Source organism: Paraburkholderia sp., from assembly GCF_047605525.1.
In the GTDB taxonomy this organism is placed as follows: domain Bacteria; phylum Pseudomonadota; class Gammaproteobacteria; order Burkholderiales; family Burkholderiaceae; genus Paraburkholderia.
The window spans coordinates 1-51,435 of the sequence record NZ_JASGFN010000037.1; the positions used below are offsets into that span (position 1 = coordinate 1).

The 51,435-nt window shown below is 65.2% G+C and carries 37 protein-coding genes; 10 read left to right on the top strand and 27 right to left on the bottom strand.

Translation table 11 applies throughout. The features are described 5' to 3' along the window. The 7 genes from QM685_RS33890 to QM685_RS33920 all read right to left on the bottom strand — a co-directional run. Positions 1 to 740 (bottom strand): DUF2300 domain-containing protein (locus tag QM685_RS33890; RefSeq protein ID WP_415123618.1); only part of this gene is annotated, 740 nt, incomplete at its 3' end. 200 nt (positions 741 to 940) lie between these two features. Next, complete coding sequence (locus QM685_RS33895) at positions 941 to 5,812, bottom strand: alpha-2-macroglobulin family protein (protein WP_415123619.1); 4,872 nt, start codon at positions 5,810 to 5,812, stop codon at positions 941 to 943. Beyond that, complete coding sequence (locus tag QM685_RS33900) at positions 5,809 to 6,531, bottom strand: DUF1175 domain-containing protein (RefSeq protein ID WP_415123620.1); 723 nt, start codon at positions 6,529 to 6,531, stop codon at positions 5,809 to 5,811. Before QM685_RS33900 ends, QM685_RS33895 begins: the two co-directional genes overlap by 4 nt. Next, entirely contained in the window at positions 6,532 to 8,346 is a 1,815-nt protein-coding gene (locus tag QM685_RS33905) for a DUF2138 domain-containing protein (protein ID WP_415123621.1), read from the bottom strand. Between the two features lie 271 nt (positions 8,347 to 8,617). After that, entirely contained in the window at positions 8,618 to 9,826 is a 1,209-nt protein-coding gene (locus QM685_RS33910) for a PLP-dependent aminotransferase family protein (RefSeq protein ID WP_415123622.1), read from the bottom strand. A 29-nt stretch (positions 9,827 to 9,855) separates the two neighbouring features. Beyond that, positions 9,856 to 11,028 carry an NAD(P)/FAD-dependent oxidoreductase gene (locus QM685_RS33915; protein ID WP_415123623.1) on the bottom strand — a complete coding sequence of 391 codons (1,173 nt, stop codon included), beginning with the start codon at positions 11,026 to 11,028 and terminating at the stop codon, positions 9,856 to 9,858. A gap of 140 nt (positions 11,029 to 11,168) precedes the next feature. Then, positions 11,169 to 12,668, bottom strand: a complete 1,500-nt coding sequence (locus QM685_RS33920) for an aldehyde dehydrogenase family protein (RefSeq protein WP_415123624.1) — start codon at positions 12,666 to 12,668, stop codon at positions 11,169 to 11,171. Between the two features lie 985 nt (positions 12,669 to 13,653). Between QM685_RS33920 and QM685_RS33925 the strand changes: the two genes are divergently transcribed. Further along, complete coding sequence (locus QM685_RS33925; protein WP_415123625.1) at positions 13,654 to 16,743, top strand: autotransporter outer membrane beta-barrel domain-containing protein; 3,090 nt, start codon at positions 13,654 to 13,656, stop codon at positions 16,741 to 16,743. Positions 16,744 to 16,843: 100 nt separating this feature from the next. Here QM685_RS33925 and QM685_RS33930 read toward each other — a convergent pair whose 3' ends face one another. From QM685_RS33930 to QM685_RS33970, 9 genes are all read right to left on the bottom strand, one after another. Beyond that, positions 16,844 to 18,004, bottom strand: coding sequence for a porin (locus QM685_RS33930; protein ID WP_415123626.1), 1,161 nt, complete (start codon positions 18,002 to 18,004; stop codon positions 16,844 to 16,846). A gap of 90 nt (positions 18,005 to 18,094) precedes the next feature. Beyond that, positions 18,095 to 18,910 carry an SDR family NAD(P)-dependent oxidoreductase gene (locus QM685_RS33935; RefSeq protein ID WP_415123627.1) on the bottom strand — a complete coding sequence of 272 codons (816 nt, stop codon included), beginning with the start codon at positions 18,908 to 18,910 and terminating at the stop codon, positions 18,095 to 18,097. After that, positions 18,907 to 19,800: an aldose 1-epimerase gene (locus QM685_RS33940; RefSeq protein WP_415123628.1), complete on the bottom strand. Its 894-nt coding sequence runs from the start codon at positions 19,798 to 19,800 to the stop codon at positions 18,907 to 18,909. The genes QM685_RS33935 and QM685_RS33940 overlap by 4 nt, the downstream gene beginning before the upstream one ends. Before the next feature lies 1 nt (position 19,801). Further along, complete coding sequence (locus QM685_RS33945; RefSeq protein WP_415123629.1) at positions 19,802 to 20,638, bottom strand: HpcH/HpaI aldolase family protein; 837 nt, start codon at positions 20,636 to 20,638, stop codon at positions 19,802 to 19,804. Positions 20,639 to 20,661: 23 nt separating this feature from the next. Further along, entirely contained in the window at positions 20,662 to 22,410 is a 1,749-nt protein-coding gene (locus QM685_RS33950) for an IlvD/Edd family dehydratase (RefSeq protein ID WP_415123630.1), read from the bottom strand. Between the two features lie 19 nt (positions 22,411 to 22,429). Continuing rightward, positions 22,430 to 23,227, bottom strand: a complete 798-nt coding sequence (locus tag QM685_RS33955; protein ID WP_415123631.1) for a TSUP family transporter — start codon at positions 23,225 to 23,227, stop codon at positions 22,430 to 22,432. Then, positions 23,224 to 25,251 carry an alpha-glucosidase gene (locus QM685_RS33960; protein WP_415123632.1) on the bottom strand — a complete coding sequence of 676 codons (2,028 nt, stop codon included), beginning with the start codon at positions 25,249 to 25,251 and terminating at the stop codon, positions 23,224 to 23,226. The genes QM685_RS33955 and QM685_RS33960 overlap by 4 nt, the downstream gene beginning before the upstream one ends. Positions 25,252 to 25,293: 42 nt before the next feature. Beyond that, positions 25,294 to 27,027 (bottom strand): solute:sodium symporter family transporter, encoded by a 1,734-nt coding sequence (locus tag QM685_RS33965; protein ID WP_415123633.1) that lies wholly within the window; start codon positions 27,025 to 27,027, stop codon positions 25,294 to 25,296. A 160-nt stretch (positions 27,028 to 27,187) separates the two neighbouring features. Then, complete coding sequence (locus tag QM685_RS33970; protein ID WP_415123634.1) at positions 27,188 to 28,093, bottom strand: SMP-30/gluconolactonase/LRE family protein; 906 nt, start codon at positions 28,091 to 28,093, stop codon at positions 27,188 to 27,190. A gap of 289 nt (positions 28,094 to 28,382) precedes the next feature. Between QM685_RS33970 and QM685_RS33975 the strand changes: the two genes are divergently transcribed. Continuing rightward, on the top strand, positions 28,383 to 29,429 hold the full coding sequence (locus QM685_RS33975) for a LacI family DNA-binding transcriptional regulator (RefSeq protein WP_415123635.1): 1,047 nt from the start codon (positions 28,383 to 28,385) through the stop codon (positions 29,427 to 29,429). A gap of 60 nt (positions 29,430 to 29,489) precedes the next feature. Here the strand turns inward: QM685_RS33975 and QM685_RS33980 are convergent, their stop codons facing one another. Further along, entirely contained in the window at positions 29,490 to 29,741 is a 252-nt protein-coding gene (locus tag QM685_RS33980) for a hypothetical protein (RefSeq protein ID WP_415123636.1), read from the bottom strand. Between the two features lie 121 nt (positions 29,742 to 29,862). After that, positions 29,863 to 30,777 carry a LysR family transcriptional regulator gene (locus QM685_RS33985; protein ID WP_415123637.1) on the bottom strand — a complete coding sequence of 305 codons (915 nt, stop codon included), beginning with the start codon at positions 30,775 to 30,777 and terminating at the stop codon, positions 29,863 to 29,865. 266 nt (positions 30,778 to 31,043) lie between these two features. Here QM685_RS33985 and QM685_RS33990 point away from each other — a divergent pair, with 266 nt between their 5' ends. Together QM685_RS33990 and QM685_RS33995 are read left to right on the top strand one after the other, a co-directional pair. Further along, positions 31,044 to 31,607, top strand: a complete 564-nt coding sequence (locus tag QM685_RS33990) for a hypothetical protein (protein ID WP_415123638.1) — start codon at positions 31,044 to 31,046, stop codon at positions 31,605 to 31,607. Positions 31,608 to 31,674: 67 nt separating this feature from the next. Beyond that, entirely contained in the window at positions 31,675 to 32,196 is a 522-nt protein-coding gene (locus tag QM685_RS33995) for a GNAT family N-acetyltransferase (RefSeq protein ID WP_415123639.1), read from the top strand. 24 nt (positions 32,197 to 32,220) lie between these two features. Here QM685_RS33995 and QM685_RS34000 read toward each other — a convergent pair whose 3' ends face one another. Continuing rightward, positions 32,221 to 33,069: an IclR family transcriptional regulator gene (locus tag QM685_RS34000; protein ID WP_415123640.1), complete on the bottom strand. Its 849-nt coding sequence runs from the start codon at positions 33,067 to 33,069 to the stop codon at positions 32,221 to 32,223. A 143-nt stretch (positions 33,070 to 33,212) separates the two neighbouring features. Here QM685_RS34000 and QM685_RS34005 point away from each other — a divergent pair, with 143 nt between their 5' ends. The 4 genes from QM685_RS34005 to QM685_RS34020 all read left to right on the top strand — a co-directional run bounded on the left by QM685_RS34005 (position 33,213) and on the right by QM685_RS34020 (position 38,698). Further along, positions 33,213 to 34,421, top strand: a complete 1,209-nt coding sequence (locus QM685_RS34005; protein WP_415123641.1) for an acyl-CoA dehydrogenase family protein — start codon at positions 33,213 to 33,215, stop codon at positions 34,419 to 34,421. A gap of 8 nt (positions 34,422 to 34,429) precedes the next feature. Next, positions 34,430 to 36,634: an acetate--CoA ligase family protein gene (locus QM685_RS34010; RefSeq protein WP_415123642.1), complete on the top strand. Its 2,205-nt coding sequence runs from the start codon at positions 34,430 to 34,432 to the stop codon at positions 36,632 to 36,634. Positions 36,635 to 36,729: 95 nt separating this feature from the next. Beyond that, complete coding sequence (locus QM685_RS34015; RefSeq protein ID WP_415123643.1) at positions 36,730 to 38,118, top strand: MFS transporter; 1,389 nt, start codon at positions 36,730 to 36,732, stop codon at positions 38,116 to 38,118. Positions 38,119 to 38,242: 124 nt separating this feature from the next. After that, positions 38,243 to 38,698, top strand: coding sequence for a GFA family protein (locus QM685_RS34020; protein WP_415123644.1), 456 nt, complete (start codon positions 38,243 to 38,245; stop codon positions 38,696 to 38,698). A gap of 120 nt (positions 38,699 to 38,818) precedes the next feature. Here QM685_RS34020 and QM685_RS34025 read toward each other — a convergent pair whose 3' ends face one another. Continuing rightward, positions 38,819 to 39,007: a hypothetical protein gene (locus QM685_RS34025; RefSeq protein WP_415123645.1), complete on the bottom strand. Its 189-nt coding sequence runs from the start codon at positions 39,005 to 39,007 to the stop codon at positions 38,819 to 38,821. Positions 39,008 to 39,618: 611 nt separating this feature from the next. Between QM685_RS34025 and QM685_RS34030 the strand changes: the two genes are divergently transcribed. Continuing rightward, positions 39,619 to 41,376, top strand: a complete 1,758-nt coding sequence (locus QM685_RS34030) for a tannase/feruloyl esterase family alpha/beta hydrolase (RefSeq protein ID WP_415123646.1) — start codon at positions 39,619 to 39,621, stop codon at positions 41,374 to 41,376. A gap of 36 nt (positions 41,377 to 41,412) precedes the next feature. Here the strand turns inward: QM685_RS34030 and QM685_RS34035 are convergent, their stop codons facing one another. From QM685_RS34035 to norR, 6 genes are all read right to left on the bottom strand, one after another. Beyond that, positions 41,413 to 42,225, bottom strand: a complete 813-nt coding sequence (locus tag QM685_RS34035; RefSeq protein WP_415123647.1) for an HpcH/HpaI aldolase/citrate lyase family protein — start codon at positions 42,223 to 42,225, stop codon at positions 41,413 to 41,415. Further along, positions 42,222 to 43,622, bottom strand: coding sequence for an MmgE/PrpD family protein (locus tag QM685_RS34040; RefSeq protein ID WP_415123648.1), 1,401 nt, complete (start codon positions 43,620 to 43,622; stop codon positions 42,222 to 42,224). The genes QM685_RS34035 and QM685_RS34040 overlap by 4 nt, the downstream gene beginning before the upstream one ends. A gap of 91 nt (positions 43,623 to 43,713) precedes the next feature. Then, positions 43,714 to 44,892 (bottom strand): CaiB/BaiF CoA transferase family protein, encoded by a 1,179-nt coding sequence (locus tag QM685_RS34045; protein ID WP_415123649.1) that lies wholly within the window; start codon positions 44,890 to 44,892, stop codon positions 43,714 to 43,716. Positions 44,893 to 44,908: 16 nt separating this feature from the next. Next, entirely contained in the window at positions 44,909 to 46,072 is a 1,164-nt protein-coding gene (locus QM685_RS34050) for an acyl-CoA dehydrogenase family protein (protein ID WP_415123650.1), read from the bottom strand. Between the two features lie 18 nt (positions 46,073 to 46,090). Further along, entirely contained in the window at positions 46,091 to 46,933 is an 843-nt protein-coding gene (locus tag QM685_RS34055; protein WP_415123651.1) for a MaoC family dehydratase N-terminal domain-containing protein, read from the bottom strand. Positions 46,934 to 47,163: 230 nt separating this feature from the next. Continuing rightward, a complete protein-coding gene (norR, locus tag QM685_RS34060) occupies positions 47,164 to 48,759 on the bottom strand; it encodes a nitric oxide reductase transcriptional regulator NorR (protein WP_415123652.1) in 1,596 nt (531 codons plus the stop codon). A 137-nt stretch (positions 48,760 to 48,896) separates the two neighbouring features. Here norR and hmpA point away from each other — a divergent pair, with 137 nt between their 5' ends. Beyond that, a complete protein-coding gene (gene hmpA, locus QM685_RS34065; RefSeq protein ID WP_415123653.1) occupies positions 48,897 to 50,078 on the top strand; it encodes an NO-inducible flavohemoprotein in 1,182 nt (393 codons plus the stop codon). A 64-nt stretch (positions 50,079 to 50,142) separates the two neighbouring features. Here the strand turns inward: hmpA and QM685_RS34070 are convergent, their stop codons facing one another. Further along, entirely contained in the window at positions 50,143 to 51,186 is a 1,044-nt protein-coding gene (locus QM685_RS34070; protein ID WP_415123654.1) for a transporter, read from the bottom strand. Between the last annotated feature and the right edge of the window lie 249 nt (positions 51,187 to 51,435).

Consider the following 51,435-nt stretch of genomic DNA (forward strand, 5'->3'; position numbering starts at 1 on the left):
ACGCGCGCGCTGCCACCGGGTCCGCCGAGCCACACCGGCGTGCCGTCGGCGAGCCAGCCGGCCGCGCCGCCGATCGACGCGCCCGGCCGCGCCGGATCCGGCATCGTCCACGTCTTCGCGCGCAGCATGCTGCCGTACAGCGACACCGTGCCTTCGCCGCGCCCGCTCGTCAGCACCGACACGAGCGTGCTCGCCGCCGCTTCGCGCGGCCGCGCGGGCATCGACTGCAGCGCGGCGAGCAGATCGGCGACCGGCACGCGACGCGCGGGTGTCATCGCGTGAAGATCGCGCAGCCAGGCCGGCGCGTGCGCGGCCGTCCAGTAGCGGCGCCAGTCCGCGGAATCGAGTTGCAGGCGCGCGGGGTTGAAATAAAGTCCACACGATTGCACGAGCGCGTGTTCGCGGTCGACGTGGCCGCCCGTCATGCAGCAATACACTTCGTCGGGATCGCCGCCGTTGCAGACGTAGTCCGGCGTCGCGACGTTGCGGTCCACCAGGTAGCCGTAGACGAACAGCTTCCAGACGCTGCCGAGTGGCGTTTCCAGCGTCGCGGGCAACGGCTGCGCGGCTCGTGGCGACAGCGCGAGTGACGCGCCGCTCGCGTCGGTTTGCCAGAGCTGGCTCTGGTTGTCGCGCAACCACGCGAAGCGCAGAGGCGGTAGCGGCGAGATCGTGGACTTTGTCGCGCTCGTGCCGATGGCTCGTGCCGGTGTGCGTGCGGCTGGAGTCGATTCCCGCATCGAAGTCGCGGCGGCAGCCGAAGCGGGTACAGAAGAAGCCGCAGCCAACGCCGAAGCAAGAATCAACGCCAGAACCGAAACCGCTAGCCACACCAAAGCACTCATCCCACCCGCACACCGTCCCACCGCGAACCCGAGCCGCGACGGCACCGCCAATCGATCATCCATCCGCCCACGCGCCCCAAACATCGCGACCTCGCCTACTGAATCCGCAACGCCGTCATGTGATCGCTCCTGCCGCCCTCGAACGCCTTCGCGTCCGGCTGATACATCCGGAAGTAGCGCGCCGGCGGCAGCGTGAACGTACCGGGCAACGAGAAGCGCACCAGTTGCCGCAACGTGACCGGCCGGTCGAGCAGCGGCACCGGCTGGTGATACGCGAGTTCGCCCATCTCGTACGACGCGACGCGCTGGAACGGCTGCGGACCGCTCCCGTCCTTCGCGCCCGGCAGGCCGTCGATCGACACGCCCCAACTGGTCGCCTCGACATCGCCGCCCGGCGGCAGCGGCACGTCGACGAGGCCATAGTGGTACGCATTGCCCGAACGCGGTGTCAGCGCGACTTCGTCGACGTAGAGCGCGTTGCTGTCGATCGCGTCGCCCGGTTTCACGAGGCGCGCGCTGAACGTCGCTCGTCCGGCCTGGCTTGCGCCGGCACCCGCTTTCTTCGAATCGGCCGCGACATCGAGCGGTTCGAGCTTGTACAGGCGACGCGCGATCGTGATGTTGAGCCGGCTGTCCTCGCTCGTATGACTGCGGAACGACACGAGCGCGGTGACGTCGCCGCGCGGCGCGCCCGCCTCGAGCGTGGCCGGCGGCGCGGCCCCGGTCCAGCGATACAGCGGCGAGCCGGTCGGCGTCGCCGTGCGCGTCCAGTCCGCGCCTTGCAGCGTGGGCAACGACGCAACCGCGACGTCGCCGCCGAGCGCCTTGCGCAGCCACAGCAGCGTCAACGCGCGATCGATCGTCGGATAGTCGGCGCTGCTTTGCGCGAGCAACGCGGCCGGATCGACCGGCGCAGCGCCTGCATCGGCAGCGCCCGAGCCGGTCATGAACAGCAGGCTCTGCACGAGCGGCGCGGGATCGTTGGCGAGCGCGCTGCGTGCGTCGCTCACGGCCGTATCGAAGCCCGCCGGCAACGTCGCATTCGACCCGCGCGCCATGCTCGCGACCAGCAGCGTCGCCATCTGCTTGCCGCGCGGCGAATCGGCCTGCGCGAACACGATGCTGTCCGCCGTGCCATAGCTGCCGCTGCCGTTGCCGTTACCTCTGCGGTTGGCCGCCGCCGCGCTCGCGCCACCGTTGGCCTTGTCGTTCGCGAGCGCCGCCGCGTCGCTCAGCAGATCCTCGGCGACACCGGCGACCGGCGTCGCAACCGGCAGCCCCATCTGCTGCAGCAACCACAGCGCGAGCGCGCGATGCAGCAGCGGCTCCTTCGCCCCCGCGTCGCGATAGACATCCATCGCGTGCTGCCAGTTATCGGCGGGCAGGCTGATGCCGAGGCCGCGGCTCGCGAGCCAGTCGGCGTAATACGCGTACGCGGTGATCAGCGCGCTGCCGCCCGTCGTATCGCCCCACCAGCCGAACGTGCCGCCGACACCCGCCAGCATCGCGAGGCGCTGACGCTGATTGCGCAACAGCGCTTCGATCCCCTGCGTCGCGCTCGCGTCGCCGCCGCGGCCGAGCGTGTCGTGCGCGAGCGCGAGCGGAATCAGCCGGCTCGAAGTCTGCTCGGCGCAGCCATACGGATAGTCGATCAGATCGTCGGCGACGCGCAGGAACTGGCTCGCCGCGTTGCCGATGAAGCGCACGCGAACGTCCTGCGCATCGGCCGGCAGATTGAGCGGCTTGCCCGCGCTATCGAGCGCGACGGTGTTCTGATGCAGATCGAGCCAGCCATTCGCGTCGAGACGGATCGTCGTCTGCAGGCGATCGACGTCCTTGCCGCCGGCGCGCAGCGTCGCGTCGATCACACCGGCCTTCAGCGCGCCGCTCGGCAAACGCAGATAGTTCGCGCCGCGCTTGAGCGTGACCTTCTGGTTCAGCGCCAGGCCGCCGCCGTTCACCACCCACTGCGCGTCCATATCGGCATCGGTCTGGTTGAACGCGATCATGTCGACGGCCGGCTGATCGTCCGCGCGGAAATGCGTCGGGCCGCTCCACTTCAGATACAGCGCCTTGTCCGAGCGCACGTACGCGGTGCGCTGCCCGACCATGCCGTCCGGCGCCGCCGCGCGCACGGTGATGCGCCAGCGCGCGAGCGAGTCCGGCATCCGGAAGCTCATCGTCGCGTGACCGTTCGCGTCGGTCTTCAGATTCGCTTCCCACGCGGCCGTGTCCTGCTCGTCGCGGCGCGGACGTTCCAGCACCTTGACGCCACGCTCGTTGTAGTTCGCGCGCTGCGGGCCACCCGGCGCGCCCTTCAGCGGCGCGCGCGCGAGGTCATAGGTGATGAACGACAGGCTCGACGACGTGCGCACGTTGTTGCGGCGCGGATGATAGAAAAAGTCGACGATGTCCGGCGCGATTTCCGGCTGCAGCACGTAGACCATTTCATCGACCACGCTGACGGTCAGATTGGCCGCTTCGGGCTTGCCGTTCAGCGTGCTGTCGAAATTCAGCGTGACGGTGTCGCCTGGCCCGTACACCGGCTTGTCGCTCTTCACGTTCAGTTCGATCCGCGGTTGCGCGACGACGATGCCCGCGTTCTGGAACACGTACTGGCCGTCATGCACGTACAGCACCGAGAACGTCATGTTCGGCGCGAAGTCCGCGCCGACCTTGATGCGTGCCTTCCATTGCGACGGCGCGACGCGTTGCAGTTGCAGCCAGTCGCCGCCCGTGCTCAGCAGCGCGCGGCGCTCGACGTTGTCGCGCTCGAGCGTGAGCAGCGCATCGTCGACGGGCATCGGGAACGTGATCAGCGCCTCGGCGGTATCGCCGATCCTGTAGCGGTCACGGTCGAACACGATCTCGACGCTGCCCGGAATCGCCTTCAGCCCGTCGCCCGCGACCCAATGACTCGTCGCGGCGAGCAGATTGCCCTCATCGTCCTTCACCGACAGCATGTACGAGCCCGGTTCGTCGAACCGTACCGGGAACGACAGCTTGCCGCCCGCGCTCGCGCTCTTCAACGCGCCTTCGCCTTGCGTCCGCGACTCGAGGCGGGTCCATTGCCATTTCGCCGGCGCGTGCGACGAAGCGTCCACCGTGCCGAGCGGTTGCAGATCGAAGCTGACCGATTCCTTCGGCTGCGTAAACGACTTCGCCGTGCTCAACCGATACGGCGTCGCGCCACGCGCGATCAGCACCTCGCGCGTCACCCGCACCTTGTACGCGGCGGCGTCCTGCGCGAACAGCGTCAGTGCGTAGCGGCTCGGCTCCTGCGCGGCCGGCAGCGTCAGGTTCGCGTTGCCGTCGCTGTCGGTCTTCAGCTCCTGCTGTTCGAGCTTGACCGGAAAAAGCCCCGAGTAACGCAATTCGCCGTCGACGATCGTCACCTTCTGCGCGCGCAGCGTGACCGAGATCCTGCTGTCGCGCACCGGCTTGCCGTCCGGGTAGCGCAACTGGATCCTGCCCTTCAGCGGCTCGCCGGTCGCGTAGTCGGCCTTGTCCATCGCGAGGTTGACGTCGAAGTGCGGCTTCACGTATTCGGCGACGCGAAACGCGCTGCCATAGACGTCGCCGAGATAATCGAAGCGCAACGTATAGCCGCCGGCGGTCGCGTCGGCGGGCAGCGTGAACGCGGTATCCGCGCCGGTATCGGACGCGAAATGCACGGTGCTGGTCGCAACCGGCGCGCCGTTCGGATCGAGCACGTCGAGCCTGATATCGGCCGCGGCGGCCGCCGACGATTGCGTCGCGTTCTGGAACGTGCGGCCGACGAACTTCACGTGCACCGTCTCGCCGGGCCGGTACATCGGCCGGTCCGTCACCGCGTAGATCTTCGTGTTGTAGATCTCGCTGTCGTAATAGAAATTCTCGGAGACGAACACGCCGCCTTGCGGATCGACGCCGAGCACGTAGCTGCGCTCGGGGCTCACGTGCTGCAACAGCAGCGCGCCGTCGCCACCGGTGGTGCCGCTTTGCAGCACGCCGACGCCGTCGGTCCAGCTCACGTCGGTATTCGCGACCGGCTTGCCGTTGTCGCGCCGCGCGGTCCACACGAGCATGCCGCCCGCGGCCGCCTTCACGACCGCCACCGTGTCCGACACGAACAGCAGCGTATGCGCGCGATAGTTGCCGATCACCGCCTCGACGATATAGAGCCCCGGCGGCAGCTTGCCGACCGGAATCATCACGTTGCCGGAACTCGCCTCGATGAAGTTACTGCTGCTGCCTTCGAGCTTGACGCCCTTTGGCGGTTCGATCACCTTCGCGTCCCAGATCGGATAGCGGAAACGCGCGACCACGTCGTAGCCCTTCAACGGCGCGAACGACGAACGCGGCTCGAACTGCGTCTGCTTGCCGGTCTGCTCGCCGAGCCTGAATTGCGGCGCGGCCTCGGTCGCCTTGCTGCGCGTCGCGAACGACAGCACGCGCTGCCACGCGCGGCGCGCTTCGGTCAACCACCGGTCCCACAGATACGCGAGCGTATTCGCGAGCCCTTCGCCCTGATAGTTCGGCGCGATGTTCAGCCGATGCAGATTCTTTTGCGCCTTCAGAAATTCGAGCGGCTTCGGCACCCGATACACGACGATGTCCGCGCCGCCGTACGGCTGCAACGCGTCCTTGAAATCGCGGCCGGGCGCTTCGAGCCGCACCTGCGCGAGCTGATCGCTGCCGAAGCTCGCGTCGGACAGCAGGAAGAACGGCTGGCCGTCGACCTTCTGCGAACCGTAGTTGCTCGGCGGCGCGGATTGCAGCGTCGGGTTCGCGGCGATGTTGGCATCGGCGGTGTTGTCCGATGCGGCGTCGTCGTCGGCGCGGGCCGGCGATGTGAAAGCGAGCGCGAGTGTCAGCACCGCGAACAGTGCGGCGAGCAGGCATGCCGCGCGACGACATACACCACGCGAGCGGGTCGCCGCCTCGATGAAGCCGATGAAACTGCCGCGCTCGATTCTTCGCATCATGGTGTCAGAAAATCCAGACGGAACACGCCAACGAAATTCGGATTGCCGTCGCGCGGCTGCCAGCGAGAGTCTTTCCATTGCATCAGGTCGGAAACGGCGACGGCGCGCAGACCGGTATCGGTCGGCGTAACGGTGCCGGTGTGATAAGCGATGTAGCGATCCAGCCAGACCATCAGATGCTGGTCGTCGCCCTGGTCGAAGAACAGCAGGTCGCACGGCAGCGCCTGATTGATGTCCTTCGAGACGAAACGGCTGTTGCGCTGGATCAGCGCGATCGCCGACGCGTACGCGCCGGTCGATCCGTCGAGCTGGGTCCAGCGGTTGGCGATCGTGCGCTGCGACGCCGACAGTTGCAGCTCGGGCGGCATGCTGCTCGCGTCCGCGAGACTCGTCATGCCGTTCGCGCGCAGCCATTTGTTGTCGTGCGGCTTCAGCGTCTCGCCGACCGCGAAGCGCACGAGGCCCGCGCAATCACGCTGCGTCCAGCGCGGCGTCGGGCCGCGCCGCAACTGCTGATCGACGATGCGCGCGAACCATGCGCGGAACGCGGCCGATTGCTGCGGCGAGAATGCGTCGGGGTCGGGAAGCGCGGTCGTCGAAGTGAGCGCGCGTGCGACGGGTGCGGTGCCGGCGAGCACGATCAGCGCTGCTGCGTGGGCCAGCCAGAGGCGGCGCGCGGTGTCGGGCCGCGCCGCATCCTTTGGGCGAAGGCGGTTCACCTAGTCAGCCTCGGTGCCGGGTTGATCCACCGGCGCCTCGAGCCCGCCAGCGTCACTGTCCGGTGCCGCAGTTCCGCCGGCATCGCCCCGCGCGCGATCGAACCACCACTCCACCGGCACCCACCCCGTCGACCCCGGCAAATCGGGCGGCAGCGTCAACGACACCGGCGGATAGTGCGCAAGCGCATGCAGCTTCGGCACCAGATGCGTGCGCGACGCGTTGCGGAACACCGCTTCCTGATCGGGCGGCAGCGCGGCGCCCGCTTCACGCTCGATCAGCGCGGCGGCCGACGACGGCGTGAGCGTCAGAATCGTGCGCGGCAGACGCTGCGGCGCGAGCGTATCGGCGAGCGCCGGATAGCGTTTGTCGAGCACCGCGAGCGTGTCGTCGACGAGACGGCTGTCCGGCGAAAAGATCAGATAGCCGTGCGCGAGGGCGAGCGTCACCGGGAAATAACGCTCCGCCGATAACTGCGCCGCGAACGACGCCTTGCCGGCAAGCGCGGTGCCCGAACGCGCGCTGACCGGCCGCTGCCACACGATGACGTCCGCGCCCTGCTGACGCATCGTGACCGGCAGGCGGAGATAGCCCGGCTTCGCGCCATCGGCCGGCGTGGCCTTCGCTTCATACGCGCCGATCACGTCGCTGAAAGTCTTGCCGAGCGCGGCTTTCAATGCGGCGCTGCCCGCTGCGTCCTGCGTCTTCACGCGCGCGACGAACACCGGCGCGAGCAGCGTGGACTTCGCATACCAGCAGACCGCCGCGGGACCCGCGAGTTGATCGCCGATCGTGGCCGCGCCCTGCGCGCCGTTATCGACGACCCTGGCGAGCAGCGCCGACGCATCGCGCCAATCCGCGGGCAAGCTCGCGCAGGCCGCCGGATTGGCCGGCAACGCGTGCCACAGGTCCGCGCTGTTCCATTGTCGCGGCAGCTTGTCCGGCTCGATCAGCGCCCACGTTTTCCACGTCGCGGCGGCGTTGCCGTTCGCTGAAGCACCGGGCGCGAAATCGAAACGCAGCGCGTCGATGCCCGAGAAAAACGCCTGATAACCGAACGACAGATAGTTGGCCGACACCACCAGCCGATGACCCTTCGGCGCATCGCCCGCCGCATCGAGCCTGTACGCGCGCGCCGCATCGTCGCGGCCCGACGACAGCATGTCGGACACCGCATCCGCACGCTCGCCGAGCAGACCGCCCTTTTCGTCGAGCAGCATGCCGGGCGCGGACAGCACCACGAGACGGTCATCCTTCACGGCGAACAGCAGCGTGCGGCCGACCGCGAGTTTCAGCGCATACACCGGCACGTCGCCGGCAAGCTTCGCGACCTGGCTCAACTGCGCGTCGCTCGTGGCGACGTTGCCGAGCCCTTGCAGCAGTTTCGCGAGGCCATTGCGATGGATCGACATCAGCCAGTAGCCGAGCCGGCCATCGGGCGAGCGCCACAGCAACACATGCGCGGGTTCGTCGAATACGCGGCGCACCAGTTCGTCGCGCCAGTCGAGCTGGTGCTCGAACGCGAGCCGCCGCAACGCGCCCTCGGCGGACAGGCGCGTCGTATCCGATTCGTAGTAGTCGACGAAGTCCTGCGTCAGCACGTCGTGCAGCAGCGGCACACGCACGATGTCGCGCGGCAGCCGCGACAGCGCTTCGCTGTCGATGACCGCATCGGGATGGTGAATATCGAGGGCGACCGCGGCGCTCTGCGCGGCCTTGCGATGCGCGAACGGACGCCACACCGCCTGAACGATCACGCCGGCCACGACCAGAAGACCGACGATCAGAATTGCCATCTTTTTTCGCGACATCTTCATCTGATTTCTTCTTCTGGGTCGATGCGATGGATGGTATTAAAACGCGGATGCCAGTCAGGATTTAAAAACCTGCTGTATCGGGTATTGAAGGCGCGATGATAACCGATATTTTTTCACTAAAACCACGCGCATCCGCAATTTGACAATCGGCCATATTTTTATCGATTCACAACAGTAACTGGTTCGAGTCGAATAAAAAAACCCGGCTGCACTTTAGATGCTCGCCGGGCTGTTTCACACGTTCCGCTGGCCTTCCTGGAGCGATCAGATTTTATTTCCCGTCGAAAAACTTTTCGAACGCCTGTTTCATTCTATTCACACCCGTTTCTATATCCGCCACCCCCGGTGCGGCAAACGATAAACGCAATGCGGCCGTATCCACGCTGTCCTTATAAAACGCAACACCGGGCACGAACATCACGTTCTGTTCGATGCACACGCGCAGATAATCGGACGCGTCACCCCCCGCCTTCAGCCGCGCCCACACGAACATGCCGCCCGCCGGCCGATGAAACGCAACGTGCGGTGCGAGATGCGCGCCGAGCGCATCGCATAGCGCGCGGCATTTCACGGCATACGCATCGACGATACGCGGCAGATGCCGCTCGAGCGCGCCGCTCGCCAGATACTCGGCGGCGATCGCCTGGGTCCACGGCGCGCTGCACAGATCGACGGTCTGCTTGGCCACCACGCAGCGGCGCACGATCTCCGCATGCGCGAGCATCCAGCCGACGCGCAAACCCGGCGCGACGATCTTCGACAGACTCGAAAAATGCACGACCCAGTCGCGCGAGCCGGGCACCTGCTCGCTCAACGCGACGAGCGAAGGCAGCGCGGCGCCGTCGAAACGCAGATCGCCATAAGGGTCGTCCTCGACGATCACAAACCGATGACGCGCGGCGAGTTTCAGCAATGCGAGCCGGCGCTTGAGCGACAACGTCGCGCCGGTCGGATTCGCGAACGTCGGTACCGTGTACAACAACTTCGGCGCGCGGCGCAACGTGCCCGCTTCGAGCAACACGGCGAGCCTGGCGACGTCGAGGCCGTGCTGATCGACGGGCACCGTCACCACGTCGGCCTGTTGCAGCTTCAGCGCCTGCAACGTCGCTGGATACGCGGGCTGCTCGACGAGCACGACATCGGCGGGCGCGACCATCACGCGCAACAGCAGATCGAAGCCTTGTTGCGAACCGGTCGTCACCAGCAGGTCTTGCGGCGCGCACCGCGTGCCGCGCCGGGTCATCAGCCGAGCGAGTTGTTCCTTGAGGATCGCGAGGCCATCGGTCGGGCCGTATTGCAGGCACAGCACAGGCTGTTGCGACGCGCGCGCCGCCGCGGCATCGAGTCCTTCACGGTCGAACAGATCGCTGGCCGGATAGCCGCCGGCGAACGAAATCATGCCGGGCCGCGCGAGGTACTGGAACAGCTCGCGGATCGGCGAGCCGCTCGGCGCTTCGAATGCGGGGTTGAACGAGAACATGGTGACGGCAGCCTGTAGTCGTGGGATGACTAGACGACGTTCTTCTCGACGATCGGCCGGTTTTCGAGCACGCGCGCAAAGCTCAGCGCGCTCAGATCGAGCGTCGTATAACGGCCGTGCAGAATCAGTTCGCTGATGCCGCGCCCCGTCGCCGGCCCTTGCTGCAAACCGTGTCCGCTGAAGCCATTCGCGAAGATGCAGTTATCGACATCCGGATGACAGCCGATGATCGCGTTCTGGTCGAGCACGTTGTATTCGTAGTAGCCGGACCAGCAGTTCTGCACGCGCAGCGCCTCGAATTGCGGCACGCGGTTCGCGAGCGTCGGCCAGATCACATCGTCGAACAGCGCATGATCGACCTCGTCGAGCGGCAGATCGTCGGGATCGTTTTCCGGCGACGGCGACGTGCCGCAGATATACGAATTGCCTTCGGGCCGGAAGTACACGCCGCTCGGATCGATCAGCAGCGGACAGCGTTCGAGCCGAGCCGGCGACGTGACGTTGAAGATACTGCGGCGCCGCGCATAGACCGGCAGGTCGATACCGATCATCCGCGCGACCGTGCGCGACCAGGCGCCGGCCGCGTTGACGACGACGTCGCACGCATGGCGCTCGCCGTCCGCGGTTTGCACCTGCGTGACGTGCCGGCCATCGCGATGCAGCGCGGTGACGTCCGCGGCGACATAGCGTGCGCCTAGAGACTGCGCTTTCTTGCGCAGCGCCTGCACGAGACCGTAGCCGTCGAACCAGCCCTCGCCGCTTTCGCCGTAAGCGCCGGCGGCGAGATCGTCCGTGTTGAGCCAGGGAAAGCGCGCTTGCAAACCGTGCCGGTCGAGCAGGCTGATGTCCGCGCCGAGACTTTTTTGCAGCGCGTGATTCTCGCGCAGCGTCGCTTCACCAGCGGGCGTCGCGAGAAACAGGTAGCCGCCCTCGTGCAGATCGATCGACGGCCGCGTGCCGTCGACTTCGAGCCGTTCGCCGATCGAGCGCAGAAACTCGATGCCGAACAGCGACATCTGAATAGAGAGCGGCGTGGAGAATTGCTGACGGATCGACGCCGCCGACAATGCCGACGACGAACACGCATAGGTCGGATCGCGTTCGATCACCGTGACGCCGACTGCCGGATCGGACAGCCGCAAGAAATACGCAATCGAGCTGCCGATCACCCCACCGCCGACGATCACGACTTTGGAACTCACGTCCTGCTCCACGAGTAACGTGGCCGCTCAGGAACGCCGGGCGGCGCAACGGATTGCAGAATGGAAAGCGCGCGCAACGGCGGGCAGCGCATGAACACATTGCCCGCCGCACACGTCACGACGTTCGCGCTTATCAGGCGTCAAGCGAGATTGAAGTCGATACCCTGCGCGAGCGGCAACGCCGACGAATAGTTCACGGTGTTGGTTGCGCGGCGCATATAAGCCTTCCACGCATCCGAACCCGACTCGCGGCCGCCGCCGGTTTCCTTCTCGCCGCCGAACGCGCCGCCGATTTCCGCGCCGCTCGGTCCGATGTTGACGTTCGCGATCCCACAGTCGCTGCCGGACGCGGACAGGAAGCGCTCCGCTTCGCGCAGATCGTTCGTGAACACGCACGACGACAAACCGTGATGCGCGGCGTTGTTCGCGTCGACCGCATCGGCGAAATCGGCGTAGCGCAGCACGTATAGAATCGGCGCGAAGGTTTCCTTCAGCACGACGGCCGTTTGCGACGGCATCTCGACGATTGCCGGACGCACGTAGTAGCCGCCCTCATAGCCCTTCACCTCGACGCGCTCGCCGCCCGTCACCTTGCCGCCCTCGGCCTTCGCCTGCTGCAACGCTTCCTGCATGCGGTCATACGATTGACGGTCGATCAGCGGACCCATCAGCGTGCCCTTTTCGAGCGGATTGCCGATCGGCACGCGGCTATACAGTTGCTTCAGACGCTCGACGGTCTTGTCGTACACGCTGTCGTGCACGAACAGACGCCGCAGCGTCGTGCAACGCTGACCCGCCGTGCCGACCGCCGAAAACAGGATGCCGCGCATCGCGAGTTCGTGGTCCGCCGTTTGCGTGACGATGCCCGCGTTGTTGCCGCCGAGTTCGAGCAGCGAGCGCCCGAAGCGCTTCGCCACTTCGACGCCGACCTTGCGGCCCATTTCGGTGCTGCCCGTCGCGCTGACGATCGACGCGCGCGGATCGGCCACCAGCTTCTCGCCGACGTCGCGGCCGCCGATCACGAGCGCGGTCAGGCCGGCTGGCGCGTCGCCGAATTCCTTCAGCGCATCTTCGAGAATCCTGTTGACCGCAAGCGCGCTCAATGGCGTCTTTTCCGACGGCTTCCAGATCACCGCGTTGCCGCACACCAGCGCGAGCGCCGCATTCCACGACCATACCGCGACCGGAAAATTGAACGCCGAAATCACGACGCAGGTGCCCATGGGATGCCACGTTTCCGCCATCCGGTGACCGGGGCGCTCCGACGCAATCGTCAGACCGTACAACTGGCGCGACAGACCGACCGCGAAATCGCAGATGTCGATCATTTCCTGCACTTCGCCCATGCCTTCCTGCAGGATCTTGCCGGTCTCCAGCGACACGAGGCTGCCGAGCGCCTGCTTCTGTTCGCGCAGACGGTTGCCGAGCAGCCGCACCAACTCGCCGCGGCGCGGCGCCGGCACGTTGCGCCACGCGGCAAAGGCGGTGTTGGCCTGCGCGAGCGCCGCGTCGACCTGCGCCACCGTGTTGCTGGCCACACGGCCGATGAGCTCGCCGGTGATCGGCGAATGAACCGCGATGTCGCCGGCTTGCGCGGCTTGAGCAATGCCGAGATCGGCGAGGATGGTGGACGCGTCCATTTGAACCCCTTTAATTTCCGATGCGAAACAAGAGTAAGTTCGGAAACTATACACGCGGGCTTTTATGGCGGCAAGGTGAAGCTACCGGTCAGAAGCGGACACAGCGCGGGATCAGCTCTGGACGCGGCAGCCTGATATCTCGCCGAATCCTTTGCCGGATGGGCGACAGCCACATCTGCTCAAGCATCGCTAAAACCCGGTTTCTACGGCGGCGCGGCAGTTCTTCGGATAAGTTCCACGCTACGAACGGAGAGATATGATAAGAAACATCGTTTCTTTTCGGAAATCCCTATATGAAGGCAGGCGGCAAACTCGACCGGAACTGGCTCAGCGTAAGCGTCAGCGCCGATCAGGACGAACTATTAGAGCCGACTAATTAACCATGCGCCGGACCTGATCAACTACTCCTGTCCGAACGTAATTGACTATCGTCCCATTCTTTTGCGACTGCACTCCCCGGTAAAACAAAAGTTCTAGGGATATTTCTGGATCTGGAAATAGAAATCCGTGAGGCTGAGCCATTCATTTATTTCCTTCCAATATCTAATTTTCAGGTAATTACTATTACCGAAATGTTTCCCATATTTCCTAATCCCTTCGAATAGAGGCCGCTGCCTGATTCCCGAAAAGAAGCCCTCGCTGTAGACCTCGTTGCTTTCCCATTTGCCAGGACACTCTGCTACCGCCCACAGCCGTAGAGAGCGATATCGCAACGTAAATTTTACGGCGCGGCCTTATTGCGGCATAGCCGATTTACCGATTCTTGGCAATACAGGAAATATCAAATATTCTTCCCGATTATTACGAAAAATTGTGAACCAAATCTAAACTTACGGGGAACTTACCAAATTTTTATTCGGGAGGTCGTATGCGCAGTAAACGCTCAATTCGACAACCTGTTTTCCAGAAGAATTCTGGCGCATTTCCCCCTCCTGAAGTCATTCCACAGCACATCGAACCTCGGATATCGGCCGCGTGCGCGGCCGTGCTCGCCAATCTCGCCCTCCTGCCGTTGCCCGTGTTCGCCAACTGCACGACAAGCGGTACGGCAACGACCTGCGATACGAGTTCTCCATCGCCCTGGGCATCGACGATCGGTGCCGGACCTGCCGCACCATCGGGCGCGAGCGTCACGCTTCAGCCGAACGCGCAGGTGGTCGTGGGGGACGCGACAGCGATCGCGCTCGGCGACAACGCGAATATCACGGTGAACTCGGGCGCGCTGGTGCAGAACACGGCGAGGACGAACAACGGGCTATATGGCACCGGCGCCAACACGATCGACTTCCGCAACAACAGCACGCTGACCGTGCAGCAAGGCGCGACGGTCATCTCGGCCGGCACGCAAGGCCAGGCCGAAGCGGTGAACCCCGAAGGCAGCGGCAACACGATCATCAACAACGGCACGATTCGCGGCGTCAACTCGGCGGCCATCTGGTTTCAGAATACGTCGGGCCTGAATACCGTCATCAACAACGCAACGGGCGTCATTCAGGCGCCCAGCAATGTGATCGGTGCATCAGGCAATGGTTCGGTCGATTTCACGAACCGCGGCCAGGTGATCGGCAACCTGATCTTCGCGGGCGGCAGCGATACGCTGCACCTGTACACGGGTTCGATCATCACCGGCAACTTCGACGGTGGCGGGGGCAACAACCTCATCACGCTGAACGGTACCGGTACGGGCACGCTGCCCGGCAATATCAGGAATTTCCAGTCGCTCTACAAGCAGGACAGCGGCATGTGGACGCTGACCGGCTCGATCATCGGCGTGACCGTTGCCGAAGTGCAGCAGGGCATCCTCGCGCTGGACGGCAATAACTCGCAGTACACGGGCAAGGTGGTGGTCGATCCGGCCGGCACGTTGCAGGCGCCCGCGCAAAGCCTGCCGCCGACGGTCAACAACAACGGCCTCGTCCAGTTCACCCAGAATGTGGACGGCACCTACGCGGGCCTGATTACGGGTGTCGGCGCGGTGCAGAAAGACGGCGCGGGCACCCTCACGCTCGCACCCACGGCAGCGGGCGGCAACACGTATTCGGGCGGCACCGTCCTGAATCAGGGCGTGCTCGCGATTTCCGCCGACAGCGCGATCGGCGCGCCGACGGGCAGCCTGGCGTTCAACGGCGGCACGTTGCAGCTCGACAGCAGCTTCGATCTGGCTGGCACGCGGCCGATATCGGTGCTGCCGGGCAATGGCACGATCGACACGCAGGGCTTCGACTCCACGATCGCGCAGAACATCACGGGCGCGGGTTCGCTCACGAAACAGGGCTCCGGGACACTGACGCTGAACGGCGAGAACAGCTACGCAGGCGGCACCGACGTGAACGAAGGCACGCTGGTCGTCGGCGACGGCTCGAGCGCGTCGGCCTCGCTGTCCGGCGGCGGCCCAGTGGCGGTCGCGGCGGGCGCGACACTGGGCGGCTATGGCAGCGTGACCGGCGACGTCGCCAACAGCGGGACGATTTCGGTTGCGAACGCGCTTGCGAGTCTTGCGAGCGGCCCGACAGGCAACTTCCAGATCAACGGCAATCTCACGAACGCGGGTCTCGCGCAGCTTGCCGGCACCAATGGCGTGGGCAATACGCTCACCGTAGCGGGCAACTATGTCGGCCAGAACGCGACGCTCGCGCTGAACACGTATCTGGCCGGCGACGGCGCGCCGTCGGACAAGCTGGTCGTGAGCGGCGGCACGGCGAGCGGCACGAGCACGCTGAACGTGCAGAACGCGGGCGGCCCCGGCGCGCCCACGCTCACCGACGGCATTCAGGTGGTGCAGGCCGCGAACGGCGCGACGACAAATCCGGGCGCCTTCTCGCTCTCGGGCGGCGGCACGATCAAGGCCGGTGCATACGAGTACTTCCTCGTAAAGGGCGGCGAGAGTGCGGGAACGGGCGAGAGCTGGTATCTGCGCAATACGATCCCCGCGTCGACCGAAACGCCGCCGACCGGTCCAACCTCGCCGCCGGGTACGCCCACACCGCCTGCGGGGCAGCAGACACCCATCGTCGTGGCTCCCGGCACCCCGGCGCCGATCGCCGAGGAGGTGGCGAGCGCCGAGGCCGGCCTGGAGCCGACAGCCAATGCGAACCCGAGTGCCAACAAGGACTCGGTGCCGGTCTACCGCCCCGAAGTGCCGCTCTATACGGAAGCGCCAAGCGTCGCGCGCCAATTGGGCATCCTGCAGATCGACACCTTCCACGACCGCCAGGGCGAACAAGGGCTCCTGACTGAAAGCGGCACTGTCCCGGCGTCATGGGCGCGTGCCTGGGGCGGCTACAGCAACATCTCGCAGAGCGGCGACGTGAAGCCTTCGTTCGACGGCTCGGTCTGGGGCATGCAGATCGGCCAGGACCTCTACGCGGACAACCAGCCGGGCGGCGCACGCAATCACTACGGCTTCCTGCTGGGGTTCTCGCGCGCGGTGGGCGACGTGGACGGCCTGGCGATGGGCCAGTACGGCTATGGCGCCGGCACGCTGCAGGTCAACGCATACAGTCTGGGCGGGTACTGGACGCACATCGGCGCGGGTGGCTGGTACACGGATGCGGTCGCAATGGGCAGCGCGCTAACGGTGCGCACGCACTCGAACGAAAACGTCGGCGGCTCGACCGACGGCAACGCGTTCACCGGGTCCATCGAAGCGGGTCTGCCGATTGCCCTCGGGTACGGACTGACGCTGGAGCCGCAAGCGCAACTGGTCTGGCAATGGCTCTCGCTCGACAGGTTCAACGACGGCATCTCGGACGTCACATGGAATAACGGCAACACGTTCCTCGGCCGCATCGGCGCGCGGCTGCAATGGACGTTCGACGCGAGCGGCGTGAACTGGAAGCCGTATCTGCGTGTGAACGTGCTGCGCGCATTCGGCGCCGACGACAAAACGACCTTCGGCGGCACGACCACGCTGGGCACGCCTGTGGGCCAGACGATGGGGCAGGTCGGCGTGGGGCTCGTCGCGCAACTGACGAAGCATGGCAGCGTGTTCGCGACCGCGAGCTATCTGTCGAACTTCGGCGGTGAGCACCAGCGTGTGGTGACCGGCAATGCGGGAGTGAGATGGTCGTGGTAACGACGCGCGCGGGTTGACAAGGGCGGCAGGGAATTCGCGGGAGATCCGAAGCAAAGGCGCGGCGGCCCGCGCCGGGCGGGCCGTCCGTCCTCGCGCGCGGTCAGAACGACGTGCGCAGACCGGCGGTGACCACCCACGGATTGAAGCCCGGCGTGACAGCCGCGTAGGTCGGGTTGAGCAGCGCGAAGCCCTGGGTCGAATGGCTGTTGTTGGTGATCCGCGCCGCGTAGCCGTATAGCTGCGTACGCTTCGACAGGTAGTACACATAGCCGACGTTGTAGGCCATCGCGCGCGCTTCGGCATTCTCGATGCGGCGCGCGACGCCGAGCTCGATATCGCCGGGGCCGGCCGGAATCTTCGCGTTCACCATGAACGACGACGCGAACCAGGCGGTCGAGTCGGTGCGCTTCGAGTACAGGTAGTTCGCGCCGAACACGTTGTTGCCGATCTGATACGTCGCGGCGACGATCTGCGTCAGTTGCGACGACGGCGTGAACGTCGTCGTGTTCTCGTAGTACTGGTAGCGGTTGAAGCCGTAGCCGAGCATCAGACCGTTCTTCGCGTACTGCATGTTCATGCCGATGTTGCGGCCGTCGGCGGTCTGCCCCGACGCATTCTGCGAGCCGAACGAATAGCCGAGTTCAGCCGAAAAGCCGCCGAGCGTGTTCGGCGTGCGGTAGCGCACCGCATTCTGATAGAAGCCGCCGGTGCCGGATTTGCCGAGCGTCGTCGTGTGCTGCAGCGACATGATCGCGGCCGGGTTCGACAGGCCATAGGTGGCGACGTCCGAGCCGAGGTAGACCCAGTAGATCGGCAAATACAGGCTGCCCGCGTCGATGCTGCCGTAGCGCGTGCTCGACAGACCGACCGACGCGCCCCGGTTGAACATCGTCGAGCCGCCGCCCACGCCGGTATAGGTGTTGAAGCCGGTCTCCAACTGGAAATTCGCGCGATAGCCCTGGCCCAGGTCCTCGCTGCCGCGAAAGCCGAAACGCGACGCCTGCAGGTTGCCGCTCGCGGCCATCGCGGTCGGCGATACGGTGCTGTTGAACTTGCCGTACTGGACCGCCGCGTCGACGATGCCGTACAGCGTGATGCTCGATTGCGCGCGCGCCGCCGGCGCGGCGGCAGCGCAGGCGGCCGCGAGCGCGCATAGTGCGATGCCGTTGGCCGGCTTGCCGCGCCGCTGCCCGTTAGTGTGGTCACGCATGCTGCGAGCTTGCGCGTGGCGATACTGCGAGAGTTTCTTTTCGGCTGCCATCAAAGCGTCTCCAAACTTGTATTTCTGGTTTTAATCACGCCAACAAACTTCGATCCGACTGCATCGCCGCGCAACCGCGGCGCTTGCGCGTCACCCGACCACCGACACCTGCGCGAGTCCCGCATCGACGACGAGGTTCTGGCCGGTGATCGCCGCCGCCTGCGGGCTCGCGAGAAACAGCACCGAGTCGGCGATATGCGCGGGTTCGACGCGAAACTTCAGGCATTGCAGGTCGATGAACTGCCGGTCGGCGGCGGCATCGCGCCACAGCGCGCTCTGCCGTTCGGTGACGACCGCGCCGGGCAGCACCGCGTTCACGCGGATGTTCTGTTCGCCGAGCTCGCGCGCGAGCGTGCGCGTGATGCCCGAAATCGCCGCCTTCGACGCGGTGTAGCCGATCAGGTTGGGCCGCCCGCGCAGCCACGAAATCGAGCCGAGATTGACGATCGCGCCGCCGCCCGCCGCGTGCATCGCCGGTGCGACGCGCTGCGTCGCGAACACGTGATGCGTGAGGTTCACCGCGAGCATGTCGTGCCACATCTCGACGCTCAGATCGCCGAGCGCATGACGCGTGTCGCGGCCCGCGTTGTTGACCAGCGTGCGGATCGGGCCGAGCGCGCGCGCGGCATCGTCGAGCACGACGCGATACGCGTCGATGTCGCGCACATCGCAGGCAGCGAACCAGGGTTTCAGACGCTTCACGCGATTCTCGCCGCCCAGGTCGTCGCCCGCGGTGGCGAGGCGTTCGCACAACGCAAGACCCGCGGCGCTGTCGATGTCGCAGAACGCAACCTGCGCGCCCTGCTCCCAGAACGCTTCGACCAGCGCCTCGCCGATGCCGGACGCGCCGCCGGAAATAAATGCAACGTGGCCCGCGAGGCCCGGATAAAGTGGCCGTGATGTCATGGGTGTTTCCTTCGAGAATCGATTGCTTGCGGTGTGAGCGTGAGCCGCATCTGCCCTTCGAGCGTCGCGCCCGGTTCGAGCACGTGCATCGCCGGCTCGACGCCGTTCAGTGCGTTGTTCGGATGGCTCACCGGTTCGAACGCGAAGAACGGCTGGCGCTCGGGGCGGAACAGCACCGCGCAGCGCAGCGTGTCGCTCGCGTCGATATGGATGCGGTGATGCGGCGTATCGATCGACGCAGCGCGGCTCCAGCCGGTAAAGCAGTTGTCGATGACGGTGTCGTCGAGCGCTTGCAGCGCGGGCGGCTCGACGCGCGCGCCCGGCAGGTTGTCCGGACCGTTGACGAGCATCGCGTCCCACTGCGTCGCGAGCCGGGTCTTGCCGGGTCCGGCATGCAGCGGGAAAAACGGATGCCAGCCGAGACCGGCGGGCGCGCGGCGCGAGTCGGCATTGGTCACGCTCATCGTCAGCGTGAGCGTGTCGCCGGCGATGCCGATACGCTGGCGCACGTCGAGCGCGAACGGCCATGAACGATCGGGCGTGTGGTTCAGACGCAGATCGAGCGCGCCATCGCCGTGCGATTGCACCGACCACTCGCGCTGAAAGCCGACGCCGTGAACCGCGTGCGGCTCGTCGGCGAAGTTCGCGTGCAACGCGTACGCGTGACCGTCGAAATCGAAGCGGGCGCTGCCGACGCGGTTCGAAAACGGCACCAGCGGATAGCACGCCGTCTTGCGCACGTTGCCTGCCGCGAGATGTTCCTCGGTCGTCGGCCGCAGCACGTGATGGCCGCGCCAGCGCGCATCGATAATCGAGCCGCCGAGCGACGGCGCGAGCCGCACGCGCCATACGTCGCTGGTCAATTCGAGCAGCGGGTGAGCGATACGCATCTCAGTACGGGCCGCCTGCATTGGCGGCCGGCTGCGCGTCCGTCAGCTCCGCGATGAACGCGTTGGCCTGGCGCATCATCATGCCCATGTCCGAGGCGATCGCGACGAAGTCGTAGCCCATCTCGATGAACTCGCGCACCATCGCCGGCGTCGGCCCGACGATGCCGATCGGGATGCCCACCGCGTTCGCGCGGCGCGCGCAATCGGCCAGCGCCGCGCGCACTTCGGCATCGGCGAGGTTGCCGATCTTGCCCATCGCCGCCGACAGATCGCCCGGTCCGACGAACAGCGCATCGACGCCCGGCACCGCGGCAATCGCCTCGAGCTGCGCGATCGCTTCCGGCGTTTCGAGTTGCAGGATGCAGGCGGTTGCTTCGTTCGCGCGCCGGCCGAATTCGCTCCACGTGCCATAGCGGCTCGCCCGATGCATCGCCGCGAAACCGCGCGTGCCGAGCGGCGGGAATTTCGTGCAGGCAACCGCCGCGCGCGCCTCTTCGACGCTCTGCACGAACGGGAACATCAAGGTCGGCGCGCCCATGTCGAGCGCGCGCTTGGCGAGCGTCGCATCCGTTTTCGCGAGCCGCACGACCGGCGCCGCACCGCCGCAGTCGACCGCCTGCAGCAGATGCAGCACGTCGGTGAATTCGAGCGGCACGTGCTCCATGTCGATCAGCAGCCAGTCGAAGCCGGCATGGCCGAGCCCTTCGGCGCTCGCGGGCGACGCGGCCATCAGCCACGTGCCGAGCGGTTTGGCGCGCATCGTGCCCGTACCGGGCTGCGCCTTCAGCGCATCGCGAAACGCATTGCGCGTCGGGTCCTGCTTGAGTCGTTGGTTCATGACGTGTCCTGGAATCGGAAGAATCAGAAGATGGGCGGTTCGACCGGTTCTTCGAAGCCGGCGAGGAAATCGAAGTCGCAGCCCTGGTCGGCCTGCGTCACGTGATCGACGTAAAGACGGATGTAGCCGCGCTGCCGCGGCTTCGGCGGCGCGCGCCAGCTTTCGCGGCGAGCCGTGAGTTCCGCGGCGGACAGCAGCACGTCGAGGCGGCCCGCTTCGACGTCGAGCTCGATGATGTCGCCGGTGCGGATCAGCGCGAGCGGACCGCCCGCCGCCGCCTCGGGCGCGACGTGCAGCACGCAGGTGCCGTAATGCGTGCCGCTCATGCGCGCGTCGGAAATGCGCAGCATGTCGCGCACGCCGGCCGCGAGCAGCTTCTTCGGAATCGGCAGATTGCCCCACTCGGGCATGCCGGGCGCGCCGATCGGGCCGCCGCCGCGCAGCACGAGCACGGTGTCGGCATCGACGTCGAGATCGGGCGCGTGAATCCGCGCGTTCATCTCGGCGATCGAATCGAACACGAGCGCGCGGCCGCGATGCCTGAGCAGATGCGGGCTCGCCGCGCTCGGCTTGATCACGGCGCCGGACGGCGCGAGGTTGCCGCGCAGCACCGCGAGCGCCGAACCTTCGGTAACGGGATTGCCGAGCGGACGGATCGCGTCCTCGCCTTGCGGACGCATGCCCGCCTCGAAAGCCGCGAGGTTTTCGCCAAGCGTCCTGCCGTTCACGGTCAGACAGTCGAGCGACAGACGCGGCTTCAACTCCGACAGCAGCGCCGGCAAGCCGCCCGCGTAATAGAAGTCTTCCATCAGCCGCGCGCCCGACGGGAAGATGTCGGCGAGCACCGGAATATTCGCGCCGACGCGCGAGATCTCGTCGAGCGTCAACGGTACGTTGCCGCGCCCCGCGATCGCGATCGTGTGAATCGCCGCGTTGGTCGAGCCGCCGAGCGCCATATACGCGACGATGCCGTTTTCCACGGCCGCGCGGTCGAAGAAGCGGCTCGGCTTCAGATCCTCCCACACCATGCCGACGATGCGCTCGCCGCTCGCCGAGCACATGCGCGGATGCGCGGAGTCCATTGCCGGAATGCTGGTCGCGCCGGGCAGCGTAAAGCCCATCGCCTCGACGATCGAGGTCATCGTGCTGGCGGTGCCCATCGTGTTGCAGGTGCCCGGCGCGCGCGTCATGCGCGCTTCGAGCGAAATCCATTCGGGCTGGTCGAGATTGCCCGCGACGTATTCGTCCCAGAACTTCTTCGTATGCGTGCCCGCGCCGACCACCTGGCCGCGATGACGGTCGCTCAGCATCGGGCCGGCCGGCACGAAGATGCACGGCAGATCCGCCGACAGCGCCCCCATCAGGAGACCCGGCGTGGTCTTGTCGCAGCCGCCCATCAACACCGCGCCGTCGATCGGCAGCGAACGCAGCAGCTCCTCGGTTTCGATCGCGAGCAGATTGCGGTAGATCATCGTGGTCGGCTTGACCATCACTTCGCCGAGCGACATCGCCGGCAGTTCGAACGGCATGCCGCCCGCCTGCAGGATGCCGCGCTTGACGGCCTCCGCGCGCTCGCGCAGATGCGCGTGACACGGCGACAGATCGCTCCACGTATTGATGATGGCGATCACCGGCCGCGACATGAATTCCTCGCGGCGCAAACCCATCTGCTGCAGACGCTGGCGATGCGCGAACGAGCGCATGTCGTCGGGAGCGAGCCAGCGCTGACTGCGCAGATCGGCGAGTTGTTTGAGCTTGAGCTTGTCTTGCACGATAGAGAACGCCGTTGGCTTAGGAAGAAGGTTGGGACTGCGCGTGCTGCGCGGCGAGCGTCGCGGTCATCGCGGGCCCGACGAGGCTTGCGCCCGCGCTGGCCAGCAGCACGAACACGACGCGGCGCACCGCGGTCGGCGACCAGCCCGGCGGATAACGGCGCGCGAGCCAGGTGACGAGCAGCACGACCGGCAGCGCTTCGAGACTGAGCGCGACCGAATCGGCGCCGAAGCGGCCCTGCTGCAACACGATGAAAAGCCGCAACACCGCGTTCACCGCGAAAATCAGCACCAGCGTGTCGCGCACGATCAGGCGGTCGAGCGGCTGGCGATACATGTGAAACACCATCGGCGGCCCGGCGCTCGCGAACACGCCGCCCATCACGCCGGAGAGCACGCCATAGAACGCGAACGCGCCGGGTTGCGACAACTGCGGGCGTGGCTTCGTCTGCACGACGAGCAGCACGCTGCACGCGAGAATCGCCAGCCCGAGCACGACGCGCAACACGCCGATCGCGTTATCGGACAGCCACGCGAGCAGGAACGCGCCGAGCGCGACGCCGACGAGGCTGCTGCCGAACGTCGGCGCGACGAACCGGCGCGGCAGCGCCGGCATTCCGCGCACGAGCAGCGCGGCGTTCGCGAGCACCATCACCGTGACGACGTTCGCCGCGACCGGTAGCGGCGCGAGATGAAACACCGCGACGAGGCCCAGCAGCACGAGCCCGAACGCGAAGCCGGTCAGGCTCTGCGTGAACGTCGCGAGTGCGACGCACAGCGCGAACATCAGGTGATGCAGGAAACCCGCGGCGTTCATCCGAGATCCTTCGCGAGCGCGAGCCATTGCGCGGCCCGCGCGGCGCCGCGCCGCACGAATACCGGCGGCTCGCCGAGCGGCGCGATCACCGTCACGCGCTGGCCGCCGTCGTAGTCGACCCCGCTCCACAGATGCGTCCATGCATCGCCGGCCGGCAGATACGCGCTCCATTGCGACGCGCCCGCCGCATGCACGGGCGCGACGAGCAGATCGCGGCCGTACAGGTACTGGTCCTGGATCGCGTAGGTCGCGGCGTCGTGCTCGTAGTGCAGGAACAGCGGCCGCTGCAACGGCAGGCCGCGCGCGGCGGCTTCGTCGACGAGACCCTGCACGTACGGCTTCAGCGCGACGAACAGGCGCGTCATGCGCGCGAAGTGCGCGAGTACGCCAGGGTCCTGCCAGAACTGGAAGTTTTCGGCCGGACGATTGCCTTCGTGCGTGCGCATCACCGGCGTGAACGCGGCCATCTCGGCCCAGCGCTGGAACAGCTCGGGCGTACGCACGTTGCCGAACAGACTCGTATAGCCGCCGATATCGCTATGGTGATACGCGTTGCCGAGCAGCCCCGACGACAGCGCGCCGCAGATCACGGTCTGCAAGCCGTCGTGGCGCGTGAAATCGACCGACTGATCGCCGGCCCACAGCAGCGGGCAATGCGCCTGCACGCCCGTATAGCCGGCGCGCATGAAGAACAGCGCGTCGCCGGTACGGCCCGCCGCGGCGACCGCGCGCGCGTTGACTTCGGCCCACAGTGTCGGCCACGCGTTGTGCATCAGCAGCGCGTCGACGCCGTTCGCGAGCGCGAGATCGGTCGGCAGGTATTCGCCGAAGTCGGCCATCCAGCCGTCGAGACCGCGCTCTAGCATCTCGCCGCGAATCACGCGCTCCTCGAACCAGCGCGCCGCCGCGGGATTCGTGAAGTCGACCACGCCGCAATCGAACTCGCCGAAGTCGACCAGATAGTCGCCGCCGTCTTTACGCGTCGCCAGATAACCGGCCGCGCGCGCTTCTTCGTACAGCGAGCCGTCGTTGCACAGATAGGGGTTCACGTAGCCGAGAAAACGCACGCCGTCCTGCTTCAGCCGCGCGCGCCATGCATCGTGATCGGGATAGCGCTCGTCGTTCCAGCACCAGTTCCAGAACAGGCGCTTGCCGAACGAAGTCTGGCGAATGCCGACCCAGTCCTCGCACCACAAGCCGCTCACGGCGACACCCGCCGCGCGGCTCGCTTCGAGGATCTGCTGCGCGTGATCGCGGCCGTTCTTCAGGCCGAGGATCGCGCCGTCCATCACCCAGCCCGGCAGCGCGGGTTGACGGCCGAAGCGCAGCGAAATGCGCTCGACGAGCGAGACGAAATCGTCGGCGACGATAAATTCCAGCCGCTCGGGCACGGCCCAGAACTGCAACTCGTGCCATGCGTCATGACGGAAATCGAAATCGGCATACGCGGTGGTGTCGGCGTGCAGACAGTACTTCCGCGACGACACGAAGGTCGGCTGCGGATAGTTCGTGTGGTAGTAGTCGCCGCCCGCTTTCGCGGTCACGTCGGCCTGCCACGTCAGATGCGTGCTCTTGTCGCGGCCGACGCCGGGCTCGGACGTCCACAGCGGAAAGTGCCGGCCGCGCAGATCGAAATACGACATCTGCTCGCCACAGCCCCATACGTGTTCGTCGGCCTCGGCGGGCACGCGCCACCACACGCGGTTCAGCGCCGAGCCGGTCGATAGCTCCAGATGCACGCCGTTCGCGGTGGGCCGCGCGACGATCGTCAACTCGGCCGGCGCGCCCGCTTGACGGGCCAGCTCGATGCGCGCGCTGCCATCGGCGTCATGCGTAAGCCGCGCGTCGCGCAACGCGACGCGTTCCTCGACGTAATCGCTGATGTCGAAGTTGCCGCGATACATGTCGACCTTCGGCGTGCCGTGCCCGACGAACACCGCCGGCGCCCGCGGCGTGTGCTCGAACAGCACGCGGTTCGCGATGCGCAGCACGAGGCCACCGTTTGCATCTGTCTGCCAGTTCATCAGTTTCGTCCTTGCCTGGTACTTGCTGCGTGATTCAGAAAATCAATGCTGGTGTTCCGACTGCGCGGCGTGCCAGTCCACGTTGCGCTGCGCGATCGCCGCGTCCCGACGCCGGAACGTCGCGATCAGCACCGCCGCCACGCACCACGTAATCGCCATCCACACGATGTATTGGGTGGTCACGCCGCCATGCCGCGCGACGCCGAGCGGCGAGAACGTCAGATACAGGCTCACGAGCATCGCCATCAGCAGCACGCTCATCGTGCTTGCGAAACGCCACGGCGTGAGGTCGCCGTGCTGGCGGAAATGCGGCTCATACGGCACCCCCCGCGGATAGCGGATACCGAGCAGCAGCATCAGCGACACTTCGCACACGAACAGGATGCCCATGATGTGAATGAAGTTGATGCCGTAGACCTTGTCGACCTTGAACACGAAAATCAGCAGCGTGTAGGCGATCACGTGCAGCAGCAGCACGATCTTGGCGGGCAGCGCGCCGATCTTCCGGTTGAAGAAGCCCACCAGCACCACGGCGATGATCGGAATGTTGAAGAAGCCGGTGAAACGGCGCATCACGGTATAGATGCCGTCCGGCGCATACATCAGGAGCGGCGCGATCAGCAGCGACACGACCGCGATCACGATGCTCGCCGTCTTGCCGACGCGAATCAGCTTGTTGTCCGATGCCTTCGGCTTCCACACGCGATAGAAGTCGAACGCGACGAGCGTCGCGGTGCTGTTGATCACCGCGTTGAAGTGGCTCATCACCGTGCCGAACAGCACCGCGACGAAGAAACCCTTCGCCCACCACGGCAGCAGATCGGCCACCAGTTGCGGATACGCGAGGTCCGGGCGGCTCAGCGGATTGCTCTTGTACAGATGGAACGCGATCACGCCGGGCAGCATCATTACGACCGGCACGAGCAGCTTCAGCAGACCCGACAGCAGCACGCCCTTCTGGCCTTCGGCGAGATTCTTCGCCGCGAACGTGCGCTGCACGATCGCCTGGTTCGTACACCAGTAGAAGAGATTCGCGAAGATCATGCCGGTAAACAGCGTGCCGAACGGCACCGAGTCCTGCGGGCCGCCGATCGCCGACAGCTTCTCCGGCGCCTGCGTCGCGACCATATGAAAGCCGCTGAAGAAATTGCCGTGACCGAGCGCATAGAAGCCGAGCACCGGCACCATCAGACCCGCGACCAGCAGACCGACGCCGTTGATCGTGTCGGACACCGCGACCGCGCGCAGCCCGCCGAAGATCGCGTACAGCGCGCCGATCGCGCCCGAGAACCACACGAGCAGCGTGATCGTCATCGGATACGAGGTGCCGAGCAGCGCCTGCACGCCGAACACCTGGTTGAACGTGATTGCGCCGAGATAGAGGCCCGACGGATTCACGACCAGCATGTAGCCGACCACGAAGAACGCGCTGACCACGCGCCGCGTGGTCGCGTCGAAGCGCTCTTCGAGAAACTGTGGCAGCGTCGAGAAACCGCCGCGGAGGTAGCGCGGCAGGAAGAACATCGCGAGCGCGACGGTCGCTACCGCGGCCGTGCACTCCCAGGCCATCGCCGACAGGTTGTGCGCGTACGCGTCACCGTTCAGACCCACCATCTGCTCGACCGACAGATTGGTCAGCATCATCGAGCCGGCAATGAACCAGCCGGTCAGTCCGCCGCTCGCCATGAAGTAGCCGCGCGCGCCGACGTCTTTCGCGCGGCGCGTGAACAGATAGGACACAAAGCCGACCAGCGCGGTGAAGAAGGCAAAACTCAATATCGTAAAAATGATCGTCTCCTCGATTTCTTCCTGAGGTTAATGCGGGCGCTGTCTGCTGGATCCCGGTTGCGGCGGGCGTCATTTTCGCAGCGCTACGATTTTCGAGCAAAAAAATATTCGACTACGTTTATCCAGAACTCCCGCGGTTCATCCCGGTTCAGCCTCGCCAGCGGGGTTCAACGAGGCCGGGCACTGCCGTTCGCAGCGCAAAGAGGCCGCCGGCCAGGGGTTCGCGGGCGAGTTCGTCGGCGGGACGGCCCGCGCGTGCGCTCGTCACGTACAGCGTGCGCAGGTCCGGGTCGCCGAACGCGCACATCGTCGGGCACGTGACCGGCAGCGGGTAGACCGCGTCGACGCGGCCAGCGGGCGTGAAGCGCACGACCCGGCCGCCTTCGTAGAACGCGCTCCAGTAATAGCCTTCGGCGTCGACGGCCGCGCCGTCCGGGCGGCCGCGGTCTTGCGGTGTCGGTTCCACGCTGATCCACGTTTCGCGCTCGCCGCAGGTGCCGGTGGCGGCGTCGTAGGCCGAACGGTAGACGGTGAAGCGCGGCGTGTCCGAATGGTAGAGCCAGCGGCCATCGGGGCTGAAGGCGAGACCGTTCGACGTCATCAGGCCGGCGCTGATCGCGTCGAGCGTCGCGCCGCCGTTCAGGCTCAGGCGGTACAGATGGGCGTTGCCGCCCGCCTTCGGTTCGTCGATCGTGCCGGCGAAGAAACGGCCGGCGGCGTCGCAGCGGCCATCGTTGAAGCGGCTCGTCCGGGGATTCTCGGGATTGGCCGCGAGCATTTCCCGCGGCCGGGCTTCGCCGTCGAGCGTCCAGATACCGGAGCGCAGGCCGGCGATAAAGCCGCCGCCCTTGCTTAGCGAAAAGCAGCCGATATGTTCGGGTAATGCGAATCTGGTTGCCGCGCCGCTCGCCGGATCGAAGCGATGCAGCGCCGGCTCGAGAATGTCGACCCAGTACAGCACGCGCTCGCGCTCGTCCCAGCGCGGACATTCGCCGAGCTGGGCGCGGGCGTCCAGCACGCAGCGAAACTCGGTGAACTCGGATTGAGCGGTCATGATCGGGCGGATGAAAAAGGTCTCACGAGGGGCGCCGTGCAACGATGGAGAAGCGCCGAAAACTGCCGCGATCAACCTCTTCATCAAAAATCGCAGCGCTGCGAAATAATAGCGCTGCGATTCCATGTAAGGCCACCAGGGTTATTACTGATCGAAGAATTCGTTGCGCTGCGGGTTTAAAATGATCGGTCGCGCCGCGCGGATCGCGCGGCTCCTTCCCCAATATGGCCGAATGTCCCAGACAAGCAAAGCTCCCACTCGCATCCGACGCGGCACCAACCGCGTCACCATGGACGACGTCGCGGCACGCGCGCGCGTCTCCGCCAGTTCCGTTTCGCTGTTTCTGCGCAATCCCGAGGCGGTCTCGCCACGCATCGCGCCGCGCATCAAGCAGGCCATCGAAGTGCTCGGCTACGTTCCCAATCTGCTCGCGGGCAGTCTCGCCGCGGCGCGCACGCGCGCAATCGGTGTCGTGGTGCCGTCGCTGAGCAACGCGTTCTTTTCGGCGACCGTCGCGGCGATGCAGAAGGAGTTCGACCGCCACGGCTATCAACTGCTGCTCGGCGCGAGCGATTACGACGCCGCGCGCGAAACGGGCCTCGTGCGCACGTTCCTGTCGTGGTCGCCGACCGCGCTCGTCGTGACCGGCTGCCGCCACGACGACGCGACCCGCGCGCTGCTGCGCCAGGCCCGCGCGCCGGTCGCCGAGATGTGGGAGCTCGGCGGCGAGCCGTTCGATCTTCAGGTGGGGTTTTCGCATCGCGCGGTCGGCGAGACGCTGGCCAGGCATCTGTATGACCTCGGCGCGCGGCGCATCGCGTTCGCGGGCGCGCGGATGACCAGCGACTTGCGCGCGCGGCAGCGCTGCGATGGTCTGCGCGACTGGCTGGCGAGGAAAGGCGTCGAGGTGTTCGTCATCGATCTGCAAAGCGGTGCGTCGCCGACAAGTGGGGGCGACGCGCTCGGTACGGCGCTTGAAAGCGTGCCTGATTTGCAGACGATTGCCTGTTCGAACGACGTGATGGCGTTGGGCGTGCTGTTCGAGGCGCAGCGGCGTGGTATCAGCGTGCCGGAGCAACTGGCGGTGACAGGCTTCGGGGATCTGCCGTTCAGCAAGGTGTGCGTGCCGCCGCTTACGACGATTCAACCGCATGCGGCGACGATCGGATTGCGGATTGCGGAGGAATTGCTGCATCGGCTCGAAACGGGCGGTGATGCGGATAGCGCGGGCGGTATCGAGCGGGCGCCGGAGTCGAAGGTGGTCGATGTCGGGTTTGAGCTGGTCGTCAGGGAAAGCAGTCTGACGTCGCGCGCGGTAACGGCGAGTGCGGTGTGAGTGTGAATGCGGCGCTCAGAACAACGCGCATGCATGACACGCGCTTTTCTTAGGCAAACCTCAGGAGCCAAAATCCGACGCCGTGAGCGGCGACGTTTGCACCGTCGGGCGCGCCTCGCGCGCGAAAATACGCCGGCACGCGGCGCGATTGCGCGGCGAGCCGGTAGCAAAGCTGACGGAATCGCATTGCGGCGCGACGTCTGGCGATGCGGCTGTTTGCGGCGATACATCGGAAGCAGCAGCCAGCACCGGCTGTGTCGCGACGGCGGCCAGCAACGCCGTGAGCACGAACCACTGTTTCGAAGATTTCATGATGGGGATGCGCTGGCCGTTCGGCGTTCGGCGCGCAACCCGAACCGGCAGCCGATCGTCCCGAGCGCTGAAGAAGAATCGTGAAGTTTCAAGTTTAGGCGAGCGCAGGCGGCCCTTCCATCTACGACCGCATCGCCAGATCCTCTCCTTCCACCCCCGCCATCAAGCGGTCGACCAGCACGCGCGCGAACGGCGGCAGATCCTTCAGACTACGCACGCAGATCTTCAGCTTGCGCTCGGCCCACGGATCGTTCAAACCGACCAGCGCGATATGCATCGTCTTTCTGTGCCGCAGCGCGACCGACTCCGGCACGATACCGATCCCGACACCCGCCTCGATCATCCGGCACGCGGCCTCGAAGTTGCCGACCTGGATGCGCAGCTTCAGACGCGCGCCGAGCGCATCGGCGGCACTCGTGATGAACGCGTGAATCGCACTCGACGTCGGCAGGCTCACGAAGTGCGCGTCGAGCAGTTGCGAGAAATCGACCGCCGGCAGCCCGGCGAACGGATGATCGAGCGACGTGACGAGCACGAGCCGATCGTCGCGATAGGGCAGCACCTCCAGATGCTCCGCATGCACGTTGCCCGCGACGATGCCGATATCGGTCGCGCTATCCGCGACGCCCTTGACGATCTCGCCGCTGAGCACTTCGCGCAGATCGATGTTGACGTCCGGGTGATCGCGCAGGAATCGACTGAGCACGGCCGGCATGAATTCGCTGATTGCCGTGGTGTTCGCCCAGATGCGCACATGTCCCTTGATGCCCTCGCCGTACTCCTGCATGTCGCCCGCCAGATGCTCGACGCGTTCGAGCACGAGCCGGGCATGATGCACGAACGCTTCGCCGGCGGGCGTCGGCGTCACGCCCTGGCTGGTTCGATAGAGCAGCTTGAAGCCCAGTTGCTCCTCGAGATTCCTGACCCGGTTGCTGGCGGCCGGCGCCGACAGATGCGAACGCTCCGCCGCGCGCGCGAGGTTACGGGTATCGGCGATATGAAGGAGCAGGCGTAGATCGACGAAATCGAAGTGCATGGTGAAAGCTGCGGATGACGCGTGTGCTGAAGAGGGCTTCATCTTAACCGGGTGAGCAGAGCCGATGTACGGTGTCGACGTCGATGCCGCGCGTTCGCACTAGCCGAAGACGAAGCCGGGCAGAATCGTTGCAAGCGGAAACAATACGATGCCATTGCGCTGGCCGACGCGGTTCGTCACGAGGTTCAATCCGCCGCGAATCACCTCAACCTGGAGTCAGAAACAGCCGATAACAGCGGTAAGTCATTTACCGTGAAGGCCCTCGTGTGAAAGTTCCGAACTGGTCCAGGTTTGCCGCTGCCGGCGCCATCGCAGCGGCTATCGTTGGCGTGCTCTCCGATGCGACAACGTTGCTGACCAATGCAAAGTCGATGATGAGCTGGCCGCCCTTCGACAAGACGACGACTTCCTCTCAAACGTCACAGAGGAATTTACCGAAGCTAACGGCAATTGCCTCTTCCGTCGCCGCACCTGTTTCCGCCGCGAATTCAACGGCACGAGCAGCGTCATCGGTGTTCCTGAAGGACGTCGACAACATCACGGTAGACCACCGTCCCAAGGTAATTCGCCGCAAGCTCATACTGGGCCTACCCGTCGAATTCACTCCCGACCTTTCCCTGGTGATTGACCATATATACGGCGTAGACTCGCAATACACCGTGGGGCTGCGGAGCCCGGCGTGGGGCAACGAAGTGCTCGAACTCAAACCAGGTGGAGAGCCCTTCGAGGTGACGGTAAGCCACGTCCGGTACGGGATCCTGGTTCGCGACGTTAGAGCCGACGCGCAGGGCAATATATTTGTCGACGTGACCGCAACACAGCATCCTTAGCTTTGGTTGGGTATGTTCAATCTGAAGGTGGCCAAACAACAGACTTCTCAGGAAGGAAACCCCGGCGATGCCAGCTTCGACCCACGAACGTAGCGCGCAGCTTTGGAGGCGCGCGCTGTCCGACAGCCCCCGTCCATCGATCGCGCTGTCAGCCAGCTTGCGCCACATTCAGTCTGAAGACATACCGGAACTGGGACAGCTTTTCTTCTCGGCGTTCCAGGGAACGATCGACGATGCCGGGCAGACAGAAGCTCAATACGCATTGAAGGCAGCGGCTATCCTTGGAGGACGGTATGGCGAATGGATTTCCGAGGCATCGTGGATCCTCGAACAGGCTGGACGGCTTCAATCGGCGTGTCTCGTTTGCGACTACGAGCCTTATGGTTGCCCGGTCATCGCCATCGTAGCCACTGTCCCTGCAAGTAAGCGGTCAGGCAGAGCCGCAACGTTGCTCGACGCCGTATTGTCCATATTGGCCGGCCGTGGTCATTCGCAATGTTGTGCGATGGTTACCAAGGGAAATGTAGCTTCGGAACGTTTATTCGAAAGTCACGGATTTTCGCCGTACGCCGGCGTTCAAGGTTCGTAAGGCAATGTCCAGTCGAACCAGGCGCTAGAACATTCCCATGGCCCCTTCCACACTGCGCACCATCGACACGAGCCGCGGTCCGACATCGCTCTCCAGTTGTCCCTCCTTGAGCAAATACGACGGCACACCGCAATTGAACACGAGGATCTCACCGTCGGCGGCCGGTTTCATCGGCACCGCAACCGCGTGAACTTCGCGGCGCAGATCGCCATACGACACGCAAAAGCCGCGCTCCCGGAAATAGTCGATGCCGCGCAGTACGCGCTCGCCAAACGTGGCCCAGTCGTCGGGCGACTTGACCGAAATCTCGTTGAGTAACGCTTCGCGCCGCTCGACGGTCAGCGCGGCCAGCAGCGCGCGACCCATCGCGGTACGCACGATCGGAAAACTCAAGCCGATATCCGGCGGCAGGCCGAGCGGCGTGCTGCTGCGGCTGCTCTCCAGATAGACGACGTTCAGCCGGTCGCGCATGCCGAGCGACACCGAGCCCCGGATGTGATCCGCCAGCTCCTTCATCGAAGGCCGCGCGATCTGCCGCACCGGCAGACTCGCGAGCAGTGGATAGCCGAGCGACAGCACGGCCGATCCGAGCTGGAACTTGCTGTTCATCCGGTTCACGCGCAGATAGCCGAGCCGCGTCAGCGTGTAGGTGAAACGCGAAATCGTCGCCTTGGTCATGCCGGTGCGCGCCGCGAGTTCGGCGTTGCCGAGCTGCGAATCGCGCGGCGTGAAGCAGTGCAGGATGTCGAGGCCGCGCGCGAGCGTCGTGGCGAACTGGCGGTCGCCGTCGAATTCATCGGGCGTGTAGCGCGTCTTCGAATCCAGATAGTCGCTCGCGACCGGCACGGTTTCCGGTGCATCGTTGCGTGCCATGATTCCTCCGTTCGATTGCGTTCATTCTGACGCGCCCGTTCCGCATATCCAAACTGTGTTCAGCATAGTCGAACTAAACTGCCTCTCCGGAAGAAAAAGTTCGATAGTAGGCCCTAAATCGACCTATATCACGGAGACAACGAATGACCAGCAGAAACCCGGATTTCGACCCGATGCTCGCCGATGTCGCGCGTTTCGTGCGCGAAGAAGCGATTCCGCGTGAAAACGAAATCGAGCAGGCCGACGCCGTGCCCGCCGATCTGGTGGAACGCATGCGCACGCTCGGCTATTTCGGCTGGAGCATTCCCCGCGAATTCGGCGGCGCGGGCCTGACGACGGAGCAGCTCGTGCGCGGGGCATTCGAGTTGTCGCAGGCGTCGGTGGCATTTCGCGCGCGGGTCGGCACGAATACCGGCATCGGTTCGGAAGCGCTCGTCTCGGATGGCACCGAGGCTCAGAAGCGGCGCTACCTGCCGCAACTCGCGTCGGGCGCGCTGACGGGCGCATTCGCGCTGACCGAGCCGGACGCGGGTTCCGACGCCACCGCGCTTCGCACCACCGCCCGCCGCGACGGCGACCATTACGTGCTCGACGGCAGCAAGTGTTTCATCACGAACGCGCCGCTTGCCGGCCTCTTCACGGTGATGGCGCGTACCGATCCGTCGATGCCCGGCGCGGGCGGCATTTCCGCGTTCCTCGTCGAGCGCGGCACGCCCGGCCTGTCGACGAGCGAGCCCTACGCGAAGATGGGCCAGGCCGGCTCGCCCGTCGGCGACGTGCATTTCGACGAGTGCCGGGTGCCGGCGGCCAGTCTGATCGGCGGCGTCGAAGGCCAGGGCTTTCGCACCGCGATGAAAGTGCTGAACAAGCAGCGCATCCATCTGGCGGCGCTGTGCACCGGCCCCGCGATCCGCATGCTCGACGAAGCCATTGCCTACACGTCGCGCCGCGAGCAGTTCGGCAAGCCGGTGGCGGAATTCCAGCTCGTTCAGGCGCTGATCGCCGAATGCCAGACGGAAATCTACGCGGCGCGCTCGATGATCCTCGAAACCGCACGCAAACGCGACGCCGGCGAGGACGTCGCGCTGGAAGCATCGATGTGCAAGATGTTTGCCTCGGAGATGTGCGGACGCGTCGCGGATCGCGCGGTGCAGATGCTCGGCGGACGCGGCTATCTCGCGGGCAACGCGGTGGAGCGCTTCTATCGCGACGTGCGCGCCTTTCGCATCTACGAGGGCACGACGCAGATTCATCAGTTGAACATCGCGAAGATCACGTTGCGCCGCGCGGCACAGCAGCACGCGGCACACCTCGGGGACGGCGTCGCCATGACCGCCGCGCGTGCCGCATGAGTGCCGCTATGAATCCCCAGCGTTTCGACCTCGAGCGGCTCGTCGCGCCGCGTTCCATCGCGATCGTGGGCGCGTCGAACGATCCGAAGTCGATCAGCGGCCAGCCATTGCGCTTCCTCCTTCAGCACGGCTATCGCGGCGCGCTCTACCCGGTCAATCCGAAGTACGCGCGGATCGAAGGCGTGGCGTGTCATCCGGACATCGCCAGCCTGCCGGGCACACCCGAGCTCGCGCTGATACTGGTCGCGGCGCGTCGCGTGCCGGCCATGCTGCGGCAGTGCGGCGAGAAAGGCATTCGCCATACGATCGTCTATAGCTCGGGCTTCGCCGAAGCGGGCGAGGCGGGCGCCGCGTTGCAGCGCGAATGCGCCGAGGTGGCGCGCATGTTCGGCGTGCGCGTGATCGGGCCGAACTGCCAAGGCGCCGTCAGCACCGGCGCGAGCGTTTATGCGGGTTTCGGCGCGCCGTTCGGCGTCGACTACCGTGCGGGCGGCCTCTCGCTGATCTCGCAAAGCGGCGGCTTCGGCTGCGCGCTCCTGCTGATGGCCGACGAACTCGGCATCGGCCTGCGCCACTTCATCACGACCGGCAACGAAGCCGACGTGAGCCTGCTCGATCTCGTCGATGCCTGCATCGACGACGAAGCAACCTCGCTGATCGCCACGTACATCGAAGGGCTGAAGGACGCGCGGCGGCTCGTCGAGGTCGCGACACGCGCGCTCGATGCGGGCAAGCCGCTGCTCGCGTGGAAAGTCGGCAATACGGTCGACGGCGCGAAGGCCGCCGCCTCGCACACCGCGAACCTGGGCGGCGCGTCGGCGCTGTATCGCACGGCGTTCCGGCAAACGGGCGTGATCGAAGTAACCGATGTCGCCGATCTCGGCGACTACGCGAAAGCCTTCGAAGCAAAGCGCCTGCCGCGCGGCAACCGGATCGCGGTCGTCACGCTGTCGGGCGGCGCGGGCATTCTGATCACCGATGCGTGCAGCGAACGCGGCATGTCGGTGCCGCCGCTTTCACCGGCGACGCTCGACGCGCTCCGGCCAATCGTGCCGGCGTTCGCATCGCTCGCCAATCCCGTCGACCTGACGGCGGGCATCCTCGCCGAGCCGCGGATCTTCTCGGACGCGCTGCAACTCATCGCCGACGATCCATGCATCGATTCGATCGCAATCATGGCGGCCGCGGCGAGCGGCGAGGTCGCGCTCGCGATGGCGGAAGCGATCGTGCGCGTCCATCGCGCGACCGACAAGCCGCTGATGCTCGCGTGGAATGCGCGCCGCGAGATGGCGGCGGACGCGTATCGCGTGATCGAAGCGGCCGGCGTGCCGCTCTACGCGACGCCGGTGCGCTGCGGCCGCGCGTTCGCGGTGCTGTCGGACTATGCGCGGGCACGGCGCACGCGTTCGGCTGCTCGCGCCGAACGCGCGCCCACCCCCGATCGGCTCCGCGCCGATGCGGCGCGCGCGCTGATCGCGCGAAGTCCCGCCGGACTGACCGAGCACGCCGCGCAGCGGTTGCTCGCACACTACGGCATCGGGACGCCGAAGAGCGCGCTCGCGAAAAACCATCACGAGGCGCGCGCGTTTGCGCGGGCGACGGGCTTTCCGCTCGTCGTCAAGGTGCAGTCACCGGACATTCCGCACAAGACGGAAGCGGGCGCGGTGCGCGTCGGCATCCGCGACGAGGCGATGTTGTCGAGCGCGTTCGACGAGATCGTCGCGAACGCGCGGCGGCACGTTCCGGGTGCGCGCATCGACGGCGTGCTGGTGCAGGAAGAGATTCGCGATGCGGTGGAGATGATCGTCGGCATCGACAACGACCCGTCGTTCGGGCCCGCGATCATGTGCGGGCTCGGCGGCATCTATGCCGAAGTGCTGAAGGACGTGGCGTGGCGTCTCGCGCCGGTGACACACGGGCAGGCACGCGAGATGATCCGCGAGTTGCGGGCCTTCGCGATGCTCGACGGTGCGCGCGGCAAGCCGCGTTGCGATGTCGATGCGCTCGCCGATGCGATCGTCGCGATGTCCACGATGGCGCTCGATCTCGCGCCGGGCCTGAAGGAATTCGACATCAATCCGCTGTTCGTCCTCCCCGCGGGCAAGGGCGTGCGGGCGGGGGATGCGTTCGCGCACTGCGTGCCGGCGGCCTCGGACAGGCGGGAAGACGAACCCGAAGCCGAACGGCGCGCGGGGGAGATCGTCGACGGATAGCAGTCGCGAGACGGCTGCAGCGAGACGGGATGCCGCGCGTTGATCGCGAGCATCCACCGACTATCGTATTTCGTCTTCTTCTTCACGAGACCATCATGCACAGCTCTTCGATCAACGGTGAGACCGATGCGGGCGACTACACGCCGGCCGAAATCGAGCGCATTTATCGCAAGGTGTTTTTCCGGCTGATTCCGCTGCTTTTTCTCTGCTATGTGATCAGCTACATCGATCGCGTGAACATCAGCTTCGCCAAGTTGCAGTTCATGCACGACCTCGGCTTCTCGGAAGCGACGTACGGGCTCGGCGCGGGTTTGTTCTTCATCGGCTACGTGCTCTTCGAGGTGCCGAGCAATCTCTGGATGCAGCGCATCGGCGCGCGTCTCACGCTGCTGCGCATCATGTTCGCGTGGGGCCTCGTGTCGAGCCTCATGATGTTCGTGCGCACGCCGGCGCAGTTCTATGCGATGCGCTTTCTGCTCGGCGTGACCGAAGCGGGCTTCTTTCCCGGCATCATCTATTACCTGAGCTGCTGGTTTCCGGGCGCCCGGCGCGCACGCGTCACCGCGTTCCTGATGATGGCGACCGCGGTTGCGGGGATCATCGGCGGTCCGCTCTCCGGGTTCATCATGACGCGCCTCGCGGGCGTCGGCGGCATGCCCGGCTGGCAGTGGCTCTTTCTGCTCGAGGGCGTGCCGGCCGTGACGCTCGGCATCGTCGCGTTCTTCCTTCTCGGCGACGCGCCGGCGCAGGTGAACTGGCTCGACGAGCGGGAGAAGGCGCTGGTCGCGCGCGAACTGCTCGCGGACGAAAAGTCGAAGCACACCAGCCATCTCGACGGATTGCGCGGCGCGCTCGCCAATCCGCGCGTGTATCTCGCGGCGCTCGTCTACTTCGCGGTGATGATGCCGTTCAACGCGATCGGCTTCTGGGCGCCGACGATCATCCGCGATCTCGGCGTGGCGAACGTGCTCGACGTCGGCTTGCTGTCGGCGCTGGTGTTCATCGCGGCTGCGTTGGGGACGTATGTGGTCGGCGCAAGTTCCGACCGGATGATGGAGCGGCGCTGGCACGTCGCGAGCAGCGCGGCGGTGACGGCGCTCGCGTTCGCGCTGTTGCCCGCGGCGGGCCATCATATAGCGGTCGGCGTCGGACTGCTCGCGCTTGCGGCGGCGGCATCGTATGGCTGTTTCGTCGTATTCTGGACCATCCCGCAGACGTTCCTGCCCCGCTCGTCCGCGGCGGGCGGAATCGCGATGATCACAAGCCTCGGCGGCACGGGCGGCTTCGTCAGCCCGGCGTTCGTCGGTTGGGTCAAGACGCAGACGGGCAGCGTGCAATACGGGTTGATCGGACTTGCCGTGACGCTGATGGCGGGCGTCGTGTTGCTGCTGCTCGCGTTTCCGGCGCCTGGGCGCAACGCGGTCGCGGTTGCATCCGCCACGCGTATTGCGCGAGGCCGGGGGTTCAATCCGACGCAGCGGTAGCGCGAGCCCAGGCACCGGCCTGGCTTTCAGGCGCTGGCGGCGCGCCGTCGCGGAATGATCTCAGCGCCGAGTCCTCCCGGCCGGTTCTGGTCATTCGACATCGCCCTTCAGCGCGTCAATAATCATGGCTGCTTCGCTCCCGTCGATGTGCGACGTACCCTTCTTTCCGGAGTCCAGCCGTGAAACCATTGCTTGCTGGCCGATGTCTTTGCGGCGCCGTTCATTACTCGGTCAAGGACGAATTCACCTATGCGTTGAACTGCCACTGTTCAAACTGCCGGCGCGCGACAGGCTCGGCGTTCAAACCATTCGCCGGTATCGAGCGCGCAAGCTGCGTATTACTCAGGGCGAAGACAGCGTGTTGATTTTCGGCGACGAACGAGCGTCACATGACGTGCACTGCAAGCTATGCGGAAGCCTCATGTTCTCGGTAGTTCGTAACGGAGAATACGTTCACGTCACATTGGGAACGCTCACGGATACGCCCACTATTCGTCCGAATGCCCATATTTTCGTGGGTTCAAAAGCACCGTGGTATTCCATCACCGACGAGTTGCCGCAACACGACGAATTCGAATGAACAGGCGAGCGCGGCCTGATTATGCGCAGGGCGTCAGTGCGTATCGGACGACGTCGGTATTCGCGGCTATGAGCGATGACCGCCGTTGTGCACGGCGGTCATCGTCTCCAGTCCAGTCTTTCAGTAGCAGACGTACGACTTGCCGGTGCTGGAGAACTCACATTCCCCCGAGGCGATCTGGTTCAGCAGCGTGACGGTTTCGGCCGCGACCTGGGCCATGGACTTGCCCTCGCCGCCGTGCACGCTGGCCATGGCGTCCCGGTCCAGGTCTTTCGTCAGGCACAGATCTTTGATAGTGAGCGTAGACATCTCGATTCTCCTTCGTGATTAGCGGGGGCGTAATAACAATGCCTTGGTCGGCGGGTGATGAACGTTACCGTTCATGCGTGCCTTTCACGCAATGACTATGCCAAACGGAATTGCGATCCGCGGGTTCCGCTACTCCCGTGAAAAATCACGGTGCTTCGTTCGTTTATAGTGTCCGGCTACGGTATCGATGGGGCAATGTGCTTCTCATCTGTTGGGCTGCCGTCAACACAATATAGAAATCGCTGTGCGGAGCAACGCAACGATCTGGCGTGCACTCGAGAACAATTCGGCGCGTGTCGCGTGAGTTAGCGCCTATTATGAATTGAGCACTCTCCGCCACCGACGGTATGGAGAGAGAACGCCAACTGTAATGCGAATGCGATGGCCTTCGAGCGCTACATCGACAGGCCGGTGAAAGCCTTCTTACTAAATCGACAGCAAGTGCGGGTATGCGGTGCCGGGCGGCATTGCGCGCAACGCTATTGAGCGTTGGGCACGCAGTAGCCGCGCTGTTGACTAAAGGAACAAGGGTCATGTGTGCGTTGCGGCATAGGGGCTGATGCCGCGACGCCCGGCGCCGTCTCCAGGCCTCATTGGAAGGAGACACGGCGATGAACTTGAGCAGAATGTGGCGCGCGCGTGGGCACGTGCCGTCGTGGGTGGGTACGTGCTGTGTGCTGGCGCTGTGCGCGATGTGGAGCCACGGCGCCTATGCGGATCCGGACAACGGTCCATGCCGGGGCATGGCATGCGGACCGCACGGCACACCGCCGCGATCGAAAACAAGCTGTCCGAAACTGGATGGATTGACCATCCGCGCTCGCGAGATCGGCCTGCCTACGACGGGAGCTGTCGTCACATCGACGACGCAAGTGGCGGCGAGCGGCAGCGGCGCGACGGCTATCGGATCGTACTGCCTCGTGGCCGGCGCGATTCATCCGGTCGATCCGTCCGCGCCGGACATCCTGTTCAACGTCGCGTTGCCGGACCAATGGAACGGCAAAGTTCTGATGCTCGGTGGCGGTGGCTTCGACGGCTCCATTCCCGCGATAACCGGTAACGTGCCGAGCGCGCCGGCCGATCTGCCGGGACCGCTGTCGCGCGGCTACGCGGTGTTCGCCAGCGACTCCGGGCACGAGGCGACCAACGGGTCGGTGAACGGCGCGTTCTCCGTCAACGCCGAGGCGTACGACAATTTCATGGGTGAGGCATTAAAGAAAACGCATGACGCGTCGCTCGCGATCATCGACGCGCATTACGGCAAGCATCCATACAAGGCGTATTTCGCGGGCGGCTCGACCGGCGGGCGCGAGGCGCTGACCGTCGCGCAGCGCTGGCCGCAGGATTGGGACGGCGTGATCGCGTTCTATCCCGCGTACGACTTCACGACGCTGAGCCTGCAACAGTTGCGCGTGACCGAAGGCTTCGCGGCGCCGGGCGCATACCTCGACACCGCGCAACGCGCGCTGCTGCTGAACGCGGTGATGCAGGCATGCGACGGACTCGACGGCGTCGTCGATGGACTGATCAGCAACGTGCAGGCATGCAATGCGACGTTCAACCCGGCGACCGCCAGCGTCGACGGCAAACCACTGCGCTGCGCCGGCGGTCGGGCGCGCGGTGATACATGCCTGTCGGACCCGCAGATCGCGGCGCTGAACACGATGAACACGCCGCTCGTGTTTGCGTACCCGCTCGAGAGCGGCGAAACGCTGTATCCGGGCTATAACGTGTATGGCGCCGATCTCGGGGTGGGCAGCAGTTCGCCGCTCGAGGGGACCGTCACGACGCTCGCGCTCGGCACGACCCAGCCGTCGTATCCATTGCAGAGCACCGCGATGTTCGACGGACAGATCAGCGACGAGTTCGTCCGCTATACGGTGATGGACAACCCGAACTTCGACTCGCTGACGTTCAATCCGGCGCTCGCCGGCCGATGGTCCGGGCGTGTCAGCATGCTCTCGGGGCTCGACGCGACCAACGCGAACCTGACGCCTTTCATGCGGCGCGGCGGCAAGCTGCTGATGGCGCACGGCACCGTGGATCAGACCGTCAGCACGCGAGCAACCGAGATCTACTATCAACGCATGCTGGTGACGATGGGGTTTGGCGCCGTCGGCTCGTTCGCGCGCTTCTATGAGATTCCGGGATTGCAGCACGCGGTCGGCACCGAGTTCAATGCGTCGTGGGACTCGCTGACGACGCTGGAGAACTGGGTCGAGCACGGGACGCCGCCAGTGCATCAGGTGGTCACCGATACCGCCGGCGTGCCGGGACGCACGCGGCCGCTGTGCCAGTATCCGGCGTGGCCGAGCTATAACGGCGCGGGCGATGTGAACAGCGCGGCGTCGTTTACCTGCGTGCAGTGATAGCGCGCGCGGGCCGTGGGGGGCGGACGTGACCTCTTACCGCCCTTCCATAATTCCGCGCGCCTTCAGGATCACCGGCATATCGACCATCTTCCCGTCCACCGCAACCGCCGCACCATTGCTCGCGTCAACCGCCGCCAGCACGCGCCGCGCCCATGCGACATCGGCATCGCTCCACGCATACGCGCGATGCACCGCGTCGATCTGCTTCGGATGAATGCACAGCTTGCCGCCGAAGCCGAAACGCCGGCCGCGTCGCGCATCGGCTTCCACCACGTCAGCATCGGTAATCGTCGTAGACACTCCATCCACCGGCGCGCCGATTCCCGCGAGCCGCGATGCGAGCACGATCTGCGAACGAAAGAAATGCAGCTCCTCGCCATCTCCATCGATGCCGAGATCGATCTGAAAATCGAGCGTGCCGAATACGATGCGTTGCACGCGCGGCGTGCCGCATAGCTCAGCGAGACTGGCAAAACCGCGCGCGGTCTCGACAATCGGCAGCACGCTCAGCGCGGGATGCGCATGCGCGAGCACCGCATCGATCTGCTCACGCGTTTCGGCCTTCGGCAGCACGATGCCGGCGACACCGGACTGAGCGGCAAGCGCGGCGGCATCATCGTCAAACCATGAGGTATCCGGGCCATTGATACGCACCCACGCCGCACGCGATGCATCGGCGGATACAGCGGCCGACACCGACGCGCGTGCCGCCGGTTTTTCGCCGGGCTGTACGGCATCTTCGAGATCGAGAATCACCGCGTCCGCGCTGGCCGCGAACGCCTTGTCGAAACGGTCCGGCCGGTTGCCCGGCACGAACAGATACGAGCGTGGCAGCGCGGCGCTCATACCGGCACCGCCGCGTGCGAAGTCGCGTCGAACACCGAGCCGACCTGCGTCTCGTCGGCGATACGCCATGCGTTGTCGAGCAATTGCGCCGCCTCGCCTGCGCTTGCCGCGCCCGAAAACGCCGCGAGCCGATGCAGCTTCGTCGCGATCTCATCGCGCGTGAGCGTATTGCCCGGATCGCCTTTCGGCTCATCGACGCGGCCGTCGAATACGCGGCCGTCGGTCGTCGTCACCGTGACCTTGCCGATCCAGCGCGCGGGATACGCGGCGTCGACTTCGGCGTCGAACACCATCGCCACCTTGTCGCGGAATGCGGCGATCTCGCTCGCATCGAAGCGCTGTTCGAATTCGGTCACGCCCGCATAACCGTGATACGCGACGAGCGCGAGCACCGTGCCCATGTTGAACTTCGCCTGATGCACGGTACTCGGCGTGACGACCGCGCCGAGCACGTCGATCGCGCCTTGATGAACGTGCGCGACGACGTTCGCGATATCGCCCGGCGCAAGACGATGCGCGTGCACGACGGCAAGCAATGCATCCGCGGCCGGATGCGTATGGCGGCACGCCGCGTGATACTTGAACGAAGTCTCCGCGAGCGCCCAGCGGCTGCCGAGGCGATCGACGAGACGCGCCGGATCGGCGTCGCTCGACATGCCCGCCGCCATCCCTTGCGCGCCTTCGAGAATGTGCGTCGCGCCCTTGAAGCCATCGGCCGCGAGTTGCGCGGCCATCAACCCCTTCGAGGCGGCCATCGCGGTGTGCAGTTGCTTCGAGTCGGCGGCGTCGCGCAGGAATTCCCACAGGCCGCTCGCCTGGGTGCCCGCCGAACCGAACGCGTCGAGCATCTGCAACGGCGACAAACCGAGCAGCCGTCCCGCCGCCGCCGCGGCCGCCACCGTACCGGCCGTCCCCGTGGTGTGAAACACCTTGTAGTGCGAGCGCCCGAGAAATTCGCCGATGCGGATGCCGACTTCATAGCCCGCGACCACGGCCGCGATGAAGTCGTGCCCCGATGCGCGCCGCGCCTGGGCGAGTGCCAGCGCAACCGGAAACACGACGGTCGCCGGATGAAACACCGAACCGTTGTGCACGTCGTCCTGCTCGGCGAAGTGCGACGCCGCGCCGTTGACCATCGCGGCGAAATACGGCGTCGTGCGGCTGCGGTCGATCAGTACTTCGCATGGACCATTGCCGCTTGCGCTATTCGCCACACCGGCCGCCTGCCGCGCAAAACGCGCGATCGTCTCGACCGGCCGCGCGCCTTTACCGGCGAGCGCCGAACCGAGCCAGTCGACGTACAGGTTGACGGCGCGCTCGACGACCTCGTGCGGGATGCTGCCGAAATCGAGTTGCGCGGCGAAAGTGGCAAGCGTGAGACTCGGATGATCGTTCATGATCGTAATGTGCGAGATAGCACCCTCGGGTTCGTTCGAAATGCCGGCGTGGCCTGCGTCACGCACGCCGACGCGAAAGCAGCATGCGGGATCAGATCGTGCCCGCGGCTCGCAGTGCGTCGATACGCGCGCTGTCATAGCCGAGTTCGCGCAGGATGGCTTCGGTGTGCGCGCCCAGCGCGGGCACCGGATCCATGCGCGGCTCGAAGTCATCCGGCAGACCGGGCGGTCGCAGCGCGGGCACCGCGCCCGCCGAAGTATCGACTTGCTGCCAGCAGTCGCGCGCCTTCAATTGCGGATGCGCCCATACGTCGGCGAGCGTATTCATCTGCGCATTCGCGATGCCGGCCTGGTCGAGCCGTTCGATCACCTGCGCGGCGCTCAGCTTCGCGAACGCGGCGACGATCACCGCGCGCAATGCGTCGCGTGCCGCCGTGCGTTTCGAATTCGACGCGAAACGTTCGTCGGTCGCGAGTTCCGGCTGTTCGAGCACACGTTCGCAAAAGAGCTTCCATTCGCGTTCGTTCTGCAGACCGAGCATCACGATCTTGCCGTCGCCGGCGGGGAATGGTCCATACGGATAGATCGTCGCGTGCGCGGCGCCCGCGAGCGCGGGCTGCGACTGGCCGTCGATTGCGTAGTAAAGCGGATAACCCATCCACTCGACCATGCTCTCGAGCATCGACACGTCGATGCGGCAGCCGCGCCCCGTGCGTGCGCGCAACAGCAGCGCGCTCAGAATGTTCGAATACGCGTACATGCCCGCCGCAATATCGGCAATCGAGCAGCCCGCCTTCGCGGGCGCGCCCGGCGAACCGGTGATCGACAGAAAGCCCGATTCGCTCTGGATCAACAGGTCGTACGCTTTCTTGTCACGGTACGGGCCGTCCGCGCCGTAGCCGGAAATATCGCAGACGATCAGCTTCGGATACTTCCCGCCCAGCGTGTCGTAGCCGAGGCCGAGCCGTTCGGCCGCACCGGGTGCGAGGTTCTGCACCAGCACGTCGGCATCGGCGACCAGCGCATCGAGAATCTCCGCCGCCGCGGGCTGCTTCAGATCGAGCGAAAGACTTTCTTTCGAGCGATTGGTCCAGACGAAATGCGACGAGAGCCCATGCACGCGTTCGTCATAACCGCGCGCGAAATCGCCGACGCCGGGCCGTTCGATCTTGATCACGCGCGCGCCGAGATCCGCGAGCTGACGCGTGCAGAACGGCGCGGCAATCGCGTGTTCGAGCGTGATGACCTTGATGCCGTCGAGTGGTCTCATGTTTTCCGCCAGCGGGTCAGAATGAACGCGGCAGCCCGAGAATATGCTCGGCCACGTACGAGAGAATCAGATTGGTCGAAATCGGCGCGACCTGGTAAAGACGCGTTTCGCGGAACTTGCGCTCGACATCGTATTCGCACGCAAAGCCGAAACCGCCGTGAAATTGCAGACAGGCATTGGCCGCTTCCCACGATGCATCCGCCGCGAGCAGCTTCGCCATGTTCGCCTGCGCGCCGCACGGCTGGTGAGCATCGAAGCGGCGCGCCGCTTCGAAACGCATCAGGCTGGCCGCCTCGACATTGATGAACGCGCGCGCGATCGGAAACTGCACGCCCTGGTTCTGCCCGATCGGCCGGCCGAACACCACCCGCTCTTTCGCGTATTCCGTGACCTTGTCGACGAACCAGTAGCCGTCGCCGATGCATTCCGCGGCGATCAATGTGCGCTCCGCGTTGAGACCGTCGAGGATGTATCCGAAGCCCTGCCCTTCTTCACCGATCAGGTTCTCCGCGGGGATTTCGAGGTTGTCGAAGAACAGTTCGTTGGTCTCGTGATTGACCATATTCAGAATCGGCCGCACCGTCATGCCATGACCAATCGCTTCGCGCAGATCGACGATAAAGATCGACATGCCCGCCGATTTCTTTTTCACGTCCGCAAGCGGCGTGGTGCGCGCGAGCAGAATCATCAGGTCCGAATGCTGCACGCGCGAGATCCATACCTTCTGGCCATTGATCACATAGCGGTCGCCACGCCGCTCGGCGGTGGTCCTGATCTTCGTCGTATCGGTGCCGGTGGTCGGTTCGGTCACGCCCATCGATTGCAGACGCAGATCGCCACTCGCGATCTTCGGCAAGTACCTGCGTTTCTGTTCCTCCGAGCCGTGACGCAGCAGCGTACCCATGTTGTACATCTGGCCGTGACACGCGCCCGAGTTGCCGCCGGCGCGATTGATTTCCTCCATGATGACCGACGCTTCTGTGAGTCCGAGCCCCGAGCCACCGAACTCCTGCGGAATCAGCGCGGCGAGCCAGCCGGCCTTCGTCAGCGCATCGACGAATTCTTCCGGGTAGCCGCGCGCTTCATCGATCTTGCGAAAGTACTCGCCGGAAAACTGCCGGCACAGATCGCGCACGGCTTCGCGAATGTCCTGGAACGAATCGTGTTGCGTGGTTTGCATATTCGACTCTCGTGGAATTCAGGCAAGCGCGGCGGTCGCGCGCATGGTCAGATAGCCTTCGTGGTCCCTGGCCCACAAGTCGATAGTCTTGCCGTCGGCGGACGGTTTGCCGCACACGGCGAACGGCTGGCCCGCGAACGTCGGACGCAGCGCGCGAAACGCGAAGCTCTGCAACGTCGCGCGCGGCAGTTCGCGGCGCACGAGATCGACGAGCAACGTCGCAATCAACGGACCGTGCACGACGAGGCCCGGATAGCCTTCGACCTGCGTGACGTACGGGTAGTCGTAGTGAATGCGATGGCCGTTGAAGGTCAGCGCCGAATAGCGGAACAGCATCACCGCGTCGGCGTCGATCGTGCGGCGCCATGTTTCGCCTTCGGGCGCAAGCGCCGGCTGCTGCGGCCGCGCGCCTTCCTGCGGCGCGTCGCGATAGACGATGTCGTGCTCTTCCTCGAGCTTCAGTTCACCGTCCACTTCGATCGCGTGCTGCACCGTGACGAACACGAGGCGGCCCGAGCGGCCGGTCTTGTCTTCGATATTGGCGATCGTCGAGGTGCGCCGTGCGCGTTCGCCGACCTTGAGCGGCGCATGGAACGTGAGCCGGCCGCCGGCCCACATGCGGCGCGGCAGCGGCACCGGCGGCAGGAAACCGCCGCGCTTCGGATGACCGTCCGGGCCGACCTCGGCGAGCGGCGCCACCGGCAGAAAGTACAGCCAATGCCACAGCGGCGGCACCGTATTGCCGCTTTCTTCACGATCGAGCGTGGCGGCGAGCGCTCTCAGCGCAAACGCGGTGATGTCGTCCTCGGCCACCTCCTGTTTGTTGAGCCAGTCATCGAGTTTCTCTGAGGCTGCGGACATCGGCGAAGTCTCCGGTACGGATGTTGAGCGTTATAGGGCCTTACTATGAACGACGCGCTGCGTTCCGCGAAGTTTGTATTTCCTAAGCGGGTCTTTGGCTTTGGTTAAGGCATGTGTCGAAGGCGCCGCCTGACCTGGTAGTTTTACTGACGCGGCGCGCGGGGAATCCGGGCGATGCAAGGCGGTCCGGCGAACTTCGCGCCGGTGCCGCCGGTGTGGCGCGTTATCGGCTATTTGAGCCCGAGCCGCTTGGCCAGCCGGTTCAGATTGGCGCGGTCCAGACCCAGCTCCCGCGCGACGGCGGCCCAGTTCCGGTTATTGCGGGCCAGGGCGTCCACAACGAGGTTTCGTTCGAACTCCGTCACCGCGCGGCGAAAATCCTTCGTGCCGCTTTCCTGATTCCGTGCCGGCGCCGGATTCTGTTCGCCCACTTTTATGTCGGTCAACGCGAGATCCGCGGCGCCCAGCGTGAGAATACGGCGGCGCTCGCGATTGGCCGCCAGTACCTTCAACGCGCTGCGTCCGATCAGATGTTCGAGTTCGCGCACGTTGCCGGGCCAGGAGTAATGCAGCAACGCGGCCTGCGCATCGGCCGCGAGCCGCAGACTCAGCAGACCGAGCCGCGAGCGGTTGTCTTCGAGAAAGAAGCCCGCGAGCAGCAGCACGTCGCGGCCGCGCTCGCGCAATGGCGGCACGCGCAACGGATAGACGCTGAGGCGGTGATAGAGGTCGGCGCGAAAGCGCCCCGCACGCACTTCCTCGGCGAGGTCGCGATTCGTCGCGGCAATCAGCCGTACGTCGACTCTATGTTCATGGTCCGAGCCGATGCGCTGCAACTGGCCGTTCTGCAGCACGCGCAACAGCTTTGCCTGCACGGCGAGCGGCAATTCGCCCACTTCGTCGAGGAAAATCGTGCCGCCGTCCGCGAGTTCGAATTTGCCGCGCCGATCCGCCGACGCCCCCGAAAACGCCCCGCGCACGTGCCCGAACAGTTCGCTTTCGACGAGCGTATCGGGCAACGCCGCGCAGTTCAGACTGACGAGCGGCTTGTTGGCGCGCGGCGACAACGCGTGAATCGCGTTGGCGACCAGTTCCTTGCCGACGCCGGTTTCGCCGGTGACGAGCACCGTCAGATCGCTGCCGGCCACCACCTCGATTTCCTTGACCATGCGGCGATGCGCATCGCTGCTGCCGATCATCTCGCGCCTGCTCTGACTGCTCGCCTGGCGATACGCCTCGGCGCGACGCTGTGCCTCCTCGCCGTTGCGCGCCAATGCATCGATGCGCTCGACGACGCTCACGGTGGCGGCGGCGAGTCCGAGAAACGCCTGCAGCGAGGCCATGTCGATCGCATCGAAGCTCGCCGGGTCCAGTGCGTCGAGCGTCAGCAAGCCCCACGGCTCGCCGCGAATAAACAACGGACAGCCGAGGCAGTCGTGAACTTCGAGACGCCCGGCCGCCATGCCTTGCACGAGGCCATCGTACGGGTCGGGGAGATCGGAGTCGGCGGCAAAGCGGGTCGGCTCCGCCCGCGCGAGGAGTTGCTGAAAACGTGGATGCTCGGCCACGCGAAAATGCCGCCCGAGCGTGTCGCTGCTCAAACCGTCGATCGCGAGCGGCACGAGCGTGTCGCCCTCCAGACGCAGGAGTGCGGCGGCGTCGCCCGGAAACAACGTGCGCAGGCTGCTCAAAAGACGCCGGTAACGCTCACGATCGGAGAGCTCGCGCGACAGATCGAGGATCAGCGGAGTCAGGATGTCGAGGACGGCTTCCGCAGTCAGACTGACTGCGGACTGAGTCTTTTCGACCAGAGTCGAATGAACCATGGTTATCACCAGATCATTGATTTCACGGCATTTTATACCTGGCATGGATCGTGGTTATAGCAGCAGGTCTGCCGAATCCAGCTCGATACTCGCTGATAGACAGACTCTTAAACTGACTTTCATCAGGACTTTTCACCATGCTATCCGCCGAACACCGCGCCATTGTCAAAGCAACCGTACCGCTCCTCGAAAGCGGAGGCGAGGCGCTGACCACGCATTTCTACAACCTGATGCTCAACGAACATCCGGAAGTGCGCCCGATGTTCAATCTCGCGAATCAGGCCAGCGGCGCACAGCCGCGCGCGCTGGCCAACGGCGTGCTGATGTACGCGCGTCATATCGATCAACTCGAGCAACTGAGCGGCCTCGTGTCGCAGATCATCAACAAGCACGTGTCGCTCAACGTGCAGCCCGAGCACTATCCGATCGTCGGAGAGTGTCTGCTGCGCGCCATTCGCGAAGTACTGGGCGCGGAAGTCGCGACCGACGCCGTGATCGAAGCCTGGGCCGCCGCTTATCAGCAACTCGCCGATCTGCTGATCGGGCTCGAAGAAAAGATTTACGCCGATCGCGAAACGGCGCCGGGCGGCTGGCGCGGCACGCGGCTCTTCCGCGTCGCGCGCAAGGTGCGTGAAAGCGACGAGATCACGTCGTTCTATCTGCGCCCCGATGACGGTGGCGAATTGCTCGCGTTTCAGCCGGGGCAGTACATCGGCGTGCGTCTGGTCATCGACGGCGAGGAAGTACGCCGCAACTATTCGTTGTCGGCAATGGGCAATGGCCGCGAATATCGCATTAGCGTGAAGCGCGAGCCGAACGGCACCGTGTCGAAGTATCTGCATGAACAGATCAACGAGAACGATGCGCTCGAACTGTTCGCGCCGGCCGGTGATTTCACGCTTCAGGCCGGCGACAAGCCTTTGGTGCTCATTAGCGGCGGCGTTGGTATCACGCCGACGATGGCGATGCTGCAAGCCGCGCTGAAGACCAATCGGCCGGTGCATTTCATCCATGCGGCTCGTCATGGCGGCGTGCATGCGTTCCGCGATGCAATCGACGCATTGGCCGCGCGCCATCCGCAACTGAAGCGTTTTTATTGCTACGAGCAGCGCCGCGCGGGCGATGCCGACGCGCATGAAATCGGCTATCTCGACGAAACGCATCTGAAGAAATGGCTGCCGGAAACGCGCGACGTGGACGTGTATTTCCTTGGTCCGGTCGGGTTCATGAAGGCGATCAGGAAGTGCCTGAAGGCGATCGGCGTGCCTGAATCGCAAAGCCGTTACGAGTTCTTCGGGCCGGCCGCCGCGCTCGAATAGCGCTGCGAGTAATCGATCTCTTTGGATCTGGCCTCGTAAAAAGAGGCCAGGTCCGCCGCGCGCACTAGCGTTCCTTTCTCCTGCGAAACGCCCACCATCCCGCCAGTCCGGTAAAACCGGCGACCAGAAATACCATTAACCAGAAGCCGTTCTTGTTTTCGGCGAGCGGGATGCCGCCGACGTTCATGCCGAAGAAACCCGCGACGATATTGATCGGCATCGCCAGCACGGTCACGAGCGTCAGCGTAAACAGCGTACGGTTGTTCTGCTCTTCGAGACGCGAAGTGATTTCTTCCTGCAACAACCTCACCCGCTCGATCAACCCGGCCACATCCGAGAGAACGACCGAAAACTCTTCCGTCGATTCGCGCAGGTCCTGCACGTCTTCCTGATGAAGCCAGCGAGGCGGCCGTGCCAGCAGACGGAAAATCGAGCCGGGCTCGGGGGCGAGCATCCGTTGCAAACGCGTCAGCGTTCGACGCATTGCACCGAGGTCGAGCCGGTTCTGCGTCGGCCGTTGCGACAGGAAACGATCCTCGATTCGGTCGACGTCGGCACTGGTTCGGCGCACGATCTGCACGAGCAGGTCGGCCTGGTCGCGCATCAGATGGACCAGCAGTTCGACAGGCGATCTGAATATCTCGCCTTCCCGCACGGAAGCGCGCAAGCGATCGACCGAGCGCAGTGGTTTGAGGCGCGCCGTAACGATGATCCGCTTATGCGCATAGATCCATAGCGTCGCAATTTCGGATGGGATGAATTCGAGGTTGAACATCACGTCGTTCACGACCGCGCGCAGCGCACCGTCCGCATGTTCGATCCGCGTCGAATGCGAGCCTTCCCGCAATGCGTCGAAGAACGTTTCCGGCAAGTCGAGCTGCGTTCTCATCCAGCGCTCGCTTGCGCTATGGGCAAGATTGAAATGGAGCCACAGAAACTCGCTGCCGTCTTTCGCGGCGGCGCTCGCGTCATGGTCGTTATCGCGGAACCATTCGACGACTTCGTCCGCGTCTACGGGCCGCCCGGCAAGCGTCGGAGAAAAGCGGAAACCGCAGACCATACCGGACGAGTCCGCGCCATAGGTTTGCAATAGCAGATCAGATCTCATGGGTCACTCAACGCCTGCCTTCCTGAAGGAATTCCTGAGCATAGCTTGACCAATCGAAAGAAGGTTAACTCGCGCGTTTTCCCGCGTCGTATTGTCGAATCGTGGCGGCCGGAGTGTCACGACAACGTCATATGGGTGCGTTACAGGTTGCGGTCGAGCAGTCGGGAAGCCCGCATGGGTTTACGCAGAGCCCCTAAACGCCGAAACCCCACCGCGAGGGGTGGGGTTTCTGGCTGGAGGGGGGAGCCT

Bases quoted from the DNA above. Each gene is read 5' to 3' on its own strand.
- QM685_RS33895 (WP_415123619.1), bottom strand. From the start codon at position 5,812: ATGATGCGAAGAATCGAGCGCGGCAGTTTCATCGGCTTCATCGAGGCG.
- QM685_RS33905 (WP_415123621.1), bottom strand. From the start codon at position 8,346: ATGAAGATGTCGCGAAAAAAGATGGCAATTCTGATCGTCGGTCTTCTG.
- QM685_RS33910 (WP_415123622.1), bottom strand. From the start codon at position 9,826: ATGTTCTCGTTCAACCCCGCATTCGAAGCGCCGAGCGGCTCGCCGATC.
- QM685_RS33920 (WP_415123624.1), bottom strand. From the start codon at position 12,668: ATGGACGCGTCCACCATCCTCGCCGATCTCGGCATTGCTCAAGCCGCG.
- QM685_RS33930 (WP_415123626.1), bottom strand. From the start codon at position 18,004: ATGGCAGCCGAAAAGAAACTCTCGCAGTATCGCCACGCGCAAGCTCGC.
- QM685_RS33935 (WP_415123627.1), bottom strand. From the start codon at position 18,910: ATGACATCACGGCCACTTTATCCGGGCCTCGCGGGCCACGTTGCATTT.
- QM685_RS33940 (WP_415123628.1), bottom strand. From the start codon at position 19,800: ATGCGTATCGCTCACCCGCTGCTCGAATTGACCAGCGACGTATGGCGC.
- QM685_RS33945 (WP_415123629.1), bottom strand. From the start codon at position 20,638: ATGAACCAACGACTCAAGCAGGACCCGACGCGCAATGCGTTTCGCGAT.
- QM685_RS33955 (WP_415123631.1), bottom strand. From the start codon at position 23,227: ATGAACGCCGCGGGTTTCCTGCATCACCTGATGTTCGCGCTGTGCGTC.
- QM685_RS33960 (WP_415123632.1), bottom strand. From the start codon at position 25,251: ATGAACTGGCAGACAGATGCAAACGGTGGCCTCGTGCTGCGCATCGCG.
- QM685_RS33970 (WP_415123634.1), bottom strand. From the start codon at position 28,093: ATGACCGCTCAATCCGAGTTCACCGAGTTTCGCTGCGTGCTGGACGCC.
- QM685_RS33975 (WP_415123635.1), top strand. From the start codon at position 28,383: ATGGACGACGTCGCGGCACGCGCGCGCGTCTCCGCCAGTTCCGTTTCG.
- QM685_RS33980 (WP_415123636.1), bottom strand. From the start codon at position 29,741: ATGAAATCTTCGAAACAGTGGTTCGTGCTCACGGCGTTGCTGGCCGCC.
- QM685_RS33985 (WP_415123637.1), bottom strand. From the start codon at position 30,777: ATGCACTTCGATTTCGTCGATCTACGCCTGCTCCTTCATATCGCCGAT.
- QM685_RS33995 (WP_415123639.1), top strand. From the start codon at position 31,675: ATGCCAGCTTCGACCCACGAACGTAGCGCGCAGCTTTGGAGGCGCGCG.
- QM685_RS34000 (WP_415123640.1), bottom strand. From the start codon at position 33,069: ATGGCACGCAACGATGCACCGGAAACCGTGCCGGTCGCGAGCGACTAT.
- QM685_RS34005 (WP_415123641.1), top strand. From the start codon at position 33,213: ATGACCAGCAGAAACCCGGATTTCGACCCGATGCTCGCCGATGTCGCG.
- QM685_RS34010 (WP_415123642.1), top strand. From the start codon at position 34,430: ATGAATCCCCAGCGTTTCGACCTCGAGCGGCTCGTCGCGCCGCGTTCC.
- QM685_RS34015 (WP_415123643.1), top strand. From the start codon at position 36,730: ATGCACAGCTCTTCGATCAACGGTGAGACCGATGCGGGCGACTACACG.
- QM685_RS34020 (WP_415123644.1), top strand. From the start codon at position 38,243: ATGGCTGCTTCGCTCCCGTCGATGTGCGACGTACCCTTCTTTCCGGAG.
- QM685_RS34025 (WP_415123645.1), bottom strand. From the start codon at position 39,007: ATGTCTACGCTCACTATCAAAGATCTGTGCCTGACGAAAGACCTGGAC.
- QM685_RS34030 (WP_415123646.1), top strand. From the start codon at position 39,619: ATGAACTTGAGCAGAATGTGGCGCGCGCGTGGGCACGTGCCGTCGTGG.
- QM685_RS34035 (WP_415123647.1), bottom strand. From the start codon at position 42,225: ATGAGCGCCGCGCTGCCACGCTCGTATCTGTTCGTGCCGGGCAACCGG.
- QM685_RS34040 (WP_415123648.1), bottom strand. From the start codon at position 43,622: ATGAACGATCATCCGAGTCTCACGCTTGCCACTTTCGCCGCGCAACTC.
- QM685_RS34045 (WP_415123649.1), bottom strand. From the start codon at position 44,892: ATGAGACCACTCGACGGCATCAAGGTCATCACGCTCGAACACGCGATT.
- QM685_RS34050 (WP_415123650.1), bottom strand. From the start codon at position 46,072: ATGCAAACCACGCAACACGATTCGTTCCAGGACATTCGCGAAGCCGTG.
- QM685_RS34055 (WP_415123651.1), bottom strand. From the start codon at position 46,933: ATGTCCGCAGCCTCAGAGAAACTCGATGACTGGCTCAACAAACAGGAG.
- norR (WP_415123652.1), bottom strand. From the start codon at position 48,759: ATGGTTCATTCGACTCTGGTCGAAAAGACTCAGTCCGCAGTCAGTCTG.
- hmpA (WP_415123653.1), top strand. From the start codon at position 48,897: ATGCTATCCGCCGAACACCGCGCCATTGTCAAAGCAACCGTACCGCTC.
- QM685_RS34070 (WP_415123654.1), bottom strand. From the start codon at position 51,186: ATGAGATCTGATCTGCTATTGCAAACCTATGGCGCGGACTCGTCCGGT.